Annotated in this window: 46 protein-coding genes and 1 tRNA gene (2 of these 47 running past the window's edge); 19 read left to right on the forward strand and 28 right to left on the reverse strand. The window is 40.2% G+C overall.

The features are described from left to right. On the forward strand, positions 1–110 hold the 3' portion of the coding sequence (locus EZJ28_RS16040; protein WP_165499074.1) for a hypothetical protein. It extends 67 nt beyond the left edge of the window; 110 of the gene's 177 nt are visible here — the last part of the coding sequence; the start codon falls outside the window, past its left edge; it ends in the stop codon at positions 108–110. Beyond that, positions 107–502, forward strand: a complete 396-nt coding sequence (locus EZJ28_RS12185; RefSeq protein WP_131398234.1) for a hypothetical protein — start codon at positions 107–109, stop codon at positions 500–502. Before EZJ28_RS16040 ends, EZJ28_RS12185 begins: the two co-directional genes overlap by 4 nt. Before the next feature lie 76 nt (positions 503–578). On the opposite strand, the gene EZJ28_RS12190 is transcribed toward EZJ28_RS12185, so the two are convergent. Both EZJ28_RS12190 and EZJ28_RS12195 read right to left on the reverse strand, forming a co-directional pair. Further along, positions 579–1,247 (reverse strand): hypothetical protein, encoded by a 669-nt coding sequence (locus EZJ28_RS12190; protein WP_131398236.1) that lies wholly within the window; start codon positions 1,245–1,247, stop codon positions 579–581. A 130-nt stretch (positions 1,248–1,377) separates the two neighbouring features. Then, the gene (locus tag EZJ28_RS12195; protein WP_131398238.1) at positions 1,378–2,373 is read right to left on the reverse strand and encodes an NAD(P)H-dependent glycerol-3-phosphate dehydrogenase; all 996 of its coding nucleotides are present in this window, start codon (positions 2,371–2,373) and stop codon (positions 1,378–1,380) included. Positions 2,374–2,724: 351 nt separating this feature from the next. Between EZJ28_RS12195 and lysM the strand changes: the two genes are divergently transcribed. Continuing rightward, positions 2,725–3,228, forward strand: a complete 504-nt coding sequence (gene lysM / locus EZJ28_RS12200; protein WP_131398240.1) for a peptidoglycan-binding protein LysM — start codon at positions 2,725–2,727, stop codon at positions 3,226–3,228. Between the two features lie 182 nt (positions 3,229–3,410). Here lysM and nadD read toward each other — a convergent pair whose 3' ends face one another. The 4 genes from nadD to EZJ28_RS12220 all read right to left on the reverse strand — a co-directional run bounded on the left by nadD (position 3,411) and on the right by EZJ28_RS12220 (position 6,483). Further along, positions 3,411–3,995: a nicotinate (nicotinamide) nucleotide adenylyltransferase gene (gene nadD, locus EZJ28_RS12205; RefSeq protein ID WP_131398242.1), complete on the reverse strand. Its 585-nt coding sequence runs from the start codon at positions 3,993–3,995 to the stop codon at positions 3,411–3,413. Next, positions 3,992–4,579, reverse strand: a complete 588-nt coding sequence (gene gmk / locus EZJ28_RS12210) for a guanylate kinase (RefSeq protein ID WP_131398244.1) — start codon at positions 4,577–4,579, stop codon at positions 3,992–3,994. Before gmk ends, nadD begins: the two co-directional genes overlap by 4 nt. After that, positions 4,580–5,437, reverse strand: coding sequence for a YicC/YloC family endoribonuclease (locus EZJ28_RS12215; protein ID WP_131398246.1), 858 nt, complete (start codon positions 5,435–5,437; stop codon positions 4,580–4,582). A gap of 74 nt (positions 5,438–5,511) precedes the next feature. Then, positions 5,512–6,483 (reverse strand): YheT family hydrolase, encoded by a 972-nt coding sequence (locus tag EZJ28_RS12220; RefSeq protein ID WP_131398248.1) that lies wholly within the window; start codon positions 6,481–6,483, stop codon positions 5,512–5,514. An 85-nt stretch (positions 6,484–6,568) separates the two neighbouring features. Here EZJ28_RS12220 and EZJ28_RS12225 point away from each other — a divergent pair, with 85 nt between their 5' ends. Further along, entirely contained in the window at positions 6,569–7,066 is a 498-nt protein-coding gene (locus tag EZJ28_RS12225; protein ID WP_131398250.1) for a thioesterase family protein, read from the forward strand. Positions 7,067–7,068: 2 nt separating this feature from the next. Next, positions 7,069–7,713 (forward strand): hypothetical protein, encoded by a 645-nt coding sequence (locus tag EZJ28_RS12230; RefSeq protein ID WP_131398252.1) that lies wholly within the window; start codon positions 7,069–7,071, stop codon positions 7,711–7,713. A 12-nt stretch (positions 7,714–7,725) separates the two neighbouring features. On the opposite strand, the gene EZJ28_RS12235 is transcribed toward EZJ28_RS12230, so the two are convergent. The 3 genes from EZJ28_RS12235 to EZJ28_RS12245 form a co-directional block, all read right to left on the reverse strand. Beyond that, the gene (locus EZJ28_RS12235; RefSeq protein WP_131398254.1) at positions 7,726–8,625 is read right to left on the reverse strand and encodes a DMT family transporter; all 900 of its coding nucleotides are present in this window, start codon (positions 8,623–8,625) and stop codon (positions 7,726–7,728) included. Further along, on the reverse strand, positions 8,615–8,971 hold the full coding sequence (locus EZJ28_RS12240; RefSeq protein WP_131398256.1) for an arsenate reductase family protein: 357 nt from the start codon (positions 8,969–8,971) through the stop codon (positions 8,615–8,617). Before EZJ28_RS12240 ends, EZJ28_RS12235 begins: the two co-directional genes overlap by 11 nt. Positions 8,972–9,045: 74 nt before the next feature. Then, positions 9,046–9,834 carry a DUF3298 and DUF4163 domain-containing protein gene (locus EZJ28_RS12245; protein WP_242670115.1) on the reverse strand — a complete coding sequence of 263 codons (789 nt, stop codon included), beginning with the start codon at positions 9,832–9,834 and terminating at the stop codon, positions 9,046–9,048. A gap of 141 nt (positions 9,835–9,975) precedes the next feature. On the opposite strand from EZJ28_RS12245, the gene EZJ28_RS12250 reads away from it, so the two are divergent. Together EZJ28_RS12250 and EZJ28_RS12255 are read left to right on the forward strand one after the other, a co-directional pair. Continuing rightward, entirely contained in the window at positions 9,976–11,118 is a 1,143-nt protein-coding gene (locus EZJ28_RS12250; RefSeq protein ID WP_131398258.1) for a cystathionine gamma-synthase, read from the forward strand. Positions 11,119–11,335: 217 nt separating this feature from the next. Next, positions 11,336–11,953, forward strand: a complete 618-nt coding sequence (locus EZJ28_RS12255; protein WP_131398260.1) for a hypothetical protein — start codon at positions 11,336–11,338, stop codon at positions 11,951–11,953. A 3-nt stretch (positions 11,954–11,956) separates the two neighbouring features. On the opposite strand, the gene EZJ28_RS12260 is transcribed toward EZJ28_RS12255, so the two are convergent. Then, the gene (locus tag EZJ28_RS12260) at positions 11,957–13,183 is read right to left on the reverse strand and encodes a cysteine desulfurase-like protein (protein WP_131398262.1); all 1,227 of its coding nucleotides are present in this window, start codon (positions 13,181–13,183) and stop codon (positions 11,957–11,959) included. Then, on the reverse strand, positions 13,183–15,558 hold the full coding sequence (locus EZJ28_RS12265; protein ID WP_131398264.1) for a S9 family peptidase: 2,376 nt from the start codon (positions 15,556–15,558) through the stop codon (positions 13,183–13,185). The genes EZJ28_RS12260 and EZJ28_RS12265 overlap by 1 nt, the downstream gene beginning before the upstream one ends. 184 nt (positions 15,559–15,742) lie before the next feature. Between EZJ28_RS12265 and EZJ28_RS12270 the strand changes: the two genes are divergently transcribed. Continuing rightward, positions 15,743–16,558 (forward strand): DUF5602 domain-containing protein, encoded by an 816-nt coding sequence (locus EZJ28_RS12270; protein ID WP_131398266.1) that lies wholly within the window; start codon positions 15,743–15,745, stop codon positions 16,556–16,558. Between the two features lie 108 nt (positions 16,559–16,666). Next, positions 16,667–18,226, forward strand: a complete 1,560-nt coding sequence (locus tag EZJ28_RS12275; RefSeq protein WP_131398268.1) for a M20/M25/M40 family metallo-hydrolase — start codon at positions 16,667–16,669, stop codon at positions 18,224–18,226. Positions 18,227–18,228: 2 nt separating this feature from the next. Here the strand turns inward: EZJ28_RS12275 and EZJ28_RS12280 are convergent, their stop codons facing one another. The 5 genes from EZJ28_RS12280 to EZJ28_RS12300 all read right to left on the reverse strand — a co-directional run bounded on the left by EZJ28_RS12280 (position 18,229) and on the right by EZJ28_RS12300 (position 21,925). After that, positions 18,229–19,377, reverse strand: coding sequence for a DUF3095 family protein (locus EZJ28_RS12280; RefSeq protein ID WP_131398270.1), 1,149 nt, complete (start codon positions 19,375–19,377; stop codon positions 18,229–18,231). A 67-nt stretch (positions 19,378–19,444) separates the two neighbouring features. Continuing rightward, the gene (locus EZJ28_RS12285; protein ID WP_131398272.1) at positions 19,445–19,801 is read right to left on the reverse strand and encodes a hypothetical protein; all 357 of its coding nucleotides are present in this window, start codon (positions 19,799–19,801) and stop codon (positions 19,445–19,447) included. Between the two features lie 33 nt (positions 19,802–19,834). Further along, positions 19,835–20,818 carry a DUF1028 domain-containing protein gene (locus EZJ28_RS12290; protein ID WP_131398274.1) on the reverse strand — a complete coding sequence of 328 codons (984 nt, stop codon included), beginning with the start codon at positions 20,816–20,818 and terminating at the stop codon, positions 19,835–19,837. Positions 20,819–20,870: 52 nt separating this feature from the next. Then, a complete protein-coding gene (locus EZJ28_RS12295) occupies positions 20,871–21,560 on the reverse strand; it encodes a DUF2490 domain-containing protein (RefSeq protein ID WP_242670116.1) in 690 nt (229 codons plus the stop codon). 62 nt (positions 21,561–21,622) lie between these two features. Further along, the gene (locus EZJ28_RS12300) at positions 21,623–21,925 is read right to left on the reverse strand and encodes a hypothetical protein (RefSeq protein WP_131398276.1); all 303 of its coding nucleotides are present in this window, start codon (positions 21,923–21,925) and stop codon (positions 21,623–21,625) included. Positions 21,926–22,045: 120 nt separating this feature from the next. Here EZJ28_RS12300 and EZJ28_RS12305 point away from each other — a divergent pair. After that, positions 22,046–22,117, forward strand: a tRNA-Arg gene (locus tag EZJ28_RS12305). A 59-nt stretch (positions 22,118–22,176) separates the two neighbouring features. Here EZJ28_RS12305 and EZJ28_RS12310 read toward each other — a convergent pair. Next, positions 22,177–23,235, reverse strand: a complete 1,059-nt coding sequence (locus EZJ28_RS12310) for a PepSY domain-containing protein (RefSeq protein ID WP_131398278.1) — start codon at positions 23,233–23,235, stop codon at positions 22,177–22,179. A gap of 47 nt (positions 23,236–23,282) precedes the next feature. Beyond that, positions 23,283–25,628: a TonB-dependent receptor gene (locus EZJ28_RS12315; RefSeq protein ID WP_131398280.1), complete on the reverse strand. Its 2,346-nt coding sequence runs from the start codon at positions 25,626–25,628 to the stop codon at positions 23,283–23,285. A 503-nt stretch (positions 25,629–26,131) separates the two neighbouring features. On the opposite strand from EZJ28_RS12315, the gene ppdK reads away from it, so the two are divergent. After that, on the forward strand, positions 26,132–28,870 hold the full coding sequence (gene ppdK / locus EZJ28_RS12320; protein WP_131398282.1) for a pyruvate, phosphate dikinase: 2,739 nt from the start codon (positions 26,132–26,134) through the stop codon (positions 28,868–28,870). Positions 28,871–28,968: 98 nt separating this feature from the next. Next, positions 28,969–29,730: a transcriptional repressor AgaR gene (gene agaR / locus EZJ28_RS12325; RefSeq protein ID WP_131398284.1), complete on the forward strand. Its 762-nt coding sequence runs from the start codon at positions 28,969–28,971 to the stop codon at positions 29,728–29,730. 27 nt (positions 29,731–29,757) lie between these two features. Here agaR and pafA read toward each other — a convergent pair whose 3' ends face one another. From pafA to EZJ28_RS12350, 5 genes are read right to left on the reverse strand one after another with little or no spacing between them, the layout of a single operon-like run. Beyond that, complete coding sequence (pafA, locus tag EZJ28_RS12330) at positions 29,758–31,386, reverse strand: alkaline phosphatase PafA (protein WP_131398286.1); 1,629 nt, start codon at positions 31,384–31,386, stop codon at positions 29,758–29,760. 23 nt (positions 31,387–31,409) lie between these two features. Further along, positions 31,410–32,618 carry a phosphatidylserine/phosphatidylglycerophosphate/cardiolipin synthase family protein gene (locus tag EZJ28_RS12335; RefSeq protein ID WP_165499075.1) on the reverse strand — a complete coding sequence of 403 codons (1,209 nt, stop codon included), beginning with the start codon at positions 32,616–32,618 and terminating at the stop codon, positions 31,410–31,412. Positions 32,619–32,629: 11 nt separating this feature from the next. Continuing rightward, on the reverse strand, positions 32,630–33,361 hold the full coding sequence (locus EZJ28_RS12340; protein WP_131398290.1) for an MIP/aquaporin family protein: 732 nt from the start codon (positions 33,359–33,361) through the stop codon (positions 32,630–32,632). A 17-nt stretch (positions 33,362–33,378) separates the two neighbouring features. Then, positions 33,379–34,869: a glycerol kinase GlpK gene (gene glpK, locus EZJ28_RS12345; RefSeq protein ID WP_131398292.1), complete on the reverse strand. Its 1,491-nt coding sequence runs from the start codon at positions 34,867–34,869 to the stop codon at positions 33,379–33,381. Between the two features lie 2 nt (positions 34,870–34,871). Further along, positions 34,872–36,485 (reverse strand): glycerol-3-phosphate dehydrogenase/oxidase, encoded by a 1,614-nt coding sequence (locus EZJ28_RS12350; protein ID WP_131398294.1) that lies wholly within the window; start codon positions 36,483–36,485, stop codon positions 34,872–34,874. 331 nt (positions 36,486–36,816) lie between these two features. On the opposite strand from EZJ28_RS12350, the gene EZJ28_RS12355 reads away from it, so the two are divergent. The 3 genes from EZJ28_RS12355 to EZJ28_RS12365 all read left to right on the forward strand — a co-directional run bounded on the left by EZJ28_RS12355 (position 36,817) and on the right by EZJ28_RS12365 (position 42,960). Continuing rightward, positions 36,817–40,083, forward strand: a complete 3,267-nt coding sequence (locus EZJ28_RS12355; protein ID WP_165499076.1) for a TonB-dependent receptor — start codon at positions 36,817–36,819, stop codon at positions 40,081–40,083. A 59-nt stretch (positions 40,084–40,142) separates the two neighbouring features. Further along, complete coding sequence (locus EZJ28_RS12360) at positions 40,143–41,888, forward strand: RagB/SusD family nutrient uptake outer membrane protein (protein WP_131398298.1); 1,746 nt, start codon at positions 40,143–40,145, stop codon at positions 41,886–41,888. 139 nt (positions 41,889–42,027) lie between these two features. Beyond that, positions 42,028–42,960: a glycerophosphodiester phosphodiesterase family protein gene (locus tag EZJ28_RS12365; protein WP_131398300.1), complete on the forward strand. Its 933-nt coding sequence runs from the start codon at positions 42,028–42,030 to the stop codon at positions 42,958–42,960. An 82-nt stretch (positions 42,961–43,042) separates the two neighbouring features. Here EZJ28_RS12365 and EZJ28_RS12370 read toward each other — a convergent pair whose 3' ends face one another. The 4 genes from EZJ28_RS12370 to EZJ28_RS12385 form a co-directional block, all read right to left on the reverse strand. After that, positions 43,043–43,717 carry a GDSL-type esterase/lipase family protein gene (locus tag EZJ28_RS12370; RefSeq protein WP_131398302.1) on the reverse strand — a complete coding sequence of 225 codons (675 nt, stop codon included), beginning with the start codon at positions 43,715–43,717 and terminating at the stop codon, positions 43,043–43,045. 125 nt (positions 43,718–43,842) lie between these two features. After that, the gene (locus tag EZJ28_RS12375; RefSeq protein ID WP_131398304.1) at positions 43,843–44,823 is read right to left on the reverse strand and encodes a hypothetical protein; all 981 of its coding nucleotides are present in this window, start codon (positions 44,821–44,823) and stop codon (positions 43,843–43,845) included. Positions 44,824–45,463: 640 nt separating this feature from the next. Continuing rightward, positions 45,464–45,859: a hypothetical protein gene (locus tag EZJ28_RS12380; RefSeq protein WP_131398306.1), complete on the reverse strand. Its 396-nt coding sequence runs from the start codon at positions 45,857–45,859 to the stop codon at positions 45,464–45,466. A 59-nt stretch (positions 45,860–45,918) separates the two neighbouring features. Beyond that, positions 45,919–46,662 (reverse strand): sigma-70 family RNA polymerase sigma factor, encoded by a 744-nt coding sequence (locus EZJ28_RS12385; protein ID WP_207388461.1) that lies wholly within the window; start codon positions 46,660–46,662, stop codon positions 45,919–45,921. Positions 46,663–47,039: 377 nt separating this feature from the next. Here EZJ28_RS12385 and EZJ28_RS12390 point away from each other — a divergent pair, with 377 nt between their 5' ends. Next, the gene (locus EZJ28_RS12390) at positions 47,040–47,633 is read left to right on the forward strand and encodes a YSC84-related protein (protein ID WP_131398308.1); all 594 of its coding nucleotides are present in this window, start codon (positions 47,040–47,042) and stop codon (positions 47,631–47,633) included. 59 nt (positions 47,634–47,692) lie between these two features. Continuing rightward, complete coding sequence (locus EZJ28_RS12395) at positions 47,693–48,358, forward strand: haloacid dehalogenase type II (RefSeq protein WP_131398310.1); 666 nt, start codon at positions 47,693–47,695, stop codon at positions 48,356–48,358. 29 nt (positions 48,359–48,387) lie between these two features. On the opposite strand, the gene EZJ28_RS12400 is transcribed toward EZJ28_RS12395, so the two are convergent. Then, a complete protein-coding gene (locus EZJ28_RS12400; protein WP_207388462.1) occupies positions 48,388–52,005 on the reverse strand; it encodes a metallophosphatase in 3,618 nt (1,205 codons plus the stop codon). 208 nt (positions 52,006–52,213) lie between these two features. Here EZJ28_RS12400 and EZJ28_RS12405 point away from each other — a divergent pair, with 208 nt between their 5' ends. Next, a complete protein-coding gene (locus EZJ28_RS12405) occupies positions 52,214–55,000 on the forward strand; it encodes a triple tyrosine motif-containing protein (protein WP_242670117.1) in 2,787 nt (928 codons plus the stop codon). A 242-nt stretch (positions 55,001–55,242) separates the two neighbouring features. Beyond that, positions 55,243–57,671, forward strand: the 5' portion of a protein-coding gene (locus EZJ28_RS12410; RefSeq protein WP_131398312.1) for a TonB-dependent receptor. Its footprint extends 595 nt past the window's final position; 2,429 of the gene's 3,024 nt are visible here — the first part of the coding sequence; it begins with the start codon at positions 55,243–55,245; its stop codon lies beyond the right edge, outside the window.

Raw genomic sequence — 57,671 nt, forward strand, 5'->3', positions numbered from 1 at the left:
TAATTGCCCTTATCAAGATCACACTAGGATTGATCTTAATTGCAATAACGGTTCTGCTTGTATGGCTGGTCTGGCATAAGATAAAAAAGAAAACAGAAGACAGGTTTTGAAAAAAGATATTGAGATCCCTCAGGTTAAGGATGTGTATGTTGCGGCAGTACGGGAGTTCAACGAGGATTTTCAGGGTGAGGAGTGGAATATTTATCTGATCAATGATTCTGATATAGACCTTGAAATGGTACTGATAGTCTCCAAAGGTTATGGCAAAAAACGGGAAACCTCCGTTATGCGTCATAAAATTGAAAGGCTGCCTTCGAAGAACTTCGCCAAAATAGAATTTATCCAGGATGAGGTACTGGCTCTGAACAATGAATTCCGAATAAGCTATTTCTCCAACTCCAGAATGTTCGATAAGAAATTCACTTTTCCCGGGAATAGTATACGGGAGTCGGCATTAGGGGAAATTCCTTTAATTCCGAAGCAGGGTATCCTGGCAAAATAATTTTCTCAGTTGAAATAAAAAAAGACCCCGCATTTTGCGGGGTTTTTTTTATAACTGACTATAATAAATAAACTTTTTAGTGTTCATGGTCATGATCAGAATGATTGGTGAACTCACCGCCTATTTCCTGATCTGGGTTCTCCATAATAATCTCTCCTTCCACTATTAGATTATTGTGGTCAAGATCATTATTGAATTCCATGGTAGAACCATTGTTTAAAATTAAGTTACCTGTAACTATCAAAGTTCCGTTCAGGTTTAAATGACCTCCGTAGTTGATGGTAAGGTCCTGTGGCTCTTCATAGGTGCCAACCATCATAAGGCCAACCAGACTTAATTCTCCGGAATGGCGTATGTTAACTGATTTCTCCACGTTAAGCCCTCCGCAGACCGTAAGCATGCCTCCAACGTTCAATTTGTTGAGTTCTATTAGCCCGCCGTAGGTCGCTGGGTCAGATGAATGAGGAATAGTTAGGTTCTTTCCACCAGTGTACTCAGGCAGCCCTTCACAACTTGCATGCCCTTCGATCATCCAGTCCGGGTTATGGATAGCGATCATCCAGTCTGGATTATGAATTGCGATCATCCAGTCGGGATTATGGATCTTGGTTGTCACTTCAGTATTAGTTTTCTCTTTAAAAATAGAAACGTCCTGTGTCTCTATCTCTTCTGCGACGTTATCGGTTTGGCAACTGGTAAAGGCCAGGCCTAAAGACAATCCAATAACTAGTAGTCTTTTGTTCATGATTCTTTGGTTAATTTGGGTTTTGATACTGTAAAAGTACTACATAATTTTGTATGTAGGACAAGAAATATCGCTGAAATGTATAAAAATCAGTAGTTTACTTGAATATTTGTAAGAAAATGAATACGAATTAATCCAGTTTATCCACTAATTTTTTAAATACTTTCTTTGGATTCTTGCCTTCGTATAGAATGGCGTAAACTGCATTAATTATAGGGGTTTTGGCTTTTTTCTCTTTATTGATCTTATAAGCGCTCTCAGTTGCATAGTAACCTTCTGCGATCATGCTCATTTCCATCTGGGCGCTTTTCACGGTATAACCCTTACCTATCATATTACCAAACATCCTGTTTCGGCTAAAAACCGAATAACCCGTTACCAGAAGATCTCCAAGGTAGGCTGAGTCATTAATGTTTCTTTTCATCTTGTGCACCTTCTTGATGAATTTTTTCATCTCCCTTATGGCATTGCTCATTAGTACACTCTGGAAGTTATCACCATATCCCAGCCCATGCGCTATACCGGCTGCAATGGCGTAAATATTCTTAAGTACCGCTGCATATTCAGTACCTATTACATCGTCACTTATCTTACAGGTGATATAATCGCTACCCAGGTATCCGGCAACTATTTCAGCTTTCTTTTCATCCTGGCAGGCCACGGTTAGATAAGAAAGTCGTTCCAGTGCAACCTCTTCAGCATGACATGGTCCCGTGAGTACACCAATATTCTCCATGGGAACATCAAAAAACTGATTGAAATGTTCTCCTACAATAAGGCTTGTTTCAGGGACTATTCCTTTAATGGCTGAAAAAACCACCTTGTCATTTAGAGGCACCTTTAGGTTATCCAGTTCACGCTTCAGAAATGCGGAAGGTATAGCGAATATGAGATATTCTGAAGCTTCGACAACTTCGTTGATATCGTTACTCAGATTGAGCTGATTCACATCAAACTCTACAGAACTAAGATAATTAGGGTTGTGCTCCTGTTTTTTAATATGTTCTACAGCATATACGCTTCGCATATACCAGTTGACCTTTTCCAGGTTTTCACACAACATCTTTACAATGGCTGTGGCCCAGCTACCACCACCAATAACGCCAAAACTTGGGGTTTTATCCATATAATTTCATTCTGTGTTTCAAAAATAATCAAATTTAAAGGGATTTAAAGTATTTCGCTTTTTTTCGTGGATATCGTTGAGGATAATTCAATAAGTGTAGCTTTAAACTTTAACAATATCAGCTTGGTATTCAGGCAATCTTGGAATCTTTCCTCCGTTAATTAAATGTTCTTCTTTTTTATTATGAAGAGCATTTTCTTAGTTTTTTTGGTTGGTTATTTAGTTGAAAAAACCGTTTCGTGAGAAGCGGTTTTTTTATTACAGAGGTTTTTTTGGAAAACTTTAGCAATGCTGCTGATAATAAACTAGGCGCGCTTTTGTACATTTAAATACTAACACTAAAGAATTGAAATGGGAATATTTTCTTTTATTAAGGATGCAGGGAAGAAGATTTTCGGTTTAGATAAGGCCAGAGCACAGGAAGCTGGTAAAACAGATAAACTTGAAAAAGAAGAACGAACTGAAAATGAAAAGGCTGCCCGAAAACTGGAGCAGACCATTCATGATCTTAACCTGAAAATAAAAGATTTAAAGATTTATATTGAAAAGGATATGGCGGTGGTCTCGGGTAAGGCCCTGGACCAGGCAACCAGAGAAAAAATAATACTGGTAGTGGGAAATTCTGAAGGGATCGCTCAGGTAGATGACAGGATGGATGTGGAGAATACGGAGCCCGAAGCAGTTTTTCATACTGTAGAAAGAGGGGATACCCTGAGTAAGATATCCCAGGAACATTACGGTGATCCAAATCAGTATCCGCTGATCTTTGAAGCCAACAAACCCATGCTTCAGGATCCTGATAAGATATACCCGGGTCAGGTACTCAGAATACCGCCGATGGACCCTAAAAGATAAAAAAAGACTGTTTAGTAGCTTTGAGGATATTAAATTGAGAGCAGTCGACGTTCTAGAGCTTGTAGTTCCACAATGAAAAAAGTAGGATCAATCAGCTAAGAAGAATATCCGAAACAGGTTTTTAAACAGTCTTTTGTATTTATACTGAGGTTTTGGTTCCCTTCTGCTTTCCGGAACCTTTTTTACCTATAAAAATTCATCTCGTCAATATACTGCCAGACCTTGCTATCCAGCAAGGGACGTACATTTTTAGAATCTTTGATGGATTTTCTGATGAAGGTGGCAGAGATCTCTATTACAGGAGCATCTATTTTCTTTATTTTAGGATTAGCTTGAAACTCCGGAGACATGGTTCCTGAAGCTATCCTTGGATAAACGTAGATCTCGTGGTTCTCCAATATAACCTCATAATTCTTCCATTTATGGAAGTTCTTCAGGTTGTCCTCTCCCATGATAAGACAGAAATCATTGGTAGGATATTTTTCCTGAAGATGCACAAGGGTATTAATAGTGTAGTTAGGTTGTGGAAGCCCGAATTCAATATTACTTGGCTTTAATTTTTCATAGGTTTCACAGGCGCGGTACACCATTTCCAGTCGGTGATGATTGTCTAGTAAACTGCTCTTCTTTTTATGAGGATTGTGAGGAGTAACCACTAGCCAAACTTCCTCCAGGTCTGAATATTCAACCATGTGATTGGCGATTATCAGATGGCCGGTGTGTATCGGGTTAAAGGTCCCAAAGAAAAGGCCTATCTTTCTGTTCATTTCGCAGTTTTTTCGGCACCCACATAACTTGAAACCAGCTCATAGGCTTCTTCCAAAGCTACGTCCAGTTTATTATTTTCAATAATAAAGTCGAATTGAGGCGCTGTTGCCAGTTCTATTGAAGCCTTGGCTACCCTCATGCTTATCTTATCCGGACTTTCTGTTTTTCTTTTCTTAAGCCGTATCTTAAGTTCTTCGATACTAGGAGGTTTTACAAAAACGGCAAGGGTTCTTTTAGGGTAGATGTTCTTAATGTCCAGGCCGCCCACCACATCTATATCAAAGATCACATGTTTGCCATTTTTCCAGATACGTTCCACTTCGCTTTTAAGGGTGCCGTAGAAATTATCGCGATATACTTCTTCCCATTCCAGGAACTCATCATTTTTGATCTTTTGCTTGAAGTCTTTGAGAGATAGAAAATAATAGTCTTTTCCATCTACCTCATTTTCCCTGGGAGCACGTGAAGTTGCCGAAATGGAAAAATCCAGCTTTAATTCAGGTTGTTTTAATAAGTGACGTACTATCGTTGTCTTCCCCGATCCGGAAGGAGCAGAAAATACGATGAGTTTCCCTTCGCTCATTTAGACTACATTTAGAATTTGTTCCTTGATTTTCTCCAGTTCGTCCTTCATTTGAACAACTAGTTGCTGCATAGGAGCGTAATTAGACTTACTTCCTATGGTATTTATTTCACGGCCTATTTCCTGTGAGATGAAAGCCAGTTTTCTTCCGTTGGAATCTTTAGTATTAAGAGTTTTCTTAAAATAGTCCAGGTGATTGTCCAGTCTTACCTTTTCTTCGGTGATATCAAATTTTTCAATATAATAGACCAGTTCCTGTTCAAATCGGTTCTTGTCTACTTCTTCCTTGATCTCGGCAATGCCTTTTCTGAGTCGTTCCCGTACGGCTTCTACTCTTTCAGGATCCATTTTGATGACCTTTTCAAGGAGTTCATGGATATTCGAAACTCTTAATTTCAGATCTTTTTCAAGGGCTTTTCCCTCATCAGTTCTAAAATTATTGATCTCCTTTAGCGCTTCATTCACCGCTGTTTCGATCGCACTGAATTCCTCTTCGTCAATTTCGTCTCTTTCTGTCTTAAGGGCATCAGGCAGTTTTATGGCCATTTTCAGCAGTTCTACTTCAGAAGCATTTACAATATCCCTCAGCTGATCCATATAGTTCTTTACCACTCCGCTGTTAACGTTGGTAGAGGTCTGTTCACCAGTATATTCCACATAGATGGAAAGATCAACTTTACCTCTGCCAAGCGAATTGGAGATGATATTTCGAAGGTCGAGTTCCTTTTCCCTGTACTGGGAAGGAATGCGCGCATTCAGGTCAAAATTTTTACTGTTTAGAGACTTTAGCTCTACGGTGATCTTTTTATTGGGAATTTGAGTGATGCTTTTCCCAAAGCCTGTCATAGATTGGATCATACCTGAATTTTAAAAGCTTGCGCAAAGATAATCAATTCTATACCATCTCCAATTAATGGAAGCCAGGAAGCCGCTCAGGATTTCTCTGATCGGGATTCGATAAAATCTACCGCTCTTTTTTCGTGATAATAGACCGAAGTACTGGTAACAAATCCCACATGTCCTCCATATGGTGGGACTTCCAGATATAAGTATTCCGAAGCTTCCGCAATTTTATATGGATAACAATCCCCGGAAAGGAAACTGTCATTTTCTGCATTTACAAGCAGTGTGGGAGTTTTAATATTGGCTAAAAAATTATTGGCACTGGTTTTTTCATAATAATCAGAAGCATTTTTATAACCATGAGCCCTGGAAGTATAAAGTTCATCAATATCTCGCAGGGAGCTGCATTCTGAAATTTGCTTTTTACTGATGTAATCGGGAAATTTCTCTGCCCTGGCCAAAAGATGCTGTTTCAGATTGAGTTCAAATCGTTTGGAATAAACAAAATTCCTCATACGGTTAATCGCCCCTAGCGAACCTTCAAGGTCGCATGGAACGGAGACTCCGGCAGCAGCCATGATCTCTTTGGGGATGCTTCGGTTTTCTCCCAGGTATTTTAGCATCATATTTCCGCCCAGACTGAAACCTACAAGAGCGATCTTCGTAAATTTTTTAAGTGAAAGCACATGCGTGATAACTTCAGCCAGATCATCACTTGCCCCCGCATGATAACTACGATAATGCCTGTTCAACTCTTCACTGCACCCGCGAAAGTTCATGGCGGCTGTGGTCCAGTTTCTAAGATTGAAGGCCCGGGCCATACCTTTCATATATGGTCTCTCAGCATTTCCGGCAAGCCCGTGAAGAAGTATCACCAGCTTGTTATCATCCTTTTTGGGAATACTCCAGTCCAGGTCAATAAAATCACCGTCACTTAATTCAATACGTTCTCTTTCATATACCGGAAGCTCCACCTTTCGTAGTGTGGCCGAATAGATCGTAGAGACATCAGCATTCCTGAAAATCCCCGGAGGCACATAATTTCCTGTTATTACCGGCATTCCTTTTTCAATTTTAGTATAAACTTAGGTAAAATAGGTTATGCATGCATAATATTAATTCCTAGTTTTGAATAAAAGATACAGAATGTATACCAAAAAATTCGAAATAAGGTGGAGTGATCTTGATGCCAACCGGCATCTGGCAAATTCTGCATTTATAAATTTTATGAGCCATACCAGGATGGGTTTTCTAATGGAGAACGGATTTGGCCACAAGCAGCTTTCCCATTATAATCTGGGGCCGATAGTTTTCTATGAACATATCTATTATTTTAAGGAGATTTTCGCGGGAGAGCCGGTAACGGTTACCCTGGAGCTCAATGGTCTTTCTGAAGACGGAATGTATTTTGAATTTATCCATAATATCTATGATCATAATGGTAATAATTGTGCTTCATGTGAGATGATGGGCTCCTGGATAGATCTGGAGAAAAGGAAACTCACCTCTTTACCCCAGGAACTTTTCAACAAACTGGACATTACACCAAAGTCCAAAACCTTCAGAACCTTAACGAAAGAGGACACCCGGAAATACGGGAAACGACCACAGAATCTTAGCCGGGAACAGCTGGAAAGTTTATAATTATGTCTCAGCAGAGTATGAATGAGATCTGGTATGCCTGTTATGGTTCAAATATCAGGGAAGAGCGGTTCATGTGCTATATTAATGGCGGCATACCTCCGGGGGCGGTAAGGAATTTTGCTGGTTGTGCAGATAAAACAAAACCTGGGGAGAGTAGAAAGATCAGCATACCCCACGAGATGTATTTCGCTAAAGAATCGGTTACCTGGAATGGTGGCGGAATTTGTTTTCTGAAGCCGAAAGAGGACAGCAATATTGAGACCCTGGGGCGACCTTACCTTATCAATTCAGGTCAGTTTAAAGATCTGGTAAGGCAGGAGCTTAAATTTGAAGGAGAACTAATTATCGATTTCAAAAGGCTCGTAAAAGATGGGTTTTATAATTGTATGACCGATGGTCGTTACGGCTTACTTTTATACCTGGGTGAGATTGAGGGTAAACCTGTGGTGAGCTTTACCAGTGAGAAGTTTCTGAAAGATGAGATCAACGCACCAAACAGAGCTTATCTGGAGACAATCGTTAATGGACTTATGGAGATTTACGATCTTGATGAATCTCAACTTATAGAATATTTTCGGCAGAAAAAGGGAATAGAAGGCTGGCCTATAGAGCATGAATTACGGGAAATCATAAGAAATTCGCCTTAAGACAGGTCTAAATTATGCTTTGACCTTAGTTTTCTTCATACTTACCATATAAACCCCTGTAAATACCAGAATTGCAGCTATTGACTTTACCAGTGTAAGCTTATCGGCTCCAACAACAATGGCAAAGGCTATAGCGATCAATGGCTGAAGGTAGATGAACGCACTTATGGTAGCTGCCGAGAGTTGTTTTAAAGCATATATGTTCAGGAGATAGGTCATAAAGGTTGTTCCCACGACAACGTAAGCCATTTTCCATATGGCATCAAAGGGTAGTTCGGCCCATTTCACAGCGGTAAATTCACCTATAGTCACGGGTAAATTGATAAAGATGGCGATAAAGAATAACCATTTCATCAGTGTAATTGAACTGTATTTTTTGGTAAGAGGCTTTACCAGGATGAGATAAAGTCCGTATGAGAATGCATTTACAATAAACAATACATTTCCCAGTGGCACGTTTGGAGCATTTATACTTTCTTCCCTGCTAAAGAGCACCAGTACAATAGCACCGGCCATTCCTATGATTATTCCGAGAATCTTTAAAAGGGTGATTCTTTCCTTTATGAGAATTGAGGCCAGTATCAAAACCATTACGGGTGAAAGTGTAATGATCACAGAGCTGTTAATTGGAGTGGACAGGCTAAGCCCTTTAAAAAAGAAAAGCATATTAATCACCATTCCGAACAATGTGCAACCCAGAATGCGAGGCCAGTCGGAAGTCGCAATCTTTTCCTTTGGAAAGAATAAGCTTATTATCCAGAATAAAATAGCTGCTCCGGTCACCCTGAGTAAAATGAATCCGAAAGGCTCAATATAGGTTGGCATTAAGCCCTTGGCAAGAGTGTGGTTTATGCCATATATGGCACTCGCCGTAAAAGCGGCCAGTATGGCAAGCGCCCTTTTATTCTTCATGAATGGACTCTTTCGCTGCGGCTACGGTCTTTTTGGAATTCCCGATGAAGATCTTATCGTTATTGATAATCACAGGACGTTTTAGAAAAGTATAGTGCTCCAGGATAAGGTTTTTGTACCTGCCTTCGTCAAGTTCTTCATTTTTCAGATCACGTTCCTTATAAAGTCTTGCACGCTTACTAAAAAGAGCCTCGTAACTTCCCGCCAGCTCTTCCATTTCTTCCAGTTGCTCTTCTGTGATTTTATCTTCTTTTATATCCTGCAAAATAAAAGATGAGGGCGGGTCAAGTTCTTTTATGATCCTTTTACAGGTATCGCAGGTGGAGAGGTGATATATTTTTTTCATGCCAGAAGAATTTAGCCTACAAAGAACGGACTTTTCAGAAAATTGAGCTTTCTTTTTTAAAAAAGCTTCACATTTTAAGGCTGGTCATTCTCGCCGGGAAGCTTTAAGAATTCTTCTATTTCTTCTCTGGGATATGTAAGTGTAAAACTTCCTTCGGCATAAGGAGCTATCTCATAAGCATTGTAGTGAAGTATCACCTTATTTTTGGTTATCCCAATGTTTTTTGGAAGATGAAACCTGTCATTTTCAAACAACATTCCAGTACTGTTGATGTTAGCGTCTTCAGGAATATTCTGTTTTTTTCGGAAATCCTTTTCTACAAAGTTGACGAACTTCTCAGTAAAAAGATCATCGGCTGTGAGTGTTTTTCCGCTTTCAGGATCAAAATTAAGATAATCTGTGCTGGTATAGCCGTGAGCTCCCCCGGTGAACATATCGGTATTGAACTGCAGGCATATTATTTTCGGTGTATCGTAGACAAGCTTTCCATTTACTGTAGCTTCCCAGGGCAGTTCATATTCAGGAAATTCCCGGGCTGTTTCTTTGTAATTCCCGATAAAATCTTCGGCTAGCTCTTTGGGACTCTTTTTACCTCCTTCTTCCTGGTAATCGATAGTATTACGAAGAAATTCTACTATTCTCTTATTGATGTTATCAGCTTCTTCTCCATTTTTTGCCACCGGGTAAGTAAGACTTATAAATGTGCATTCTCCTTCTTCCGGACTACAGTTATCAAGACTTTTTTCTATGGTTTTAGAAGAAAAGACAAGGGATTCGTCAGATTCTTTTTGAGTGTCTTTAGGTTCATCTGCACAGGAAGTGAGCAGTAAAATGATACTGAAGGCGATAAGGATTCTATTCACAGCGAATGGGTGTTAAATAACATGATAAAGGTAAAGGCAATTTTGTGAATGCCCAACAGGCTCACTACATTTGTTTTTCAATTTTTTACAGGATATAATTCCATTAATAAGCTTAGTTTTCAGCTTGTAATTCTTTAAACAATGAAATTTAACACCAAAACTATACACGGAGGACAGAAAAATGCAGATCCGGCATACGGTTCAGTTATGCCTCCCATTTACCAGACCAGTACTTATTCACAAAGCACACCGGGAGGTCATAAGGGATTTGAATATTCCCGGAGCGGAAACCCTACACGGGCCATGTTGGAAAAATCACTTGCCAGCATTGAAAATGGGAACTACGGGCTGGCATTCGGTTCTGGCCTGGCCGCGATAGATGCTGTGGTCAAATTATTCAAACCCGGCGACGAGATCATTTCAACAAACGATCTTTATGGAGGTTCTTATCGCCTCTTCACGAGTATTTTTGAAGGTCTCGGCATCAAATTTCACTTTATTGGAATGCAGGATGCTGATAAGATCGAGGACCATATCAATTCTAAAACAAAACTCATCTGGGTGGAAACGCCAACTAACCCGATGATGAATATTATCGATATTGATGCGGTTTCGAAGATCGCTAAAAAGCATGACCTGTTACTGGCTGTGGATAATACTTTTGCGACGCCATATCTTCAACAGCCTCTGGACCTGGGAGCTGATATAGTTATGCACAGCGCAACCAAATATCTTGGAGGACACAGTGATGTGGTGATGGGAGGCCTGGTTGTAAAAGATGAAAAACTGGCTGAAAAACTTTATTTTATTCAGAATGCCAGTGGTGCAGTTTGTGGGCCTCAGGATAGTTTTCTTGTGCTACGAGGAATAAAGACCCTGCATTTGAGGATGCAGCGCCATTGTGAGAATGGAGAAGCAGTTGCAAAATTCCTCAGATCTCACCCAAAGGTGGATAAGGTTTACTGGCCAGGATTCGAAGATCACCCCAACCATGATATTGCTAAAAAACAAATGAAAGGTTTTGGGGGAATGATCTCTTTTACCACAAAGGAAAATACACTTCAGAGTGCCACACAGATTGTGGAGAAACTTAAGGTATTTACCCTTGCTGAATCTCTGGGGGGTGTGGAGTCTCTCGCAGGACATCCGGCTACCATGACCCACGCTTCTATCCCGGCTGAGGAGCGGGCAAAGACAGGTGTTACAGATTCTCTGATAAGACTTAGTGTAGGTGTTGAAGACGAAGAAGACCTCCTGGCTGATCTTAAACAGGCCATTGGTTAATTTAGGTAATTTAAGTGATATTATAGCCTGGGTTTAGCAGGCTATAATATAGCCTAGGCCTATTTAAATTTCTCTGAAACCAGATGGTGTAACGAGAAAGCTTAAAAGGTGCAGGAGGGGCTATTTATCTATTGAGATGATTATCTTGACAGGTTCAGGCTTATTGTGTAAATTCAAAACCGGTGATATTTAATATTTCCGAATCAAATTTTAAGATATGGGCAAGCAGCTATTTTACTGCCTTTTTTTCTTATTCTCTACCCTGGCGTATAGTCAGCAATGGAGAGAAATAAGAGAATTTGAAGTTGGACCTATGTTCAACTATCATCATACTTCCCTTTATGTGGCAAATAATGTGTTTGAGGAGTCTGAGGCTGGTGGTTTCTCAAATTCCGGTTTTGAACCTAACTACGGATTAGGGATTTACGGAATCTATTATCTGAAGCCCAAAATAGGAATTGGGGCAGAACTTTTCTATGACCGTAGCTCCTCTTCAGCATTGGAAGAGGATAATCACTATAATTCACTTACTTTTTTGCCCTATGTAAATTATGATCCTTTCAGGCGGGTGAGAAATCTGTATTTTGGAGCAGGGATGGGGGTTTCTTTTATTCAGGAAGCTCCGGAATATGGATCTGCAGTGAAAGAAGAAGATATCAGGGTGATTACCATCCCGGTGAAACTATCTGCTTCTTATAGAATAAGGAATCAGGTGACCTTTGAATTAGGTATCTACGCAGAAGTGATGGAGGTAGTTATGGATCAGGTTCGCCGAAATGCCCTTTTCTTTGGTATGAAAGTTCCTGTAAATCGTGTTTTTGGAGGTTACCGTTAGTTTCTAAAAAATTCCTTTGAAGATACTGATAAGTTTTCTTACCTCCTTCTGAGTATTATAATGAACCAGACTTACCCTTACCACACCATTCTTTTCTTCCAGGTTTAGTGCCTGAATTAATTTTTTTGCGTAAAAATCACCGAATCTGATCCCTATTCTATGACCGTCAACTCTTTCTACGATCTCGTCACTTTTCAGATTGGAATGTACGAATGAAATTGTGGGGACTCGTCTTCCAGCTGCCGCTTCCGGGATTCCTATTATCCTTATTTCAGGAATTTCATTCAGATAGTCTAACAGGATGGAAGCCAGTTTTTCCTCATGAGATGCAATTAGACCAAATGTCTTTGTAAGCCTGGTCTGAAAATCTTCATCCTTCTTCGGGTTAAAATGACGTCTGTAAATTTCGTTATAGTATTCTATGATCCCCAGCGTGCTATAGGTAAGCTCAAAATTGAAATTTCCGGGTTGTAATTTATAAGGAACTTCCTCTTTTCCGATGAAATAATGATTCAGGCTATCCAGTTTTAATAACAGGTCATATTTTCCGTACATCACTGCCAGATGGGGACCATAGGTCTTATACCAGCTGAAAGTGTAAAAGTCAGCATCCAGCTCCTTTACATCCACTTTGCGATGAGGGGCATAGGCCACACCGTCTACACAAATCAGCGCACCTGCATTATGAACTTCCTCTGCTATTTTTTTAATAGGATTAATAGTTCCCAATACGTTGGAAGCATGGCTTACTGCTACCAGCTTCGTACGATTATTCAACAGTTTTCTCAGGTCATCTAATTCCAGTTCAAGCGTTTCCGGATTTACTTTCCAGACTTTTACCTCGATGCCTTTTTTCTTCAGATCCATCCAGGGAGATACGTTGGCCTCATGGTCTGTATCGGTAACTATAACTTCATCACCTTTCGTCCATTGCTTACTAATGCTCAGACTCAGGATCCTTAACAACAGGGTGGTGGAAGAGCCTATTACTACTTCTTCCGGCCTGCTGGCATTGAGAAGTTGAGAGATTTTAGAAGTAGCATATTTAAGCTTTTCACCCGCCTCTACAGACACCTTGTATGAGGCACCCAGTTGCACGTTATGATGTACCAGGTAGCCGCTTATTCTTTCTATTACCTTTCCCAGAACCTGAGAGCCGCCGGCATTATCCATGAAAATGAAGTCTCTCTTAAGAGCGGGAAACTGTTCCCTTACAAATTCTATATCCATTATTGCCCCAATAAACTTTCATTAAATAATTCAAGTATCCTGCGATATTCGTCGGTCCAGCTGCTTGGCTCAACAAATCCGTGATCTTCTACCGGATAAACCGCCATTTCCCAGTCTTCCTTTCCAAGTTCTATAAGTCGCTGAGCAAGTCTCACTACATCCTGAAAATGAACATTAATATCCACCATTCCGTGAGCGATCAGTAGATCTCCTTCCAGACCTTCGGCAAAATAAATTGGGGAAGACCTCCTGTAAGCTATTGGATCCTTCGAAGGCTCGTTGAGAATATTGGAAGTATATCCATGATTATAATGAGCCCAGTCTGTCACCGACCTTAAAGCTGCGCCTGCTTCAAATGTTTCCGCTTCTGTGAACATCGCCATAAGTGTTATAAAGCCTCCATAGCTTCCCCCGTATATTCCAACCTTTTCAGGATCTATATCATAATTTTCTATCAGGTATTTTACTCCGTCAACCTGGTCAGTAAGGTCTTTTCCTCCCATATGCCTGTAGATGCCTGTTCGCCAGTCCCGCCCGTAACCAGCACTGCCTCGGTAGTCTATATCGATCACGGTATATCCAAGATCGGTAAGCAGATTATGGAACATATATTCCCTGAAGTAACTGGACCACCATTTATGGGCGTTTTGAAGATATCCTGCGCCGTGAACAAAGACCACGGCTGCATCGTTCTTTCGTTCTGCTTCAGGAAGGTATAAGCGGGCAGGAACCATTGCTCCGTCCCTTGATTCAAATCTGATAAGTTTCGGTTCTCGCCAGTCATAAGATGTGAAAGCTTCAGACTGTCCCTCTGTTAACTGTTGAGGTTTGGCCTTCGCCCTGGTCCTTTTAAAGTATAACTCCTCCGGACTGTTCATATAAGAATAGGTAATAGCCATATATTTTTCGTCAGGTGATAGCTGCACTTCATTATTACCTGTCATGTTGGTGAGCTGTGTCATTTCCCCACCCATCAACGGCATCTTATAGAAATGTCTTTCTCCAGGATGAACTTTTGAAGAGGTAAAATACCAGTGCTTTTTGTCATTCGAAATGAACGGATCAAAAACTTCATACTCGCCGGGAGTCAGATCTTTTTTATCACCTGTTTCCACATTCAGGATATTTAGGTGGGAATAGCCAGATTCTTCGCTTTGGAAGTAAATATGTTTGTTATCGGGAAGCCAGCCTAGTGTCTCATTCCCATAATAGGTATAACCAATTCCGGGGCCGGCCAGCCAGGCTTCATCACGCTGCCTTTCTATGGACTCAAGACTTCCATTTTGAAGGTCCAGAAAGGCAATCCAGCGATCCTTATTATCTGTAGAGCGCAGATTGACCACTGCCTTTTGTCCGTTTGGAGAAAAATGAACTTTTGAAGGGATCACCTCCCGTGGTTCAGTTTCCCAGTCTTTATCGGGATAGTCTTTTGTATAATCGGGTAGGTCGGTAATACCAGGAAGTTTTGAGGTGTCTATTATAAATACAGTATCCTTTTCAAGGTCGTAAAGAGCAAGTTCAGCGGTATAATCCATGTCCCCCACCTTACTTCTGGCAGGAAGGTTTACAGTATACCCACTTTCGTCAACATAATTGGGTACATCTGTACGCTTGCCGCGTTCCCTTGTAATAAGGCTGAAAGCAGCATATTTGGCATCCGGAGAAATTACCAGGTTGCTGAGGTTCTGTTCGTTGAGATAGAATATGAAATTATCACTGGTATTTACGGACTCCCTATATTCCTTAGAACTTTCCCTTTCTTCTTTCCGCTGATTCACCACATCCAACAATTCCAGGTTTTCCTGTTGGATCCAATCATCTTTGCTGGAAAGCTTTTTATCTTTGGTATCAGGTTTAGAACCCGATTTTATATTGGTAAGTTGCTTAAGTCTCCCGTTTTCCAGGTCATATAGAAAGGCGTTGTCTTCGGCCTCAAATGCTATATGGTCTTCATTCATAAGAAATACAGGGTCTTCAATAGAGAAAGGGAGATCCAGTAATTCACGTTTTTCTTTGGACCGCATCTCATAAATAAATAGATCTCCATTCTTTATATAGACCTTTTTAGACCTGTTATCATTGAAATCGCCATTACGAGGAACAAGCTCTCTTTCCTGGGAAGCCGTAACCTTCATGATTTTTTCAGGGTTGTTGATGTTAATCCTGTAAAGTGAATCGGCAGGGTTGTTTTCTGGATTGTAATCGAAGTAAATATTCTCACTGTGTATTCCCCAGTGCACCGAAGAGGGAAAGTTACCCATCCAGTCGGGATTCTGCATTATTTTTTCAACGCTTAGTTCTGAAGTTTGAGAAATTGCTGTAAGGGGGAGTATGCTTAAAATGATAGATAAGCATAAAGAAGTATTAAGATTCATATAGGCTTAAAAATTGAAAAATTCATATTAAATATCAGTAGTTATGCGGCATGCGACAAGATAGGTAAATTTTGACTCTTAATTATTTGTTTAAAAGCATGATAGGTAAAATTATTAACACCTGAAAATCAGGGTATAATAGTTTAATTTGTACTTTTAAGCTTATTTTAAAACTAGCGTCATTATGAAAAAATTCAATTTTCAGTTGTCGCTCCAAATCGTTCTTTGCTCTTTATTTCTTTTCGCGTTTAATGCATGCCAACCTGAAGACGGTCTGGTCCCGGGAGAAGAAATTATCCAATCCGATCTTAAGGCAAATCAAAGTGATCCGTCAGAAAAAATCAATGATTTTTACGGACCCACACAGCCCATGGGAAATGGAATTGTTAGAAGTGTGCTTTCCATTAATCATGACGGGGAGCCTGTTGCTCTAGGAGTAGTTTTTTCTGAAAAAGCTCTTGAAAACCTTCCTGATGAAGAACTTAATTTGACCTTGCAATTTCACCCTAAGGCAGAAAGTTTGATTGTGGATCATGTTGATTTTGGATACAATCCCCATGGTCATGAAGGGCCTGGATTCGCTGTGGAACATTTTGATATACATTTTTACTGGATTTCTGAAGAGGAAAAGCTAAGTATTCCATTAGCTATTGGTATGGATGATCTTCCTGATGCGAGTATATGGCCGGAAGGATATGGTCCCGATGTGGTAACCGTTCCGGAGATGGGAAGGCACTGGCTGCATGAATCTTCATTTTCTTCAACCTTTGATCAAACATTTATTTATGGCTCCTACGATTCAGAATTTACTTTTTACGAACCAATGATTACTATGGAATATCTGAAGGCCAAAAATTTTGAGGATTCTTATGAGATCATTCCATTAGGAGCTTATGAAGAACCAGCCTATTACGCAAACTCCTACGAGATCAAATATGATTCGGTTAAAAAGCAATACAGGGTTATGCTTACAGATCTTTTCTGGGCCGGAGGCTTATAAAAAAATGCAATTATAAATTTTTCAAAAGTCATCCCACCCGGATGACTTTTTTGGTAATAGTTACTCCGATCAAAAAAGTTATCTTAGGGCTTTCTTAAAACTTAATTCATGATCAAAAAATCATTAACCGCAGCATTAATGCTGTTTGTTGCTATTTACGTGAGTCCTGTAATGGCTCAACAGGAGATAATTGAAAAAATCGTAAATGAAGCAGAAGAGAATTCACAGCTGGAAATACTGGCGCATGAGCTTCTGGATGTGGTGGGCCCAAGACTGGTTGGTACACCACAGATGGAGAATGCTCACAACTGGGCGATCCAGAAATATGAGGGCTGGGGAATTCCTGCCAGGAAGGAAGAGTGGGGTAAATGGAAAGGCTGGAAAAGAGGGATTACACATGTGGACCTTATCTCTCCAAGAATCCAGAGTTTGGAGGCCAGACAGTTAGCCTGGAGTCCGTCTACGGGAAAAAAAGGAGTGACTGCAGAAGTCGTGATTTTGCCTGAAGCTAAAGATTCAGTTGACTTTATGAACAAGATAAAATCTGTCAAGGGTAAGTTTGTAATGATATCCATGCCACAGCCAACGGGCAGACCAGACGATAACTGGGAAGAATGGGCTACTCCCGAATCTTTTGAAAAAATGAAGAAAGAACGTGATTCGTTGGATAAGTTATGGGACGAGAGAATTGAAAGGACGGGCCTTAATTACAGAGAGCTTCCCAAAGCACTGGAAGATGCCGGAGCAGAGGGGATAATATCTTCGAGGTGGTCACGCGGGTTTGGCGTGAACAAAATATTCGCTTCTTATACAGAAGAGATACCGTCCATAGATATTTCCCTGGAAGACTACGGTTTGCTGTATCGTCTGGCTGAATATGGAAATAAGCCGGAGATTAAAGTAGTTGCAGAATCAACAGAAAGAGGCGAGGTTCCAACATTCAATACAATTGCTGAAATAAAGGGAACAGAAAAGCCCGAAGAATATGTGATCCTTTCTGCTCATTTTGACAGCTGGGATGGAGCTACGGGAGCTACCGACAATGGAACGGGAACCATTGTGATGATGGAAGCAATGAGAATACTTAAAAGAATTTACCCCAATCCTAAAAGAACGATTCTGGTAGGCCACTGGGGAAGCGAAGAGCAGGGCTTGAATGGTTCCAGGGCCTTTGTAAAGGATCATCCGGATATTGTTGAAAATGTGCAGGCCCTATTTAACCAGGATAACGGAACCGGAAGGGTAGTGAATATATCAGGGAATGGATTTTTACATGCTTATGATTATCTGGGAAGATGGCTGTATGAAGTTCCTGAAGAGGTCACCACTCATATTGAAACCCATTTTCCTGGCACACCGGGAAGAGGAGGTTCAGATTATGCCTCTTTCGTAGCTGCAGGTGCTCCCGCCTTTAACCTGAGTTCATTAAGCTGGGATTACTGGAACTATACCTGGCACACAAATAGGGATACTTATGATAAGATAGTTTTTGACGATGTGAGAAACAATGTAATTCTTACGGCTGTTCTGGCTTATATGGCTAGTGAAGATCCGGAAACCACTTCCAGAGAAAAAATTAAACTTCCCATTAGCAGAAGGACGGGGGAGCAGATGACCTGGCCAGAACCCAGAGATGCAGAAAGAAGAGGAATGCTGGAAGAGAAATAGATCTAGGATTTTTTTTCTTTGAGATTGTTCGCGGCCCTGGTGTAACCGCCGTTTGCTCCATCTACGAAGTGGATATGATCATCGGTTTGGATATTCCGGACATAGCAGGACATAACGCTCTGCCGGCTAACATTATATCCATATTTGATCTTTGAGGCACTTTCCAGTTCGTCGAGATATTCCAGTAAGGATTCTCGCTGACGGGAAGTGCCTGTTATAACCGTATGTATGCGACCATCAAGGCTAAGGTTATCGGTGAGTTCCACAAGTTTCTGCATATAGTTCTTTCCCGCTTTGGTATTGCGCAGGTAGATCTCCCCAAACATACTTATTATCCAGTTCTTAAGAATAAAAGCCAGGTTGGATTTCCCATATTTCGCTTTTATTTCGGTTCGTATTCTGCTTAACCCTGCCTTAAGTTTAAGTTTGCTGGCTGTGATCGGTGTTCTGGCCGGATGAGGACCATAGATCTCATCAATTTTTTTCAGGACTTCTGAATAGATCTGGCTGGGGTCTTCATTATGACAACCATCAATTATTAGGGTTAGTACCTGCTGGTCGATTTCCGGCGGCTCCACCTTATCCCATTTACATTCCATTCCGGAAAGATCCAGCTCTACTGAATTTAATTTAGGATTATGATCGTAATCCCTGTTCTTGACTTCCCGTTCTGCGAATTGAAGTCCTTTTCCCAAAATCAAAGGGATGTTCAGAAGTCCTGTGATCTGAGTACGCGCAATTTTCAGTTCAAGCCCTCGTTCATAGATTTCCTTTACCGGCACATGACCAATACGCAGGTCCAGACCAAAGTTGTCAAGGGTCTGGATGCGGTGTTTGTGGAGTACGGCCAGAGCTTCATCAAGGAGCTCTTCAGGAATAAGAAGAGTAGCGCCATCGCCTCCAAAGAAAAAGGGAATATGGATATTATTTTTGAATGCCAGATTTAGAACCGCAACCACACTTCCCGTTGCCACCCAATTAACTTCATTGTGTTTCCCTCTTCGAATGGCACTGGAAGAATCACGAATATCTGATATAAGGACATGCCAGTTTTCAGGTACTTCATGGAAAAGCGACTTCTTAGCAACGAGGTCGCCCACTGGTAATTTATGAATCTTTAAATTGGAATAGAAATCAGAGTTTTTAATCATGAACTATTGGTCGGAGAGTTCTGGAATACATTTCGTTCCGAGAAAGATTCTATCTCAAGCTTTAATTCTACAATTCTGCACCCACAGGCTTGGAACAATCGTGTCCGGGTTCACCATGCGGCGGATTAAGCTGGGGAGTAGCACTCTGTATTCGTACAGGAGAGGTATTCATGTCCTGAGTATTAGAGGCACTGGCCTGGTTTAAAGGAGCTCCTACCGGAAGATCACAACGATGGCCTTCTTCTCCATGAGCGGGATTATATTTGAGTTCAGAACTTTTACTCATATTTTCCTTCATCTCTTCTGCCGAAGCAGTAGTGGTGGTTTCTTCAGCCTGCTCTGATTTTTCCTCATCCTTGCAAGAATAGATGAATACCAACGAAGCCGATAATACAATTAATGATAGTTTTTTAATGCTTTTCATAACATACAATTTATTGATATAAAGATATTTAAATTAATCGATTATTCGCTGAAGCTGTTCTTCAGAAATAGTAAGTATGCCCGATTTAGGAAGCCTGGTTAGCATTTCTTTCCAGTTTTCATCTTCTTCAAAAACCATATTAAAGATGGGTTGTGCTTCTTCGATTCTGCCACTGTTCGCCAGTGCAACTGCCTTCCAGAACTTCATCTCAAGATTTTCCGGGAACATTCTTTCCGCGGTTCCGTATTCCTTTAAAGCTCTCTCCATATCTCCGGCTTCCACGGCCAGGTCTCCTTTATTCATATGTTCATATGCCCGGGCTACTTTCAGCAATCTTTCCAGTTCCTTAAGAGGCTGTTCATGATCGTCTACCCTCAGGTCAATCTTTTTATCTTCCCAGCTTTTAGTGGTTTTCTCAGGTCCCACCACTATAAGTGCAGCCGACTGTTTTCCGCGAATATCACCTCCGGCTTTTTCAGCAGCCTTAAGAACTTCAACCACTCTTTCTGCAAGGGGATAGTCTGAATACCTCATAAAAGCTTCGGCCATTGCAGGAACCACCTCTTCATTCAGCATCATATTAGCCTGAACCGAAAAGTTCTTTCCGGTGAGGTCTTCGGCTGCTTGCACACAATTACCGCCGGTGAATGCTGAAACGCTGCCATGAGCATCCAGGAAAGCAACCTGACGATAATCCCGGCCTTTATCTTCTTCTACCAGTTGGCTGAGTGCTTCTTCAGCAGATACTCCATTTGCCATTAATTCAAGTCCCTTTGGTCCGTAAGCCGGATTCACGAAGGATTGGGTAGCGACAACTCCCACACCGGACTTACCCCATGGTACAAGTGATCCAACCGAGAACCAGTGGCTTTGGACACCTACGGCCATTTCTCCCGTAACTGTATCCCGGGCAACTATGGAATAGGTGTGGGCAAAAGCCTCTTTTTCAACTCCAATATTTTGAGCCTGAAGGGATGCAAAACCTAAAAGGAATAAGCAAAGTAATGATCTGATCATATTATCTGAGCTTTGGATTAAGTTTTTAAAGATAGATAATATGATTTTAAATTTAGAAAGAATGATGCAGGCTGATCTGTAGCTGGTTTTTTGAGGTATTGTTTGTGGATTGTTTCATAAGCCCCAGTTGCAACTTAAGATTATCTAAAATGGTATATCCAAGAGCACCGTATAGCCAGTTCCTGTCAAAATATTCCACCATACGATCGTCACCTATATTCTTCTGGCCATTGATAAAAACCTCGTTGGAAAGTGAGAGATAAAGACTATTCTTTGTGATTACAGGTTTATTCAAAGGAATGGTAAGGCCTATAAGATATCTGTAACGAGTGCGAAAATCCTGGTTTTCTATCCATCGTTCTTCCAATCTCAACCGGTGGTTTACAAGGATTTTCTCTGTTATTTTATGCGGGAGGTTTACATCCTGAAAAATCCGATTCTCAGCACTTGTTTCGGTGCTTTCCCCCAAAGTACCAGAAGTAAAGTGTCCATAACCCAGAACCAGTTTAAGATTTGAATTAGGATTGTAGCTCACTCCGGCTCGTGCAATGAATTGCTGAAAATCTCCAATAATCTCATGATCACGGTACTGAAAGTCTCCCTGCAGTCCGAATTTTGATTCATTGAAATCGGTATTCCAAAAATACATATACCAGGCTCCGAACTGGGCTTCTTCAGTCTGGGAATTGGCATTAAAACAGGTAAAGGTCAATAGGAAGCTAAAAAGAAGAATCTTTTTCAAAACATAGATTTTGGCGGCAAATATAATTTTGCAGCCAATAAAAGCCAAGCAATAAAGCCTGTTTAGTTGGATTTTACTTTTGTAACATTCAGATACACCGGACCACCGTCTACAGGGTAACCTTCAATTTTGGTTGCGGTAATGCTAACTTTTTGACCTTCATATTGACCAAGATCCACAATATCGCTCTTGAGCGCGTAGAAATTATCTGTTGTTTCAAGCCGGTGTGTGCCGTACTGGTAACTGGTGATTCCTGCGGGTTCAATAGTGCCGGAATATTGCTCACCTTCACTAGTATTTCCCGAACCGCAGCTCGTGCTGAATAAAATAATTACTCCTATTGCCAGGGATGAAAATAACTTCATTGTTAATTGTTTTTCGTAATTATTTACCAAGTTAGCATTTGTATGCTTCAAGGAAAAATTTAAGTTTTTAATAAGGCTTTTTATTATTTGCGGAAACCTCTTATTTTTGTGAGCCTAATTGGCCTCATAGTTCAATGGATAGAATAGAAGTTTCCTAAACTTTAGATCCAGGTTCGATTCCTGGTGAGGCTACGAAAATTATATAAATGTCCTTTTTTAGAGTGATAAAAAGGGCATTTTTTTTATGGGATTTAGATAGCTGTTTTTCTAAAGTTCTTACTCCTTTTAGGCCTCCTCCACCATAAAATAAACCCGGTTATAGAAAGAAACGGCCCCGTTAAACCTACCAGCGCATATAGAATCTTTACCGGAAGGCCGCCAAATTCAGCATAGTGGAGTGGCATCACGACAGAGTTCAGCCTGGTAAGAAAGTCTGCACTGGCTATTCTGTTAATACTAAGGATATTTCCTTTAGTCTCATCTATTTTGACCTGGTTATAGAATTCGCTGAAAAGAAAGAAATCAGTTTTAAAATCACCATACACAATTATTCCGGCTCCCTTTTCCAGAGGAAGACGTATATAGGTAGGTTGAAATTGCGGGATTTCTTTTTCTATGCCGTTCAGGGCTGCCTCTATGGAAGTATCTATTAATGGACCATTATATTCCTTGCGTGGATTCAATCCGGCTTTTGCCACGCTATAGGCAAGTATAATTCCTGTAAGTACAATAACCATATTAAAAATCAGGGCCCAGGAGCCTACATAACGGTGAAGGCCGGAATAAAAGTTTCTTTTATTTGTAGCTCTGATTTTTACCTGGAAAGTGAGGGTTTTAAAAATTGATTTCCGGTAAAGTATGGTGCCGGTTATTAAGGAGAGAAGAAAAACAATGCCTGCAACCAGAATGCTTATCCTGCCAGTTATACCGGAATGCAGGGAATAGTGAAGTTTAAGCAGCCAGGCGGTAAAATGAGAATTCGCATTGAGATCTTTGAGTATCATCCCGGTTTCGGGATCGGTGAAAACATATCTTCTTTTTTGCCCGTGCCGTACATCGTAAATAATTTGGCCGTTGTCCCATTCCTTTATCCTGGTATCCCAGCCCGGATATTTCTTTTGCACCAGCTTAGTTGAAATATCAAGCTTAGGTTCTTCGGTGAATGCTTCATTTTGAAATTCTGAAAAGATCTTTTTATCCAGTTCATCGTGGAATATCAGAATGCTGCCTGAAATTCCCATCAGGATAAAGAACAAGCCTGCTATTAATCCAAACCAGGAGTGATATTTCAGAAGTTTCCTATTGTTCATTCAGAATAAAGAAAGCCGTAGCCGTTTTCGGCTACGGCTTGTTTTAATTACAGTTTAACTTTTAATGATAGATTAAATCGGGTTCCATTGGCTTTTATGTAATCTGAATCCCTGGCAGCCCATTGTGAGATAGGATTATAATAATCCTCATTAAGCAGATTTTCTATACCCAGTCCCAGAGATGTGTTTTTATTCAGTTTATAACTGCTGGTAAGGTTCACCAGATTAAAGCTGTTAACAGGTCCCTGGCCATACGTATAATCTCCTTCCGCGTTCGGTTCAAAATGATCTCTGTTTCCACTATAGATATGAGAAAGTCGAAGGCTCCAGTCATCCAGAGGGCGGTAACTCAAATAGGATACAACCTTAAGAGGAGGTATGCGGTCTCCGTTCATGTAAGTATCATAATTTCCGTTATCCTGGGAGTCAAGTTTCCCCTCAGTATAGGAAATGGAGCTTCCCAGCTTGAAATTCTGACTCAAACGGCTATCAACTGCAAATTCAAAACCATACACCTTTTCAGGCTGACGGGCTATCTGGAAAATGCCGTTCACTTCTCTGTAGGTAGCTCCAAGATCTGAAGTGCTAATAAAATAAGCCCCGCTAAAATAAGTATTTCCTATCCTGCTGTTAAAACCTGCCTCATAGTTGTTGGCAATAACTGCCTCTGACGAGATCTGGCTCAGTGTATTTTCAGTGGCGGTGCGCAGGGTTCTACCAAGATCGGCAATTGAAAAACTCTGGGAAAAACTTACGAACGGCTTAAAGATATCCCATTTATTATAGCGTAGTCCCAGGTTGAAGGTGGTGGCATCATAACTCAGCTCTCCACCATTTACACTGGTGCCGCCACTGGAGGTATCTCCTCCGTATGGGAATAGGTAGATTGTCTGGTAGTCTGGCACTCCAATTTTAATATTTTCAAATCTCAATCCTGCCTTGAGGACAAACTCCCTGTATAGGGTTTTGAGCTGGGCATAAGGTGCGAAGTTGGTCATATCCATTTCAGGAGCCCAGATTCTTCCGTCCACAAGTTTTTGGGAAGTCTTATCATTCAGGATATCTACCCCATAAAGAAGATCGCCATTCAGTTCACCAAGACTGTAAGGGGATTTCAGGTTAATTCTTAAACCCTGCTTGGTCGATTCAATTGTAGACTGTCCTCCATCATATCCTTCCTCAGCATTATAAAAATACGGGCTAAAGCCATAGACGGTCTGGAAGTCCTGCATATACATATTTACGCGAAGATCGGTGCCACCAATTAGGTTATTGGAATCGTAAGTGACCTGAGCATTGTGATTATGCCTGTTACCCTGGTCTACTCCTATTACTTCGCCAATAACTCCAATGGCCGGCCTCTCGCCATATACTCCGGCCTGGTTTATATATTCAGTGTCCTGATTACTGCTGTAATAGTTGTACATCAGTTCAAGGGATTGGTCAGGTGTAAACTGGTAGTTAAGTTTTCCGAAAAGGCTGTATTGGTTTGTTTCACCTAAACCATAGGTAGGAGAAACAACCTCGCCATTTGCATCCCTGAAAAGTCCTGTTTGCTGGAAATTTCCATTTATCACATAACCTAATTTATCCAGCTGTCCGGAAAAAGTCTGGGAAATTCTTGACCCTATGGTATGTTCAATATTAACAAGTGAACCCATGGTTCCCAGCTCGGTAGTGCTTTGTAATTTTTCTGCTTTCTCAGGTTGTTTGGTTATATAATTAATGATCCCCCCATCTGCACCATTTCCGTATATAGCCGTAGCTCCTTTTATCACTTCAATGCGCTCAATGGTATTAGGGTCTATGGTGTTTATATCTCTTCCCCCACTTCTTAGAGGAGTGGACTGGGGAATGCCGTCTATCAGTACAAGCATATTTCTACCCCTAAGAGTTTGCCCGGTACTACTGGTTCTGTTCGTACTCAGGGCTATTCCGGGGATTTCGGTGATTACATCTGCAACATTAATGCTTGTTTGTGACAGTTCCTCTATTTGTGAGGAAGTTAATACGGATACTGAAGATGGTACTTCGTCCAGGGTCTCTCTTCGCCGGTTGGAAGTGATCACTATCTCTCCCAGTGACTGCAGGTCTTCCTGAAGTGTTACAGATAGATCAATCTTTTGTGTGGGAGACACTGTAACTGATTTTGTTTGTGTCTTATATCCTATTGCCGAGAACCTGATGCTGTAAGTGCCGGAATTTAGCTGCAGGGAATATTCCCCATCCAGATCAGTAATGGTCCCTAGATTGCTATTTTCAACTTTTACATTTACAGAAGCTAGAGGAAAGCTTTTTTCATCTGTAACGACTCCAGAAATTGTGGCTTCTTCCTGTGCTGCCATTGAAAGGCCGGTAAACAGTAAAAGTAGGAAGCCGGTAAATCTATTCATTTTAATATTTATTTAGATTAATTCTAATTAGGGCTGCAAATGTAGAATCATTCTAAATAAAAAACAATCCCAAAGCTCCTATTTTTATAGGATTTTTGGTCTAATCCTTTTCCGGGAAAAATAAATTACTGATTATCAGGAGTCAGTACCACTCGGGAATTTTAGTCAAAAATGAAAAATTGGAAATGAAGCTTTCTTATAACGGATAAAAAGTAATATTTCCTCATATGATTACCTGTGGCTTTATGGACTTATTGCACAAGCCTGTATCTGAATTTGTCTCAAAGTAGTCAATGTCTCTCTCTTCCAGCTTCTCTGAAAATTGCACCAGGCTATTTTTTATATAATATTTCATTAAAATTTAAAAGATAGAAGCGATTAAGCGGGTTAAAATTCGTAACTTTCTTAGGCTAAAAGCTTAGGTGGAACTCTTCAATCTAAGCCGGTTTTCTCCCCCATCTCAAGCCGGTACTTTTCCCTTTTTTCATTCAAATATCACTATCATGGAAACAGCAGTTAAAGAAAAGTCCAGAATTTTCCGCTTTGGAAACAGGACTACCGATGGAAGTAAAGAAATGAAAAATCTGCTGGGAGGTAAGGGTGCTAATCTTGCAGAGATGAGCAGGATAGGAATTCCGGTTCCCCCAGGTTTTACAATTACCACCGAGGTTTGTACGGAATATCACCAGATCGGAAAGGAAGCTTTAATAGAAAAGTTGAGACCCGATGTTGAGGAAGGGGTGAAATATGTAGAAAAGATTATGGGAAAGACTTATGGAGACAGTGAGAACCCATTATTATTATCGGTACGATCAGGTGCCAGGAAATCCATGCCCGGGATGATGGATACCGTTCTTAATCTAGGGTTGAACGATGAGGTGGTGGAAGGTCTTGTGAAAAAGACCAATAACGAACGTTTTGTTTGGGATTCCTACCGGCGGTTCATTCAGATGTACGGTAGCGTAGTACTTGGAATGAAACCGGACACCAAGGAGGATACAGATATTTTTGAAGAGATTATGGATGATCTTAAGGAACGCCGAAAAATAAAACTGGACACCGAATTTTCTGTTGAAGATCTCAAAGAACTGGTTGTGGCTTTCAGGAAAATTGTAAAACAGAGGACCGGCAAAAATATTCCTTCCGATCCGTGGGAGCAATTATGGGATGCGACGATGGCTGTTTTTGATAGCTGGAATGGCAACAGGGCACTTTATTACAGGAAGATGCATGGTTATCCTTCAGATTGGGGCACCGCTGTTAACGTTCAGGCGATGGTATTTGGCAATATGGGTGATAATTCGGCTACCGGAGTATGCTTTACAAGGGATGCCGGTAGTGGAGAAAATGTTTTTAACGGAGAATATTTGATGAATGCCCAGGGTGAAGATGTGGTAGCTGGTGTTAGAACACCACAGCAGATCACTAAGCTGGGGTCAAAGCGTTGGGCGGAACTTGCGAGGATAGATGAAAAGGAACGAAGGGAAAAATATCCTTCTCTGGAAGAACTCCTTCCTGATTTATATGCTGAACTAAATGAATACCAGAAAAAAATTGAAACCCATTATCGGGATATGCAGGATATGGAGTTTACCATTCAGGAAGGAAGGCTGTGGATCCTTCAAACCCGCGATGGAAAACGTACGGGTACTGCAATGATCAAGATCGCCGTTGATCTCTTAAAAGAAGGTCTGATAGATAAAAAAGAAGCTATCATGCGAATTGAACCTATGAAGCTTGATGAGCTGCTCCATCCTGTTTTTGATCCCAGGGCCTTGGAAAATGCTCATGTCATTGCTCAGGGACTACCTGCTTCACCGGGGGCTGCGACAGGTCAGATCGTTTTTTTCGCCGATGAGGCCGATAAATTTAAAAACTCGATTCTGGTGCGTATTGAGACCTCTCCAGAAGATCTTGAGGGTATGAATATAGCGCGCGGGATACTAACAGCCAGGGGAGGAATGACCTCCCATGCCGCCGTAGTGGCACGAGGTATGGGTAAATGTTGTGTCTCGGGAGCAGGGGCTCTTAATATCGATTATAAGAAACGTGAGATGAAAGTAGGAGATAAGGAATATCATGAGGGAGACTGGATCTCATTAAATGGAAGTACCGGGAATATCATTGAGGGTAAGGTAGCTACCGTGGAGCCGGAACTAAGTGATGACCTTGCAGAAATCCTTGAACTATCTGATGCCTTTTCATCTATGAAGGTAAGGACTAATGCTGATACTCCTAACGATGCTATCGCAGCTCGAAATTTTGGAGCCCGCGGTATTGGTTTGACCAGAACAGAGCATATGTTCTTTGGACAGGACAGGATCAGGGCTATGCGCGAAATGATCCTGGCCGATACCAGAAATGGAAGGAGGAGAGCTCTAAGAGAGTTGCTTCCAATGCAAAGGGGCGATTTTGAAGGTATTTTTGAAGCCATGCAGGGATTCCCTGTTACCATCCGTCTTCTTGACCCACCCCTGCATGAGTTTGTACCTCATGAACTCGCTCACCAGAAAGAGCTAGCCAAAGACATGCACATTTCAGTAAAAGCAGTAAAAAATAAGGTGGATGAACTAAAGGAATTTAACCCTATGCTTGGACACCGTGGTTGCCGGTTGGGGAATACCTATCCCGAGATCACTGAAATGCAAACCAGGGCCATTATTGAAGCCGCACTAAATGTAAAGGAAAAAGGTGTTGAAGTGAAGCCTGAGATAATGGTACCCCTGGTAGGAACATTAAAAGAATTTACCCTCCAGGAACAGGTGATAAGAAACACGGCCCGGAAAGTATTTTCAGAACGAAATGACAGAGTTGAATTTCTGGTTGGGACCATGATCGAAATTCCCCGTGCTGCGCTAACAGCCGATAAAATCGCTGTACATGCTGAATTCTTTTCCTTTGGAACCAACGATCTAACCCAGATGGTATTTGGATATTCAAGGGATGATGTTGGCAAATTCCTGCCCGTATATTATGAAAAAGGGATCTTGTCCAACGATCCGTTTGAAAGCCTGGACCAGGAAGGAGTGGGGCAGTTAATAAGAACGGGAATAGAAAAAGGCAGAAGCACCAACCCAAAATTAAAGATTGGGATTTGCGGTGAACATGGAGGAGAACCTTCTTCAATTGAATTCTGTTACCGTGTGGGAATGGATTATGTGAGCTGTTCCCCATTCAGGGTTCCCATAGCCCGGGTGGCTTCAGCACAGGCGGCTATTAAAAATAAAGAAGCTACTGTTTAAAGATTTTTTCGGTTCTATTTTTTTCCAGATTTTTGGTTTATTACTATATTATAAGGCCATATGGTTTAATTTTGGGGTATTAATTAGATTTTAAATAAATGAATACAGTTGAAAGACACACAAAAATTATTGAGAAAATTAATAACGAGGGACAGGTAAAAGTTCAGGATTTATGTGACCAATTTGAGGTGTCTTCAGTAACTGTAAGGAAAGATTTAAAATTACTGGAAGAAAAAGGGATACTCTACAGAATTCATGGAGGAGCTACCTTAAATAATCCTTATACTACGGACAGGCATGTAAATGAAAAGGAGAAAGTTAATTTGCCTGAAAAGATGGAAATTGGGGCCGCAGCAGCCAAACTTGTTACGGCCAATGATTCTATTCTTATAGCTTCCGGAACAAGTGTACTTGCTCTGGCAAAAAATATTAAACCTCAGGAAAATTTAACAGTGATCACCTCGGCGCTGAATGTGGCCCTGGAACTAAATCAGCACAACGAAATTGAAGTAATTCAGTTGGGCGGGGTTTTAAGAAAAAGGTCATCTTCGGTAACCGGCCTGTTCGCTGAGACCAATTTATCAGATTTTTCATGTAGTAAACTATTTCTAGGGGTGGATGGGATCGATTTGGATTTTGGCCTCACCACCGCTAATGTGCGGGAAGCTCGTCTTAACCGTGAAATGATAAAGGTTTCTCAAAAGACAATTGTCCTGGCAGATTCCAGTAAATTCGGGAAAAGAGGCTTTGGCAGGATTTGCGGTTTCGAGCAGATCGATGAAATCATTACCGATAGAGGAATTTCTAATTTCACAAAGGAAGGCCTTGAAGAATTTGGCATCAAGGTTACCATTGTTTAGCAAAAGGCTTTCCGCGATAATACTTATTTACTCAAAGGCCATATTTAAAGGTTCTCCACTGGTTGCATTAGGGAATGAAATTCCTAATAATGTTGAAATAGTTGGGGCGATATCCGGAATTACCGTTCGCTGTGAAGTACTTCCCGCTTTTATACCTTTTCCGTAAAACAACAAGGGTGTGTGAGTGTCATAAGAGAAGCCACTTCCATGCGTGGAGCCTTTTCTGGGATATATAATATATGCGGGATCCAGAAGGAAAATAACATCACCGCTTCGCTTCTGGTTGAATCCATTTTGAGTAAGCCCTGCTATTCCTTTGGAAAATGAGCCATTTTCCATTTGTGCTCTTGTAAATACGCGGTCAACATTTTTCTGGTTAAGCATGTGGCTGGCAACCGCCTTTTGTATCTCTTCAAACTTCAGATCTTTGGCAGCGATTAATTCATAATCAAGAAAGATCTGATTGTTAGAAATATTTTCTACTAAACCATCAGTGTTAAATTCATTTTTCAAAAATTCATTCAAGTGTTGCTCAGCCTTGATAACATTAAAGTAGCCTGCAGGTATTTTTCTGGAGCTGAGATACGCAGGCACATTTATGCCCCCATGATCGGCTGTTAAAAATAGGGTATATTCGTCTTTTCCAATATTTTCGTCCAGAAATGAAATGAATTCTGCCAGATTTCTATCCAGGCGTAGGTAAGTATCTTCAACTTCCTTGGAGTTGACCCCAAAATTATGTCCTACATAATCGGTGCTGGAAAAACTAAGAGTAAGTATATCTGTATATTCATCCTTTCCTAAATCTTCTCCTTTAATTGCGGCTTTAGCAAAGTCCACCGTGAGATCGTTACCAAAAGCTGTTGATTTGATGATGTCATAATCACCATTTTTATCAGCAAGCTTTTTAAGGTCATAGGGGAAAGTAGCCTGATCCTTTCCAATGAACCCACGTTCAAATGTATTATCATCTTTTCCGCTTTCAGAATAGGAAGAAATTTCCTTTAAACTATTCCAGTTTTTTAAGTAGGATTTAGCTTTGCCGGATCTATTAAAATCCTCAACCCAATCCGGGAGTTCATCCATATAAAAGGAACTGCTTATCCACTTCGCTTCATCATCTCCATGAAACCAGTAAGCGGCATTGGCCGTATGACCGGCGGGAAGAATGGCACCCCTGTCTTTAAGGGCAACTCCAATGGTCTTGCTCCTCATCTGGTTGTGCAACCTGTTTTGATCTCCGAATGTTGTGGATTTCATGCGTGCTGGCGACATCTTACCTGCACTATCCTTGGTTCCAACGGGGTTGACCGAATCATCATTCACACAATAGACCTCTTTCTCTTCAAATTTATTGTACCAATTATTACCTATAATTCCGTGCGAAGCAGGAGTAGTACCAGTGAATATGGATGCGTGGCCAGGCCCGGTGTAGGTAGGAATGTAGTTATAGTGATTATTTTTAAATACAAAACCTTCATTTACCAGTTTCTTAAAACCATCTTCGCCAAACTGATCCCAGAAGCGTGTTAAATAATCGTAACGCATCTGATCTACTACGATACCGATCACAAGTTTAGGTTTATCAGTGATTTTTTCCTGGCTAAGGCCGGAAATGGAAATAAGAAAGAAAAATATTACTACTAATCTTTTCATGGGAGTAAGTCTTTTAAAAAAATCTATAAAACAATTCCAGGAAGCTCTTTTAATTCATTTAAAAAGCTCTCATATTCTTCAATTAAATCTTCATTCATTAGGAAAAGAGAGGTCTCATTATTATTCCATAAAGCGTTTAATGTAAAATTTTGTGTGCCCGTCATTACAAATTTTGTTCGCATTCCATCAAGTATACCGTCTATGAGCATTATTTTAGTGTGAATATTGATCTGGGCAGGACCTGTATTATCCAAATTGAAAACCTTTACGAATGCGCCATGATCCTGTAGTTTTTTTAAGCCTTGCATTACTTCCGGCCCTTTTCCGGATTTAGTGATAATCTGAATATCGGCACCTGCTTCTAAAAGAATAAGAAGATGATCAATAATATAACTTCGGGAATCAGACCAGTCAGACATCGCGATCTTAATAGTGGTTCCGGCCGGATCAGTTATCTGGTCTAATATTTCAATTACCGAGTCTTCCCCATACGTTTGTCCATTTTTTCTCTTGGGGTAAAAACTAACCTTTACTTCAGCTTCAGTATTAATATACTCTGTGTATTCATAATTCTCCATACCTGAGTTAGCGAAGGTTTTCATCGTATTCCAATTCTCTACGTAGGCGTCATACAATCCAGGATTGGATATTATTATGGCATCCTGCAGCTTTTTCTGGCCTTTGGAATGAAAGTTCTGCGAAGTTTGAAATATTATGTTCTCTATGTTCTCTGTTCCTTCAACTTCCACTTCAGACAACAAAATGAATTTGTTATGATTTATGGCGATTGAACTTGCATCATTAGTAATGCCCACCACCTCAATTTCCCCTTCCAGGCTTTTGAATTTACTCAAAGTGGCAAGGTTACTACTTCGATCACTCTCATCTGTCATAATAAAAAGCTTTACTTCTCTTTCAGAAGCGTCAATTAAAGCCTCTATTATCGGGGAATGATCAAACAGGTAAATTGATACATATATTGAAGCATTTTCCGGGGTTGCATTTATATATGAAACTATTTTGTCAGAAATTATGGTTGAGGTTGAACCTTCTTTTATTTTCTGAATATCATTAAACAGAACTTCAGGTAATCTGGCATTGTCGGTCTTTAATGCCTGGACCTCATTAACTTCTTTCTGCGGTTCCTGATTGATATCCGGCTTAACGGTTTCGGTGTCGCCAGAGCAGGAACTTATAAAGAATAGAAACAGGTATATAAAATTTCTTAGCACAAACATATTCTTTACTCAAGTATTAAAAACAAACCAGCAGCGATCCCTGCACCTATTATAGGGCCAATAACCGGGATCCACGCATAGCTCCAGTCACTTTTGGATTTGATTTTTATGGGAACCATGGAATGTACTATTCGAGGGCCAAGATCTCTGGCCGGGTTTATGGCATAACCAGTGGTTCCCCCGAGCGACAGCCCAATTGCCCATACCAGGAAGGCCACGGGAATTGCACCGAGAGAACCCATTCCAATAGGGGTTTGAGAGGTGTTACCCATGACCGGATTGGTCACATAGAAGATTACAAATATCAGAACGAAAGTTCCAATTATCTCGCTAATTATATTTGAAAATCGGTTTCTAATCGCGGGAGCCGTACTAAAGGCTGCAAGTTTTAACATTCGGTCTTCCGTATTATCAAAATGGTGCTTATACATAACCCAGACCAGGAAGCTTCCGGCCATGGCGCCCAATAACTGTGCGCCTATATACAAGGGCGCAAGGCTCCATGCAAATTTACCTGCAAGGGCCAGGCCTATGGTAACCGCAGGATTGAGGTGTGCGCCGCTATATGGGCCGGCTATTACCACCCCGGTGAATACTGCAAGAGCCCAACCAGTAGTAATTACCATCCATCCGGAATTGTTTCCTTTTGTATGCTTCAGTACTACATTCGCAACAACTCCATTTCCCATAAGAATCAGGAACATGGTTCCAATAAATTCAGCTGTAAATTGTGACATTCAATAATAGATTTAAATTAATTTTGGGACCAGTTATTGGTTGCTTTTACTGCACGCTGCCACCCGTCTATCATTCTTTCCACCGGAGTTTCAGTATTTGGAGTATAGCTTTTTGTCTTTTTCCATAGGGAATTTATTTCATCCAGATCTTTCCAGAAACCTATCCCTAATCCCGCAAGATAAGCAGCTCCCAGAGCCGTGACTTCGGTGTTTTCCGGTTTTAAAATCTGAGTATTCAAAAGATCAGATTGTATTTGCATTAGGAGGTCGTTGTTGGTAGCTCCCCCATCAACCCGCAGTTCTTTTACTTCTATGCCAGAGTCTGCTTCCATGGCTTTAACTACATCACAGGTCTGGTATGCAATACTCTCTAATGCTGCCCTGGCGATATGGTTTGAGTTACTGCCTCTTGTAAGACCAACTATGGTTCCACGGGCATGCTGATTCCAGTGGGGTGCCCCAAGGCCTGCAAACGCGGGAACAACATATACTCCATTATTATCTTCTACTTTAACGGCTAGTTCTTCGATTTCGTGAGATGCAGAAATGATCCCAAGTCCATCTCTCAGCCATTGTACAACAGCACCGGCAATAAAGATACTTCCTTCCAAAGCATAATGAACATTAGATCCTATTTTCCAGGCTACTGTAGTGATTAATTTATTTTCGGAAACTATAGGCTTATCACCAATATTCATCAGCATAAAGCATCCCGTTCCATAAGTATTCTTAACCATCCCCTTTTGTGTACACATCTGACCAAAAAGTGCAGCATGCTGGTCCCCGGCAATACCGGTAATTGGAATCTTTTTTGAAAAAATATTCCCTGAGGTAATGGCAAGCTCACCACTTGAATCGCATACTTCTGGCAGCATGCTTTCCGGGATTCCAAATAATTCCAGCAGCTCTTTATCCCATGATAAAGTATGGATGTTAAACAAAAGGCTTCTGGAAGCATTTGTCACATCTGTTATATGACTCTCTCCCTCGGTTAAATTCCATATTAGCCAGGAATCAACGGTTCCCAGGGCTAATTCTCCGGCCTGAGCTTTTTCCCTGGCTCCATCAACATTGTCCAGGATCCATCTCACCTTTGTGGCTACAAAATAGGAGTCGATTACCAGACCTGTTTTTTCACGTACCATTTTCTCCAGTCCCTGGGCTTTTAGTTCGTCGCAATAATCTGAGGTCCTTCTGTCCTGCCAAACAATAGCATTGTGTATTGGCTCTCCTGTTTTTTTGTCCCAAACGATGGTGGTTTCACGCTGGTTTGTTATGCCTATAGCTTCAATATCATTAGAGTTCAGTTTACATTTCGAAATAGCTTCGGCTGCAACACTAATTTGGGAAGACCAGATTTCAGACGGATCATGTTCTACCCAGCCTGGCTGGGGAAATATCTGTTGAAACTCTTTTTGAGCTACTGAGACAGGGGTCCCTTCAGAATCGAATATTATAGCACGGGAGCTTGTGGTTCCCTGATCTAATGATAAGATATATTTAGGCATAATTAAATATTTGATTTGATTTTAGGTTTGTTATTGATTGGTTTCTTTATGGAATACGGGGAGGGTAAGTACCTTTTGGCAAGCTGATTAAACTCTTTCAACTGTTCCTCTATCCAGGTTTGATCTTTATTCATTTCCTCGGCCATTATTTTTCCGACTTCAGGAGCTAATGCTATGGCAATTTTAGCATTTAAAAATAAGATTCGTAAACGTCTGGCAAGAATATCTGCGATGTTTATTGCCATTTCATTTCTTACCGCCCAGACTACCTCTGCCTTAATGTTCGGAAAATCAGGATGTAACCTTTCTCCTAAATCAGGATGAGTACTGGTGAGCTCGAGAATATGTTTTTTATCACTTCCGTAAATGTCCAGATAGTCCTGACCATTCACTGTGGCATAACCATGAAGTTTAAGATTAGAGGTGTTGCATTCGGCCTGAGGAAGTTTTCCGGTCTTTATGGCGGCATCAATGGTATCTTCAGCCATTTTTCGGTAGGTAGTCCACTTTCCTCCGGTAATGGTAATGAGACCGGAATCTGAAACACTCAATTTATGATCTCGGGATATCTCCTTGGTTCCTTTTTCGGAACTTGGCTGAACCAGTGGTCGTAACCCCGCAAAAACACTTAAAATATCTTTATGTTCCGGTTTTGATGCAAGATAATCTCTTAGGGTTTCCAATATGAAATCAATTTCACTTTTAAGTGCCTTTGGTTCCAGAAGAGCCTCCTCTACTGGAGTATCTGTGGTACCCACCAGTAAGTGGTTATGCCAGGGTACGGCAAAAAGAACTCTACCGTCTGCTGTTGCCGGTATCATTAAAGCGTGATTTCCGGGAAGAAATTTTTTATCTAAAACCAGATGCACTCCCTGGCTTAATTTTACCAACGGAGCTTTGTTGCGAGAATTAAGTTTAAGGATGTCGTCCACGAAAGCACCGGTTGCATTTACTACCACTTTTCCTTTGATCTTATACTCTCTGTTGTTTTCAATGTCCCTGGCCGTTACCCCGCATACCTCTTCTTTAAAGTTCTTTAATAAATTCGTCACCTGCATGTAATTAATAAGATTACCGCCTTTATCATTACAGGTTTGGGCTATACTCAGGGCTAATCGGGTATCGTCAAACTGTCCGTCATAATATACTATTCCACCATTGAGGTTTTTAGGTATCAGATTGGGAAGTAGTTTTAAGGCTGCTTTTTTTGCAACCATAGTGGTTTTATTCAGCCTTAATCTGCGGGCCATCCAGTCATAAATTTTCAGCCCCACTCCATAATAATATTTCTCCCACCATCTATAACTGGGAATCAGGAATGGAAGCATGCTCACCAGGTGAGGGGCATTTTGAAGCATTAAGCCTCTTTCATATAAAGCCTCGTTTACGAGGCTTAAATTTCCCTGAGCCAGGTATCTAACGCCGCCATGGGCCAGCTTTGTACTTCTACTCGAAGTTCCATTGGCAAAATCAGCCTTTTCCAGAAGCAATGTTTTAAATCCTCTGGCAGCTGCATCCAAAGCAGTTCCAAGACCGGTAGCACCACCTCCTATTATAATAATGTCCCATACCTGAGTCGGGTCCTGGATTTTGTTTAAAGCAATAGTACGATTCAAAATTTGTTTTGGTTTTTATTTAACAAACAGATTGAATTTTTATCAAAATTACGATTAACGGGAACAAAACAAAACAAAAACAAAGTTTTTTTAGGTTTTATTTGTTTCTTTGTGTTTTTATTAGTTACATTTGAGGTGTTAACCTAATGTGAAATCCAATAAAAGCCAACGATTACGATATCGTTATAGTGAAGAAATTGGAGTGAGTATTTATTTTTTTTAACTATTTATTAAACAAAAGACAACCTCGATGTTTAGTTTGGAAAGAAAAGAAAACAAAATATTTGCACCACTAATTTTAAAATCAAATTTTTCTAACAAACCAATAATTATGAAACAAAATTTAGGGAAGACTCTCTTGTTTTTATTATGTCTCGTATCTATGAGTTCCTGGTCCCAGGAGCGAACGGTAACGGGAAATGTATCTGATAAAGATGGCATGCCTTTGCCCGGAGTTACTGTTCAGGTAAAAAACACTTCAATGGGAACGGCAACAGATTTCGATGGTAATTTTCAATTATCGGTACCCGAAAACCAGAATGTTCTGGTTTTTTCGTTTTTAGGGTATAAAAAACAGGAAGTTGCTTTAGGAAACAAAAACAATTTGCAAATCACCCTGGAAGAAGATCTGGAAAGTCTGGATGAAGTAGTGGTAGTAGGTTATGGTACAACAAAAGCAGAGAACCTTGTCGGTTCGGTTGGTACAGCAGACCTTGGTGATATAGCAACACGTCCCTCGGCCGATATTGCCAGTTCTCTGCAGGGGGCTGTTCCGGGTTTAAATATTCGATCAGCATCCGGAGGAGATCCGTCATCGACGCCTCAGATTAATATTCGCGGGTTTAATTCCATAAACGGGGGGTCGCCTCTTGTTCTTATTGATGGAATAGAGGGGGAAATTGCAAATGTTAATCCCAACGATATTGAAAGTGTGACCGTTTTAAAAGACGCGGGGGCCGCTGCAATATATGGTGCCAGGGGATCTTTTGGTGTTGTTTTAATAACTACCAAATCTGGTAAGGCAGGTGAGTTTAATGTTAAGTATACCAGTAATTTCGGTTATACTACCAATACAGCCCGAACAGATTTTGTAACGAATCCATATACGTACGCTAAATGGGTAGATGAAGCAATTGGTTCATATCATAGTGGTTGTTATGTGTGTTATGATGAAGAGGATTTTGAGATCGCTCAGCAGGTTGGTAATGGTGAAAGAGAGCCATTTTATGAGCAGCAGCCGGATGGAACCTATAAATTCTATGAAATGACAGATTTCTATGATATTTTGTTCAAAGACCGTCGTAGTCATCAGATAAATAATATCTCGGTTTCGGGAGGTTCTGAAAAGTTAACTGGTGTACTTTCAGGAAGGATCTATGAAAGGGAAAAGATTCAGAATATCCAGGATTCGGAGATGAAACGATATAACCTTCAGTTAAAATTAAGCGCCACTCCGTATGACTGGCTCAAGCTCACAGCTGTAACAAGGTTTAGCAGTAATTTTGATGAGCAATACGCAGGTACGAAAAACGGCTGGGGTGATGAATTTGGAGTTAGTAAATGGCGTGATCTATTTCCTAACCATCCGGCATTTGTAGATGGCTATGGTGTAAGTGTAGGAAGAACCCGAAATGGTTACGTTGGTCGTTTAGGAGCTTTAAAAGAAGGTGCGGCACATCGCTACTGGCAAGATGAAAATCAGGTCTACACGCTTGGGGCAGAATTGAAACCAATCGACGGACTGGTTCTTAATATGGATTACAACTATAATATTGACAGAACAGACCGTACTCATAATTATAGACCTTTCAGTTATCTGGCAGGTGATGAACTTGAACTGGTTGAAGATGCTGGCCTAAATCGTCATAATGAGTATCGCTGGAAAGATTATTATACGGCGATGAACATCTATGGAACCTACTCAAAAAGGATAGCAAATAAGCATAATTTCAAATTAATGCTTGGTTTTAACCAGGAGGAATTTGATCGTGACCGAGTGGGAATGAGCATTGAAGACTTACTTACCAAAGAAAAGGGAAATATTGCATTTGGAACTGAGATGTTACAAATGGAAGGCTCTACTTTAGAATGGGCCTTACAGGGCTATTTTGGAAGATTTAATTATGATTATGCCGGGAAATATTTACTGGAAGTTAACGCGCGTTATGATGCCTCGTCTCGTTTTCCTAAGGGTAATCGCTGGGGATTCTTCCCTTCTGTAGGTGCTGGTTGGATAGTTGACAAGGAAAACTTCTGGACCTCTATGGAAGATGTGATGTCCTCACTTAAGTTAAGAGCTTCATACGGAAAACTTGGAAATCAGAGCGTAGGGGTGAATACCTTTAGAGAACTTATAGGTATGGGAAGAACCTCATGGCTGATAAATGGAGAACGGAATATATATGCCAGGGTGCCGGCACCACTGCCAGCACATATAGGCTGGGAGAAAATCACCTCTACCAATATAGGTGTAGATATGGGCTTTCTTAATGATAAATTGACTGCATCTTTGGATGTCTATGAGCGCCATACGCGTGATATGTATTTGCCAGGACAACCACTTCCTGCTGTATTTGGTGCTTCTGAGCCCCGTAGAAATTATGCGGCTATGAAAAATAAGGGTTTTGAAGTAACGGCGGGCTATAAGGATCGCTTCAATGTTCTGGGATCTGAACTTGCTTTAAGTTTCCAGGCTAATGTTTCAAATAACAAAGGTGTAATTACGAAATTCGATAACCCAAATGGTTTATTGAGTACCTTCTGGGAAGGTCAGGAAATCGGTGAGATCTGGGGTTATCGTATTGACGGCCAGTTTCAGTCTGATGAAGAAGCAGCCGCTTTTGAAAATGAATTTGGAAGAAGTAATTTGGATAGAGTTTACAGAGGAATACTTCGTTATGGATCCAATTCTGATTGGAACTACTTAAAAGCAGGAGATCTTAGATATGTAGATGTGAATGGAGATGGGGAAATTAATGACGGTAAGAACACCCTTGAAGATCATGGAGATTTAGTACCAATCGGAAACGCGATGCCACAGTTTCCTTTTGGATTCAATTTTAATGCTACCTGGAAGAATTTTGATCTTTCTGTCCTTGGACAGGGTGTTGCGAAACAGGATTGGTACCCGCAAGGTCCATTATATTGGGGTACATTTCATAGACCTTATGTTTCTTTCTTAAGAAAAGACCTTGTAGATCAGGTATGGGATCCTGCCTATCCTAATGATCCTAACCGAATTTTCCCTCAAAGACAAAGAGCGTATAATGCATTAAGCTCTGGCCGCATGTCCTATAATCTTAATGATCACTTTTTAAAGAATATAGGCTACCTGAGAATAAAGAATCTAACCTTTGGTTACACTCTTCCTACGAGTCTAACACAAAAGGTAAACGTTAAAAGGCTAAGAATTTTTCTTAGTGGAGAGAATCTGTTCACATGGTCATTTGGTGGCTTAACAAAATATCTGGATCCTGAAGAAGTTGGTTCGCACGTGAGTTATTCAAATCCTAATGGTGTGAGTGCGAGACCAGATGTGAATACGCAACTATACCCAATGGGTAAGACATATTCAGCAGGTGTGGAAATTAACCTATAATCTCATTTTCTAAGGGAGATCCATTAACAATGAAAAAAATGAAAAAAACAAGTATAACAATGAGTAGGATAATACATATATCGATGATCGCAATCCTGTCTTTAATGATTGCCAGTTGTGATGTCGATGTACTTGATCAGGAACCCGGTGATGCTATTACAGCAAATGAGTTCTTTAATACCGGTGAAGACTTAGAAGCATATACATTAGATTTATATTCGATTTTACCCACAGAATCGGTTTACAGGGATGATGCGGCTTCAGATAATATTCTTGGAGTAAGCGCTGCCGAACGATTAAGAGGGGCTCGTATCGTGCCAACGGAAAGGGGTAGCGGAGGCTGGTCCTGGGGTGACTTGAGAAAACTAAACTATTTCCTTGAAAATTATGACAGGGTAAACGATGCCGATGCCAGAGCAAAATACTCCGGAATAGCTAAATTTTTCCGTGCGTACTTTTATTACGAGAAGGTGAAAAGGTTTGGTGATGTGCCATGGTATGGTGAAGTCATTCAGCAGGACGATGAGGAATTATTATATAAAGCCCGTGATTCCAGGGAACTGGTAATGGATTCTGTACTTGCAGATATAAATTATGCTATTGAGAATATACCGGCTGAAAAGCAGTTAAATCGAATTACAAAATATACCGCACTTCTTTTAAAAGCCCGTATCTCTCTTTTTGAGGGGACTTTTAGAAAATATCATGGAATAGATAATCATGAGAAATTTTTACAAGAAGCAGTCTCTGCTTCCCAAGAACTTATAGAATCTGGTGCCTATAGTTTATATACTGCCGGCGGTACGGATAACGCATACCTGGATCTTTTCTCAAGAGAAGATCAGGATATGACAGAGACTATCTTAGCCGTAGATTACGAGTTCGGTTTAAGAACACATGATCTCGGGTATTTGATGACAGCACCTACTCTCGGTAAATGGGGGCTCACAAAGGAAGTGGTTAATAGTTATTTAATGGCCGATGGAACTCCTTTTACTGATCAGCCTGATTATGATACCCAGGAGTTCTATGAGGAGATGCAGAGTAGGGATCCAAGGTTAACACAAACCACCGCTGGCCCCGATTACAAAACCTATGGTTCTGAAGATCGCGAACCCGTAGATCTGGATATAACCAGAACAGGTTACAGAGTGATAAAAGCATTACCTCCAAAAGGGCCGCAATGGGGTGCTGGTGGATCTTATAATGACATCATTCTTTTCCGCTATGCTGAGGCATTGCTGATCTATGCGGAAGCCAAGGCAGAATTGGGAACACTTACACAGGCAGATCTGGATATTTCTATCAATAAATTAAGAGACCGTGTGGGAATGCCTCATTTGAATATGGCCGAGGCAAATGCTAATCCTGATCCCTATCAGGAGGCTCTATATTCTAATATTGAACAGGGCGCCAACAAGGGAGTTATTCTTGAAATTCGTCGTGAACGGAGGATTGAATTAATGAATGAAGGCTTTAGATGGGACGATTTGATGAGGTGGAAAGAAGGTAAGAAAGTGGAAGACGACATACTTGGTTTGTACTTCTCAGAATTGGGACCACATGATTTCAATAACGATGGTGTTTATGACGTGTATGTACATGATGGAGATACCAGTGGAGCACCAGATGAGGTAACCTCTTTCTTGAATATTAATGAAACGCCACTTACTGGCGGTACATCTGGGAATATGCTGTTATTTACCGGCGGTATGTTTGAGGAGCCTAAGGATTATTATTATCCAATTCCTATTGAGGATCTGGAGCTTAATGACAACCTGGAACAGAATCCGGGATGGGAATAAAACCTGTTTCTATTTTACGGTTTAATGAAAAATACAAAGCATTGCACTTATAATAGAAATAAAATATTTTAATTAGCCTATAACTTGCCGAGACTAAGTGTTTCGGCAAGTTTATTTTTAATTTAAACTCAAGTTAGAAATGAAATATTTCAAACCAATTTTGTTATTATTTCTTGTATCTGTCATTGGATGTAAGAACAATACCGAATCTGAAGGATCCAAAAGCCCTGAAGAGGAAAGTGTTTCCAGCACTCAAATAGAAGTTCAGGGCCATAGAGGGGAAAGGGGCCATTACCCTGAAAATACCATTCCCGGATTTTTAAGTGCCATAAAGAAGGGAGTGGATGTCGTAGAGCTTGACGTGGTAATCTCAAAAGACAACAAGGTGGTGGTTTCTCACGAACCTGTAATGTCTTCTGTTTATATGCAGGACCCTAATGGAGAAAGTATTTCAAAGGCTAAGGAGTCTTCCTATAATCTTTATAAAATGAAGTATGACAGCATCAGGAAATTTGACAGTGGTTCCAGGGGGAATCCAAGATTTCCGGAGCAGAAGAAGATGAAGACTTATAAACCATTATTAAGTGAAGCCATAGACAGTATTGAAAATTTTCTTCAGAGAAATAAACTCTCAGCTGTTAAATATAATATTGAGATCAAATCAGTTCCATCTAAGTATGGTGAATACCAGCCGGAGCCTGAAGAGTTTGTAAATCTGGTTGTGGAAGTAATAGAGAAGAAGGGTATAGCAGATGTAGCGAATATCCAGTCGTTCGATCCTACACCACTTAATATTCTGAAAGAAAAATTTCCCGAAATAGATATAGCATATCTTGTGAGCGATGCCGGAATAACGGATAATCTTGAAAAATTAAATTTCACTCCAGATATATATAGTCCCAATTATAAACTGGTAGTAAATGAAAGCTTTGTAGATTCTATTCATAATGCCGGAATGAAACTGATCCCATGGACGGTTAATGATGAGGAAGCTATAAAAAGAATGATCCAGCTTAAGGTAGATGGGATAATTACCGATTATCCGGAAAGAGTACTGGACAGGCTGGAATAAATTGTCAAATTAGTAATATATAAAAAAAGCTCCTGCTATTAGCAAGAGCTTTTTTTATTTACAAATAGACTAATTCTTATCCTTAATTTAAACAGGGTTTTAGAATTTTTGCCCAGTGCTGGTAACCGGCAGCGTTAAGGTGAAGGCCTTCCTCCGTATAAGCCGAATCCAGCCTTTTGGTATCATCGAGAAAATAGGGATGCAGATCTATTAAATTTAGATTGTACTCCTCGGCCAGAAGCTTCAGCTCTTTGTTAATATGCAGAATATGCTCGTCTTTATTGTAATGATTCTTGTATTTGGTAAATGTATTGTTCACCGGGAGAATCGTCTGCACATATATTTCCGTTTCCGGAGAATCAGTTTTTATCCTTTCTATAATCTTCCTGTAATTTCTCAAGATAAGCTTATCCGGAAAATTTCGTGAGATATCATTGATGCCTATTAACAGAAATATTTTGGCAGGTTGTCCTTCGGTAACCTCGTCCAGTCTTTCCAGGATCCCGAAAGTAGTGTCCCCGGAAATTCCCCTGTTCCTGGCCTGGGGAAGTTGTAAAAGTTCATTCCAGTGAATGTATTCTGTAATACTATTTCCCAGAAATATAATGTCTTCCTTAGAATTTGGAAAGCTTCTGAACTTTTCCACTTTTAAGGCATAATTAGTAGGCCTATAGGTGGTGTCAAATTCTTTTTCCTGAGCATTATTTGAAATAAAACAGAATAGAAAGAAGAATGATAAAAAAATGCAATGTTTCATTTGAAGCAAATTTATTTGGTAATACTGCAATTTACTAATAAATGAAACTTAATGAAATTAAAACCAACAAAAAGCAACTAAACTGATTATCATTCATCTTTATAAAGAACCGGAGGAATAACTTATTACTCTACCTCAATAATCTTAAACTCATCAGTAGAGCCTCCCTCAAGCAAAATATTCAGATTAGCCGAGAGTACATATGGAATATTTCTTTTCACCGTAACCGTGGTAAGAAAATTGTCGGGAATAGGAAACTCACTTTTTACATAGGCAGTTTCCCACCTGTCTCTGGTTCCAAAAATCTGAACTCGGGCTTCTTCACCCCCAAAATCATTACTTACCACGATAAGCTCATTAGGATTATCCAGAAATAAACCATCCGGACTGAAAAGTGGAACTGGAATGTCCACCTGGGAGTAATTACCCGGGTTATCCATATTAAATTTTAAAATAAGATTGTTCTGAATATGGCTAACCAAAAGGAATCCGCTGGGGTGATAATCGATGCCGTTTAAGCCAAAATTGCGCGGCGAGGGAGCTAGATCTGGATTTTCATAAAAGATAGAAGCATTTCCGGATGGATCAACTTTGTAAATGATGCCGGAATAACTATCAGTTACATATGCATTTCCATGATTGTCTGTTGTGACGTCGTTAGCAAAATGCACATCTTCTGAAAGAGAGCCCAGGTCTGCATAAAATATGTTCTCTCCTGTGAGCTTATAGGCTGCGAGCTGGGCAAAACTTCCATCAATACTGGTGTTAGTGACGAGGAGTCTCTTTGTTGTATGATCTATATGAATTCCGATCGTGGAGACAAGATTTTCATCATTAATAAATACCGAATACTCCCCGTTGATCACCTGTCCTATGTCACCCCGTGTTATTGAAGAGAGTAGAAACCGGTTATTCCTGATATCATATTCTATACCTTCAGGATACAGATCTGTCTCGTTGATAATAATATTTCCATCAGAACTTTTGTCTGAAACAGTAAGATAATTAGCATCCACTGTCTCAGTATCCGGGGAAATTTCAGAAGAACAGGAAAGGCTCGATGCGATAAGGCAAATACTTAAGCCTGCAAAAATGAACTTTTTCATGAGATAGAGATTTAAGTTATTAAATAGGGGGATGAAATCCTTAGCTTAAATCCATAGTTTAAGATAAAATAAAGTTCTTAAGATATGCGGGTAAATAATTGACTATCAGTGTTTAAATATAAATAATTACGGTCAAAAGTGAATTATCATCTAGCAACTATTTATAGTTGCATTTTAAAAACAGTTGTTAATGAACAATTAACTGTAAAAATGTTAATAGCTTGTTTATAAACAATTTAAATGGTTTTCAGTTTCAGCCTTAACTATTTTTAAATTTGTAATACCCAAAACATGCCCTACTTATAATAGCTGAATTTAACATGCAGTTAATCATTAGCTGCCTAATTATACTATTATGAAAGTGCTGCCCCATCCTGTCAAGCTCATAGAGAGTTTAGAGGCTGATATTAAGATTAATTTTATCAGCACTCTTTTTAAGCTTCTACTGATTTTAGCAATAGGAATTCTTGTTTTTCTCCTGACCTCAAAATCGTATATGCCAGCATCCTTTGACCAGGTACAACAAGCCCCATCAACTAGCTGGCAAAATAGTCCACCTGCACCCTATTAATATTCCAGAAAAGGTGATCTTAATACAGTGCAGATGGAAGTTTAGTAGGTTTCGCAATTATGAGGTTTATCAGGCACAGGAAACAGTTACATTATGGGTATGCCCTCCCTGTGAAGTTGAGGTCGCAGTAATTTGATTATTACTCTTCAATGAATTGAACTGATCCTGCGAAATTGTTACCTCATGTATATGTTGATCAGTAGTGGCCTGACTAAGAGTATAGGTCTTTGCCTCACCTGCATTTACATCTTCCTTCGAAACGGTTAAATTATGACCGTGATTGGATGAAATCGAAGTATTAGTTCCGTTTTCCAGGCAATTTGCTGAAGGGTCCGGGTCTGGATCGCGGTCAGAATTAGGATTCCCACCGCCATCATCAGAACCTGAACAGGCTGTTAATGAAAGTAATGGAATTCCTATAATAAGGCCTGTTGAGGTCTTTTTGATAAACGATTTTCTGTCCATGACTAAAAGTTTTAATTAATATTGATTTTTCCCGGGGGGATTTTATACTGACTCGCTTGTCATGCTCTTCCATTCGGCCTACTCATGAATCCTAATAACCACTTTTTTAGGTTGATAAGATTTGAAAAGGCTGAAGATTTACTTTTTTGAGGCAGTCTGCTAAATACATTCTCCACTATTCGGTTGCAATAGATCAAATTGAATTCAAAGATCTCTTCAGGAGAATACATCTTTTTAATTTCTGTCTGCAACATCGCTTTAGCTCTTTTCAAACGAATCTTTACGTTAGACTCTGAAATTTCCAGCGCTTTGGCGGTTTCTTTTGTACTCATTCCATTCAGTTCACGAAGCGTAAAGACCATTCTATAGTTCCCGGGGATTTGAACTATGGCATTCTCCAGAATATGTTTCAACTCATTATTCATCACAGTCTTAGAAGTATTTGATGGCTTTTGGCTGAACATCGGAGCTTTAGGGGTTTTCTCTAAAAAATCAGTCGGAAATTCGTTCTTATAACTGAACTTCTGTTTTTTATGATAACATTCATTAAGCATTATTTTAACCAGCCATGTCTTAAGGGATGACCGATTTTCAAATCGTTCCAGGTTTGTATAGGCCTTGATAAAAGCTTCCTGCATAAGGTCTTCGGTATCCGGCTGATTAAAACCATAACTTCTCCCAATCTTGAATAAATAAGGATTGTACCTTCTTATAATTACCTCATATATGTCTGTATCGCCGGAAAGTATCCGCGAAGTGATCTCTGAATCTGATATTTTTTCGAATTTCTTTATATCTATCATTCGTCTTACCGAGATTTAAACCACATATAATTTACGACCTTTTTCCAGTTTATTCAGCTGCGAGCATATCTCTATTTAAGTAAAACAGAAAAATATACATCTGTTTTTAAATGAAAAATGGCAGATAAAGGGCAGGGGGGATAGCATCTGTTTGAATTAAAAATGGCAGGTGTTTAAATCTTTTTGTTGATCATTCATTTTTCCGTGTTATATAACAATAGAGTAAATGAGGATAGAAATGGTTACATTTTGAGAAATAGCTCTTCCCCAATTATTTCGCTTAATGCTAAGAAGCTGTGAAATAACACCTGATTAACATATAAAACCGCAACTTTTAGGTAAATTCAGGGTGTATTTTGAATAAAAAACCAATTATTATGAAACCTAAAAATGGATTGATTTCCTTACTTATCATGATGTTTTTGTTCTCAGGGGGGCTTATCGCTCAGACCGATGACGATGATTGGGAACAAGAGGAAGAAAATGAGATTATCGATTCCGATAAAAGGGATAAACTTATCAATGATGCTGAAAATGCTAAAAAGGCATTTAAAAACAGCAACAAAGAACTAGCCAGTCTTTTTAATTCTGCTTATGGTTATGCTATTTTTCCTAATGTGGGAAAAGGGGCTTATATCCTGGGAGGTGCTGCCGGAAACGGAGTAGTATATGAGCAGGGGAAGATGATAGGATTTGCAGAGCTTAGACAGGTGGATATTGGCTTACAGATAGGAGGCCAGGCATTCAGACAGGTTTTGCTTTTTAAGACCAAAGAAGCACTGGATGAATTCAAATCCGGTGATTATGAATTAAGCGGAAGTGTTTCTGCCGTGGTAATTGAAGAAGGTGAGGCTAAGAGCATTCGGTTTAAAGATGGTGTAGCTGTTGCTACCATGCCTAAGGCCGGTGCCATGGTTGAGATTTCAGTTGGCGGCCAGAAGTTTGAATATTCCGATGACTGGAAAAATTAATTTTTTTGATACAGAATCGCTGAGGCCGGCTATGTCCGGCCTTTTTTTATCTTAACACTATGAAAAGACCGGAAGTTATATTTTTTGATGTTAATGAGACTTTACTGGATCTGAGTCTTTTAAAGAAAAGTATCAATACAGCCTTGCAGAATGAGTATGCGGCCGACATCTGGTTCGCTGAACTGCTTCAATATTCATTAGTGGAAACAGTAAAGGCAACTTATAAGGATTTTAGTGAAATCGCTGCTGCGGTCTTCAAAATGAATGCTAAGAAATATGACCTCTCATTCACGGAATCAGAAATCAGGAAGATTCTGAGTCCTGTAAGTGCGCTTAAACCATATGAAGATGTGGTGCCCGCCTTAAGAAAGCTTAAGTCTGAAGGTCCTAAACTGGTTGCTTTCAGTAACGGAAAACCCAAAGTGCTTCAGGATCAGTTGGAATTTGCAGAAATTGATCATTTCTTTGCCAGGATCCTAAGTGTGGAAGCCTGTAAAAAATATAAGCCTCATCCAGATGCTTATAAATATGCTCTTAAAGAATTGAATTGTTCAGCCTCTGATGCCATGATGGTGGCTGCTCATGGATGGGATATTGCCGGGGCGCAACAGGCGGGAATGAGAACCGCATTTGTGAAACGACCGGGAAAAGTTCCATATCCTCTTGCTTCACCACCAGATCTGAAACTGAAAAAGATAACCGGCCTTGCTGAAGCTTTCAGCTAAGGCCGGTTTCCAAACATTAAACTAACCGATTAAAATTCGAAATTGAAGGTAAAGTTCAGGCGTCCGCCTTCGTCTCCAACATAATATCCGATATTTCCTGTAAAGGCCCGGAAGGTATTGATAAAGATGGATCCCCCGTAATTGGTATGCCATTGGTCTGAATTATCATTTTCTTCCCACACTCTACCATAATCAAAACCGGCACTAAGACCCACCGCCATGGGAATGAAATTTGTTCTGAATCTCGCTATCCCGGACCTTATATCTATATTTTGGAAGAAGGCATATTTCCCGTTGAAGCGTTCATTACGGTATGCCCTAAGGCTGTTCTTGTCCCCACCGCCAAGGGTCGCCCCATGGTAGAATTCGTAGGTATCACCAATTATAGCGGCCCCGCCAACCTTAGTAGCAATAGCCGCAAGTCCGCTGGAATGCAAAGGATAATCTATACTTAATATGGGGTTGACGTATCCAAAATTATTATTTCCTTTATCTATATTGGTTCGGTAACCGGCCGTCAGGTCGAGTTCCATTCCCTGGCTTGGAAAAGCCGGGTTGTTCTTGTTGTAATAATTATAATTCAGCTCTCCTCCTGCATATATCTGATGTTCGAAAACATCATTCTCTGGTGAGAATACTTCAGTGATATATCTGGCTTCATCGTAAGCGATCTTGAAAGATTCCAGCATTGGTTTAATACTAAAGCTAACCTTATCGTTTTTCCTGTAGATCAGAGAAGGAGCGAACCGGCCCTGTTCTATCCGAACACGGTTATAATCCTTGGAAGTATCATCAGGATCATATTCGGTATCATTCCCAGTCCCGAAATAGTTGATCACGAATTTAGGATTGGAATAGTAAGCGTCCAGTCCAAGATTCCACTTATAGAAGATATGGGCGAACTCCCCGTAATATCCAATATCAAAACCTTTGGTAGCGAAATAATAACGTGAAGTAAGGTTGTGCTGTGCTGTGAACGGATTTCTCACAAGGCCTTTGATGGTGTAAGTATTCTTAACGCCCAGGCTAAAGCCCTGGTCTGAATTAAAATTAGCGCTTGGCATAAAGGTGTACTGCCTTATCTTTTTCTTTACCGGGTCATAGTTGTTAATGTCGTATGAATCTACCAGCATCTTGCGGGCTTCCGGAGTTTTAATGGTATTTTTCTTGCTTTTATAATCGTAAAGCTTGGCTCTTCTTTTATTCTGAAAATCGTAAATATCGTTTTCCTCACCTCCAAGGATCTTTAAAGGAACAAGGGAATTACCATCTCCCTCTATCCTAAATTCGTCATCCCCGTCAAGTCCATAAACCCATACCTCACGGGTTATATCAGAATTATACGTTTTCTCGGCGAGTAGCTCGTCATCTTCTCCCTTCAATTGTATTGTAGTAATTCCATTAGGTTTTCGGGTAATAAGGAAATTATCATCTTCATCTGTACCTATAAATACGTCAAACTCCTCCAGATGTTCATAATAATCTCGGGCAATCCTTTCCATATTGCCTCTTCTGGCCTTTAATTTAGACTTGATTTCAGCCACATAAGCATCGTTCTCTATACCTTCTGGCAATACCGCGAAAGCTTCTTCTATAACTTCATCGGTAATATTTTCCTGAAGATAATTGGCCTGTTCTTTCCAGGTTTCCCAGTCAGCATTTCTAATGAAGGCCTTATCCATGGGATAACCGGCGATATTGAACCATTTTGGGCGCTCTATCATTTCATCATAAGTCTGCATGGCTCTGAATTCCGGAAAACCTAACTTCAGGAATGCAAGTGCGAGCCCGTCGTATTTTGAGAAAACCTGGTCACGGTCTTTTGCGATAGGGACATATTTTTTCTTTCCGTTGTCTTGCTCAAATTCGGCCCATTCGTACTGGCCACTATGCCTGTCCCAGTCTCCCATAAGCATGTCAAGTAACCTTGCCCTGATGAACATGTCTTCGTCTACATAAACATCTTTGGTTTCCCTGATCTCAAGAAAGAGATCGGCAGTATTCAGAATATCATCTGCATTACCGAAAATTTCCAGATCCTTATTCTCTCCGCCTACATGAGCCTCAAACATATAAAGCTCACCACCATGTTCCAGGTTATGAATGCCAAGGGCTTCCTGTTTAGGAACATAATATAGCTCTGAATTGGGATGGTATATATCCACAGCGTCCATAAGTCTTCCGGCCGGAAAAGTTCCATAAGGGAAAGCTGTGGTATAAAAGTCTTTTACATAACGTTCTGCTACCGTATTTTCCAGCAGATCTTCAATATAATGTGTAGTAACCACGGTACTTTGTAAAAATCTTATAGCACTTTTCTTAAGCGCCCTTAAGGTATATTCATGGTCTTCTTCATCCTTGAAATCAAGAGTTCTTGACTGGTGGCCACCGCCGGCACCAAGAACCTTTAGCCCTCCTTTTACGGTATCAAGGTAGAGTACGGGAAATTCAAATTTTTTGCTGTAAAGTGGTCTGTAATGTTCACCCCAGATTGCTTTGTATAACCAGTCTTTATCTGTTTCTTCTTCCGTATAAACCGATGAGATCGCGGTGGGACCCATTTTTTCTTCTGGCCAGCTTACATCTTCAAGTTTTGGCCGCTCCCTTGATATTTGTGTTGTGAATATCTGTTGCGGGCCTGCAGGGGTTACCTTGAATATTTCAACATTTGAACTGCCATCCTTAAAAATATTCATTTTTCCGTATCCCAGCTCATAGGCCGCGAAGTGTCCCTCGTCCTCTTCAGGCCGGGCCTTTTCGAAATCTTCTGTCACCCCGGTAATGATCTGTTCATTACCATCATCCTGGACAAACTGAAGATTCCTGTCATTACCGGATAGGAATATTACGTCAGTATACTGGCTTGCCAGCGTTTCCAGGGTTCCCATAAGTTCCTGAAGTTGTGGATTCCTGACTGACTGGGTCCTGGCACCAATAATTTTTTCGAAGAAACCAAGCTTTGTCTGGGTCAATACCGGATGGTGAACCGCTACCAGGATAGTTTTGTTCTGGTTATCCTCAAGTTCATCGTCAAACTCCTCTCTGAACTGTGCACGGGTCTTCAGATCACATTTATTATTAATGTATGGATGGTCATCCCAGTCTTCTATATACCATTGAGAATCTACCATTATGAGATAAACATCGTCAGACAGGTCCTCCCCTTCGATAGGGCAGCCGTCATTAGGCCAGAATTTGCCATTGCTGTTATCCTGCAGAAACGATTCCAGGTCATCGATGTTATCTGGCGCATCTTCCTTCCATTCATTAACTCCGGGGGTGAAGATCACCTTGCCTTTGAAATCCCTGATATGGTTCAAAAGGTTGTTTTGTAAATAGGTCTGTGTTTTATCCCGTCCTTCGTCCTTGTCCGGGTAACCTTCTTCAGGTACAAGATTTCCAATGATCACCAGACTCGAAGAATCTTCTTTTTTGGATGCTTCCACGATTTGTTCGAGAAGGAGTTTATTGTTATCATTACTTCTAATCCCGGTATTTGCGGTAAAATATACCGAATGCACAATTTTCTTTGTTTCCTGCTTAGCCTCCTGCGCCTCAATAGGTGGGGAAAAAAGAAAAACTAAGGCCGAGAGAAGAAAAATTTTTGAATAAAAATGGTGGTGTAGTAGTGTACCTATTCTGTTCATATTAGATCAGATTGTTTGATGACTTATATCATAAAATGAAATAGTAACTTTCAAAAAAATTCAATATTCTTAGCATTGCATAGGTCTTTATAATACTTTAACACCCAAGCCTAAAAGTTTTACTAATAAAATTAGGCTTTAAATTTTTTAAAAGTTGGTTTATTTCCTGTTCATGCATAACTTTCGCGCTCTAAATTCAGGATACTTTTTGAATAAATATTTCTTTATAGGCTTCATCTTTCTTAGTCTTACTGTTATGGGACAGGAATTGCCTCCTGTGGTAAATTATGGTCCCAATCAGTTTTCAGCGGGTAATCAGAACTGGATGATAGCTGAAGGTGGCGGTGAGAATCTCTATTTTGCCAATAGTACCGGGCTCCTGGAATATAACGGTGAAAACTGGAATCTTTATCCTGTTCCAAATAATACCATTATAAGGTCGGTAAAAGTGGTTGAAGACCGTATATATACCGGTGCTTATATGGAGGCAGGTTACTGGGAGCGCAATAAATATGGACGCCTTGAATATACCAGTCTCGCACCTTTATTTCAGGATAAGATAAGCGATGGTGAGCAGTTCTGGGAAATTGAATTCCTGGATGATCTGGTGGCATTCAGGAGTTTTGGAGGGATTTACCTGTATGATCCCGTTAAAGACCAGCTCAAAAGGATGGATAATCCTGTAGGTCAGCCTATCTCAGGGATGTTTCAACTCAAGAATGAACTCTACTTTCAGCTCGTTGGAAATGGATTATATAGAATAGATAATGGAATCCCTCAACTGGTGATTTCATATGAGCAGCTTAAAGACCGGGCAATTGTTCATTTATTCCCACTTGGGAATGATCTGGGTTTCGTTACCGAAAACTCTGAATTTTTCCGATGGGACGGAGCTGCTCTTAAGAAATATAATGAAATACTAAGTGCCCGGTTAAGCTATCCTAACATATTCTCTGCACTCACCTTAAAGGACGGTGCAATTATACTTGGTACCGTAGGAAAGGGAATTCTGCATGTAAATTCACGGGGCGAACTTGTTAATACCTTTGATCAGTCAAATGTTCTTTTGAACAATACGGTTCTTGACCTTTTTAGAGATAGCTCGGGAAATATATGGGCTGGCCTGGATTACGGGATAAGTATGATAGATCCCGACTCTGCATTTAGATCATTTCAGGATAATAAAGGAGAGATTGGATCTGTATACTCCTCTTATGAAGAGAACGGAAATCTTTATTTAGGTACAAACCAGGGGCTCTACCTTAGACGATCCAATGCTGAAAAATTTGTGCTTATTGAAGATACCAAAGGCCAGGTATGGTTTGTTGATGAGGTGGGAGGATATATCTTTTGTGGCCATGACACGGGAACCTTTATAATAGAAGGGAATAGAGCCACGAAGATTTCTGACAGACTTGGGACATGGGTAGTTAAGGAATACAGCGAAAACATATTTATTCAGGGGCACTATAACGGAATAAGTTTCCTGAAATTTGAGAACGGAAAATTCACTGACCTTCCTATGCTTGAGGAGTTTCCACATTCTTCCAAATTCATAGAAATAGATAAGAACCGGAATGTATGGGTGAGCAATGAACATAAAGGAGTCTTTAAAATGAATCTGAGTGATTCGCTTTTTCTCCCACCCCGGGAGATAAGGAATTATAAGTTTTCGGAAAAATCAGGAATTACATCAAGCGTCTTCAGATTTCACGATACACTTTATTATAGTTCCAGGCAGCAAATCTATCAGTATAATGACCAAACTGACCACTTTACAGCCGATAATCGTCTCGGTGAAATTCTTAACGACATAGATCGTATTTCTGGAAAGATTATAAGCGAAACTGATGAAACCCGACTTTGGGGATTTGGAGATGAAGGAATATTTTCAGTAGAACCGGCACAACTCGATCAGGACTATACTCTGGATTTTATTTATATAGATCAGGATTTTCGAAATATTGCTGTGGGTTACGAGAATATTTCCCGAATTCAGGAGAATATGTACCTTTTAGGGGTTGCCAATGGCTATGTAAAATTCGATCTTCCTCTGGAAGAAAGGGCACTCAATAAAATAAAACTTCAAAAGGTAACTGTAAATAAACTGGATGGTCCATCTGAAGAAGCCGAAATGGATGTTGCAGGTTCATTTGATTATCAGCATAATAATATATCATTTCATTATAGCGCCCCGGTTCACGAGAAATATTTAAATGCGGTTTATAGTTATCGTTTATTGGGTCTAACACCTAATTGGCGAAAATGGGATGATAACCCGGTTGCTACTTTTAAGAATCTTGATTTTGGAAAATATACCTTTGAAGTCAGAGCCAGGGTGGGAGACAAAATCACCGAAACAGCTAAGTATGACTTCATTATTGAGCGGCCTTATTATTTAAGCAATCTGGCCATTGCCATTTATTTATTGTTGTTAGTGCTTATCCTTTTCACTATACATTTCCTGTATAAAAGACATCACAAAAGACTTGCAGCAGAAAATGAACGTGCCCTTAAAATGAGGAATCTTGAAGCCGAAAGGGAGATCATTAAACTGAAGAATGAGAAACTGGAGCAGGATATGGCCAATAAGAATCGGGAGCTGGCGGTTTCTACCATGAGCCTCATTAAAAAGAATGAATTTTTGACTAGTATTAAGAAGAAGCTCAAAGATTCAGAGGGATCCCCTAAAGTGAAATCGGTAATAAGAACTATAGATAAGGATATCAGCGAAGAAGATAACTGGAAATTCTTCAAAAAAGCCTTCAGTAATGCCGATAAGGATTTCTTTAAGAAGATTAAAGCTCAGCATCCGGAACTAACGGCAAATGATCTTAAATTATGTGCTTATCTGCGACTCAACCTTTCCTCGAAAGAGATCGCTCCGCTTCTTAATATTTCTGTGAAAAGTGTTGAAATTAAACGATATCGTTTGCGAAAAAAAATGCATTTAGACAGAGATACCAACCTTACCGAATATATTCTGGCCTTATAAAACTTTACACGGGCTTGAAAAACCTCTACATGGGCTCTACATAAAACACATTCTCCTTATAATCAGCGCACTTTCTAAAATTTATTAATTTCTCTATCAAGCCTTGGTTGTGTTAGGGTTTTAATAATATGAGCCCTGATATTTTATCGAATCCTAAGTTGTAGATTTTTTGTAAAGGTGCTTTTCCCTCTTTCTTAATCTTCTGTTAATATCTTGGAGAGACAAATTTAACAACTATAAACATGAGGAAAATTACCTGTCTTTTGATTGTATTTCTAAGCGGGTTATTCGCCGGTTACGCGCAAACATTTTCTGTTAGCGGTACAGTAACCGATGAGAACAACATGCCATTGCTGGGCGTTAATGTAATTGTAGAAGGCGAAGCACGTGGTACCACCACAGATTTTGACGGAAACTATACGGTTGATAATCTCTCTGCGGGAGATGTGCTCCAGTTTAGTTATGTAGGTTTTCAAACCCGCGAAATAACCTTAACTAATCAACAAACGATTAATGTAGTGCTTCAAACCGATCAGGAAGCACTGGAAGAAGTGGTAGTAATTGGGTATGGTACCCAATCAAGGAAGGAAGTAACGGGAGCTGTAAGTACAGTAGGAAGTGAAACTATTGAGGAAATTAATCCGGTAAGGATAGAACAGGCCTTACAGGGTAGGGTCGCTGGAGTAAATATTAGTTCCAATTCCGGTTCCCCTGGTAGTGCGTCTACAATTAGTATTCGTGGTATAGCGACCAATGGAGATTCCAGGCCGCTTATTTTAGTAGATGGGGCCAGGATAGAAGACCTGAGTGTTATCAATCCCAATGATATTGAAAGTATTAGCGTATTAAAAGATGCGACAGCTGGTATTTATGGGGTACAGGCTTCGAATGGAGTAATTCTTATTACTACAAAAGGAGGAAAGAAAAATACCGAACTCAGGGTAGATGTTGATGCCTATACTGGAGTTCAGGAAACTAGCCGAAAACTTCCTGTATTAAATGCTACAGAGTATGCTGTTATTATTAATGAGGCATTTGCTGCTGGTGGAGAAAATCCTCCTTTTCCAAATTTTAGAAATCTTGGGGAAGGAACAGATTATCAGGATGAAGTATTCCAGCAGGCGTTACTTTCTGATATCAACTTGAATTTATATGGTGGTGGAGAAAAGATCGCATATGCCTTTGGGGGTGGTTATCTTCAACAGGATGGTATAGTTGGAGGTGATAAATCTAATTTTGAACGATTTACCGGGAAGGCTAATCTTACTTATGATATTCTAAAGGGATTAAAATTAAATACCTCTGCTATTTATACGCATTCCAATAGAAAAACCCTCGCAGAAAACGCATTGGGATCTGTATTATTCAACGCCGTTAATATGGCTCCAACCATTCCAGTTTTTGACGAAAATGGAGACTATAGTTTGGCTAATGGATTAGGAAACGAGGTTATTAACCCATTGGCTCAAATGGCCAACACATATAATAATTCACAAGTAGATAAAATTACCGGGACTGCCGGTTTAAGCTATGAATTTCTTGATCATTTCAAAGCGGAGACTAGGTATCAGTTTAATTATTCAGAAGTTAGAGGCTTCGGTTTTTCTCCAATTGTAGATTATGGTTCGGGGAAAGTTTTCAATATCGATAGAAGCTCTGTAACCGAAAGCACTAATTTCTATAGAGATTATCTTTTTGATGCGTTCTTATCTTATAACAATACATTTAGTGATGATCATAATGTAACAGCTTTAATCGGTACTTCTGTATCCAGGGAGACTGGGGACTTTTATGGTTTTACAGGGTATGATATTCCAGGTAATACGGTAGAGAATGCGAGTATCGAAAATGCATCAGATGTAATTGATAATTATCGTAATGTGAGTAATAGGATCTACGATAAAAGGCTTCTATCCTATTTTGCCAGGTTACAGTATAATTACAAAGAAAAGTACTTATTGTCAGGTGTGATAAGAAGGGATGGATCTTCAAACTTCGGGCCTGAAAATAAATTTGGATATTTTCCATCGGTTTCTGCAGGTTGGGTGATAAGTGAAGAGGATTTTTACGGTAATGGAGGTGCTGTAAACTTTCTTAAATTAAGAAGCAGTTATGGTATATTAGGTAATGACCGCATTGGGGCATATAGATATACTTCTCTGTTATCTGGTGAAGGAGTATATGTTTTTGATGATGAGCTTGTGTTTGGAAAAGCGATAGGACCGCTGTCTAATCCGCAGATCAGGTGGGAAGAGCAAACAGCTTTTGATATAGGGATCGATGCCAGATTATTCAGTAATAAATTAGATGTTACCGTAGATTATTTTAAAAGACGCACCAACGATCTATTGTTGGTGTCACAGGTTTCCGGAATCTTAGGAGTTACAGCTCCCGGTTCTGAACCGCCAACTATAAATGGAGGATCTGTAGAAAATGAAGGATGGGAATTCTCTGCAAACTATAAACAGTTAGTATCAGATGATTTCGATTTTAATATCAGTTATAACTTCACTGCACTGGAAAATAATGTGCTGGAAGTAAATAATGAAAGTGGATTTATCCCTGGCGGATTCTTCGGGGTAAGTACAACAGATGTAGCAAGAATGGAAGCAGGCCACCCCATAGGTTATTTTTATGGTCTGGAAACTGACGGGGTTTTTCAAAATGCTTC

Source organism: Gramella sp. KN1008 (assembly GCF_004332155.1).
Classification (GTDB): domain Bacteria; phylum Bacteroidota; class Bacteroidia; order Flavobacteriales; family Flavobacteriaceae; genus Christiangramia.

Coding starts and splice junctions, on each gene's coding strand:
- EZJ28_RS12190 (WP_131398236.1), bottom strand. CDS start 1,247: ATGAACAAAAGACTACTAGTTATTGGATTGTCTTTAGGCCTGGCCTTT.
- EZJ28_RS12195 (WP_131398238.1), bottom strand. CDS start 2,373: ATGGATAAAACCCCAAGTTTTGGCGTTATTGGTGGTGGTAGCTGGGCC.
- lysM (WP_131398240.1), top strand. CDS start 2,725: ATGGGAATATTTTCTTTTATTAAGGATGCAGGGAAGAAGATTTTCGGT.
- nadD (WP_131398242.1), bottom strand. CDS start 3,995: ATGAACAGAAAGATAGGCCTTTTCTTTGGGACCTTTAACCCGATACAC.
- gmk (WP_131398244.1), bottom strand. CDS start 4,579: ATGAGCGAAGGGAAACTCATCGTATTTTCTGCTCCTTCCGGATCGGGG.
- EZJ28_RS12215 (WP_131398246.1), bottom strand. CDS start 5,437: ATGATCCAATCTATGACAGGCTTTGGGAAAAGCATCACTCAAATTCCC.
- EZJ28_RS12220 (WP_131398248.1), bottom strand. CDS start 6,483: ATGCCGGTAATAACAGGAAATTATGTGCCTCCGGGGATTTTCAGGAAT.
- EZJ28_RS12225 (WP_131398250.1), top strand. CDS start 6,569: ATGTATACCAAAAAATTCGAAATAAGGTGGAGTGATCTTGATGCCAAC.
- EZJ28_RS12230 (WP_131398252.1), top strand. CDS start 7,069: ATGTCTCAGCAGAGTATGAATGAGATCTGGTATGCCTGTTATGGTTCA.
- EZJ28_RS12235 (WP_131398254.1), bottom strand. CDS start 8,625: ATGAAGAATAAAAGGGCGCTTGCCATACTGGCCGCTTTTACGGCGAGT.
- EZJ28_RS12240 (WP_131398256.1), bottom strand. CDS start 8,971: ATGAAAAAAATATATCACCTCTCCACCTGCGATACCTGTAAAAGGATC.
- EZJ28_RS12250 (WP_131398258.1), top strand. CDS start 9,976: ATGAAATTTAACACCAAAACTATACACGGAGGACAGAAAAATGCAGAT.
- EZJ28_RS12255 (WP_131398260.1), top strand. CDS start 11,336: ATGGGCAAGCAGCTATTTTACTGCCTTTTTTTCTTATTCTCTACCCTG.
- EZJ28_RS12260 (WP_131398262.1), bottom strand. CDS start 13,183: ATGGATATAGAATTTGTAAGGGAACAGTTTCCCGCTCTTAAGAGAGAC.
- EZJ28_RS12265 (WP_131398264.1), bottom strand. CDS start 15,558: ATGAATCTTAATACTTCTTTATGCTTATCTATCATTTTAAGCATACTC.
- EZJ28_RS12270 (WP_131398266.1), top strand. CDS start 15,743: ATGAAAAAATTCAATTTTCAGTTGTCGCTCCAAATCGTTCTTTGCTCT.
- EZJ28_RS12275 (WP_131398268.1), top strand. CDS start 16,667: ATGATCAAAAAATCATTAACCGCAGCATTAATGCTGTTTGTTGCTATT.
- EZJ28_RS12280 (WP_131398270.1), bottom strand. CDS start 19,377: ATGATTAAAAACTCTGATTTCTATTCCAATTTAAAGATTCATAAATTA.
- EZJ28_RS12285 (WP_131398272.1), bottom strand. CDS start 19,801: ATGAAAAGCATTAAAAAACTATCATTAATTGTATTATCGGCTTCGTTG.
- EZJ28_RS12290 (WP_131398274.1), bottom strand. CDS start 20,818: ATGATCAGATCATTACTTTGCTTATTCCTTTTAGGTTTTGCATCCCTT.
- EZJ28_RS12300 (WP_131398276.1), bottom strand. CDS start 21,925: ATGAAGTTATTTTCATCCCTGGCAATAGGAGTAATTATTTTATTCAGC.
- EZJ28_RS12310 (WP_131398278.1), bottom strand. CDS start 23,235: ATGAACAATAGGAAACTTCTGAAATATCACTCCTGGTTTGGATTAATA.
- EZJ28_RS12315 (WP_131398280.1), bottom strand. CDS start 25,628: ATGAATAGATTTACCGGCTTCCTACTTTTACTGTTTACCGGCCTTTCA.
- ppdK (WP_131398282.1), top strand. CDS start 26,132: ATGGAAACAGCAGTTAAAGAAAAGTCCAGAATTTTCCGCTTTGGAAAC.
- agaR (WP_131398284.1), top strand. CDS start 28,969: ATGAATACAGTTGAAAGACACACAAAAATTATTGAGAAAATTAATAAC.
- pafA (WP_131398286.1), bottom strand. CDS start 31,386: ATGAAAAGATTAGTAGTAATATTTTTCTTTCTTATTTCCATTTCCGGC.
- EZJ28_RS12340 (WP_131398290.1), bottom strand. CDS start 33,361: ATGTCACAATTTACAGCTGAATTTATTGGAACCATGTTCCTGATTCTT.
- glpK (WP_131398292.1), bottom strand. CDS start 34,869: ATGCCTAAATATATCTTATCATTAGATCAGGGAACCACAAGCTCCCGT.
- EZJ28_RS12355 (WP_165499076.1), top strand. CDS start 36,817: ATGAAACAAAATTTAGGGAAGACTCTCTTGTTTTTATTATGTCTCGTA.
- EZJ28_RS12360 (WP_131398298.1), top strand. CDS start 40,143: ATGAGTAGGATAATACATATATCGATGATCGCAATCCTGTCTTTAATG.
- EZJ28_RS12365 (WP_131398300.1), top strand. CDS start 42,028: ATGAAATATTTCAAACCAATTTTGTTATTATTTCTTGTATCTGTCATT.
- EZJ28_RS12370 (WP_131398302.1), bottom strand. CDS start 43,717: ATGAAACATTGCATTTTTTTATCATTCTTCTTTCTATTCTGTTTTATT.
- EZJ28_RS12375 (WP_131398304.1), bottom strand. CDS start 44,823: ATGAAAAAGTTCATTTTTGCAGGCTTAAGTATTTGCCTTATCGCATCG.
- EZJ28_RS12380 (WP_131398306.1), bottom strand. CDS start 45,859: ATGGACAGAAAATCGTTTATCAAAAAGACCTCAACAGGCCTTATTATA.
- EZJ28_RS12385 (WP_207388461.1), bottom strand. CDS start 46,662: ATGATAGATATAAAGAAATTCGAAAAAATATCAGATTCAGAGATCACT.
- EZJ28_RS12390 (WP_131398308.1), top strand. CDS start 47,040: ATGAAACCTAAAAATGGATTGATTTCCTTACTTATCATGATGTTTTTG.
- EZJ28_RS12395 (WP_131398310.1), top strand. CDS start 47,693: ATGAAAAGACCGGAAGTTATATTTTTTGATGTTAATGAGACTTTACTG.
- EZJ28_RS12400 (WP_207388462.1), bottom strand. CDS start 52,005: ATGAACAGAATAGGTACACTACTACACCACCATTTTTATTCAAAAATT.